This window comes from Pseudomonas sp. GW821-FHT04D07 (assembly GCF_059420225.1).
Window position 1 is genome coordinate 1 of the sequence record NZ_JBWKTH010000015.1, and the last position, 57,671, is coordinate 57,671.

General features: G+C 60.6%; 45 protein-coding genes, 2 pseudogenes and 1 riboswitch (1 of these 48 running past the window's edge). Of the genes and pseudogenes, 14 read left to right on the top strand and 33 right to left on the bottom strand.

Going from position 1 to position 57,671, the window contains the following annotated elements:
• Positions 1 to 111: 111 nt before the first annotated feature.
• The 5 genes from AC07T0_RS18155 to AC07T0_RS18175 all read right to left on the bottom strand — a co-directional run bounded on the left by AC07T0_RS18155 (position 112) and on the right by AC07T0_RS18175 (position 4,624).
• Positions 112 to 1,227, bottom strand: coding sequence for a Gfo/Idh/MocA family protein (locus AC07T0_RS18155; protein WP_495002510.1), 1,116 nt, complete (start codon positions 1,225 to 1,227; stop codon positions 112 to 114).
• A gap of 89 nt (positions 1,228 to 1,316) precedes the next feature.
• On the bottom strand, positions 1,317 to 2,084 hold the full coding sequence (locus tag AC07T0_RS18160) for an SDR family oxidoreductase (RefSeq protein WP_495002511.1): 768 nt from the start codon (positions 2,082 to 2,084) through the stop codon (positions 1,317 to 1,319).
• Positions 2,085 to 2,109: 25 nt separating this feature from the next.
• Positions 2,110 to 3,177, bottom strand: a complete 1,068-nt coding sequence (locus tag AC07T0_RS18165) for a phosphotransferase family protein (protein ID WP_495002512.1) — start codon at positions 3,175 to 3,177, stop codon at positions 2,110 to 2,112.
• A gap of 359 nt (positions 3,178 to 3,536) precedes the next feature.
• On the bottom strand, positions 3,537 to 3,851 hold the full coding sequence (locus AC07T0_RS18170) for an SCP2 sterol-binding domain-containing protein (RefSeq protein ID WP_495002513.1): 315 nt from the start codon (positions 3,849 to 3,851) through the stop codon (positions 3,537 to 3,539).
• Between the two features lie 62 nt (positions 3,852 to 3,913).
• On the bottom strand, positions 3,914 to 4,624 hold the full coding sequence (locus AC07T0_RS18175; RefSeq protein WP_495002514.1) for a histidine phosphatase family protein: 711 nt from the start codon (positions 4,622 to 4,624) through the stop codon (positions 3,914 to 3,916).
• Positions 4,625 to 4,832: 208 nt separating this feature from the next.
• Between AC07T0_RS18175 and sohB the strand changes: the two genes are divergently transcribed.
• Together sohB and AC07T0_RS18185 are read left to right on the top strand one after the other, a co-directional pair.
• Positions 4,833 to 5,855 (top strand): protease SohB, encoded by a 1,023-nt coding sequence (gene sohB / locus AC07T0_RS18180; protein WP_495002515.1) that lies wholly within the window; start codon positions 4,833 to 4,835, stop codon positions 5,853 to 5,855.
• Between the two features lie 127 nt (positions 5,856 to 5,982).
• Entirely contained in the window at positions 5,983 to 10,851 is a 4,869-nt protein-coding gene (locus AC07T0_RS18185; RefSeq protein WP_495002516.1) for an NEL-type E3 ubiquitin ligase domain-containing protein, read from the top strand.
• A 17-nt stretch (positions 10,852 to 10,868) separates the two neighbouring features.
• Here AC07T0_RS18185 and AC07T0_RS18190 read toward each other — a convergent pair whose 3' ends face one another.
• Together AC07T0_RS18190 and AC07T0_RS18195 are read right to left on the bottom strand one after the other, a co-directional pair.
• Positions 10,869 to 11,363 (bottom strand): DUF934 domain-containing protein, encoded by a 495-nt coding sequence (locus AC07T0_RS18190; protein WP_495002517.1) that lies wholly within the window; start codon positions 11,361 to 11,363, stop codon positions 10,869 to 10,871.
• On the bottom strand, positions 11,347 to 13,005 hold the full coding sequence (locus AC07T0_RS18195) for a nitrite/sulfite reductase (RefSeq protein WP_495002518.1): 1,659 nt from the start codon (positions 13,003 to 13,005) through the stop codon (positions 11,347 to 11,349). Before AC07T0_RS18195 ends, AC07T0_RS18190 begins: the two co-directional genes overlap by 17 nt.
• Positions 13,006 to 13,599: 594 nt before the next feature.
• On the opposite strand from AC07T0_RS18195, the gene AC07T0_RS18200 reads away from it, so the two are divergent.
• Positions 13,600 to 14,673 (top strand): ABC transporter substrate-binding protein, encoded by a 1,074-nt coding sequence (locus AC07T0_RS18200; RefSeq protein WP_495002519.1) that lies wholly within the window; start codon positions 13,600 to 13,602, stop codon positions 14,671 to 14,673.
• Between the two features lie 7 nt (positions 14,674 to 14,680).
• Here the strand turns inward: AC07T0_RS18200 and AC07T0_RS18205 are convergent, their stop codons facing one another.
• Positions 14,681 to 14,899, bottom strand: a complete 219-nt coding sequence (locus AC07T0_RS18205) for a DUF2970 domain-containing protein (protein ID WP_495002520.1) — start codon at positions 14,897 to 14,899, stop codon at positions 14,681 to 14,683.
• Positions 14,900 to 14,952: 53 nt separating this feature from the next.
• Complete coding sequence (gene metH, locus AC07T0_RS18210) at positions 14,953 to 18,663, bottom strand: methionine synthase (RefSeq protein ID WP_495002521.1); 3,711 nt, start codon at positions 18,661 to 18,663, stop codon at positions 14,953 to 14,955.
• A gap of 153 nt (positions 18,664 to 18,816) precedes the next feature.
• Between metH and AC07T0_RS18215 the strand changes: the two genes are divergently transcribed.
• On the top strand, positions 18,817 to 21,108 hold the full coding sequence (locus AC07T0_RS18215; RefSeq protein ID WP_495002522.1) for a fatty acid cis/trans isomerase: 2,292 nt from the start codon (positions 18,817 to 18,819) through the stop codon (positions 21,106 to 21,108).
• A 10-nt stretch (positions 21,109 to 21,118) separates the two neighbouring features.
• Here AC07T0_RS18215 and AC07T0_RS18220 read toward each other — a convergent pair whose 3' ends face one another.
• On the bottom strand, positions 21,119 to 21,877 hold the full coding sequence (locus tag AC07T0_RS18220) for an AraC family transcriptional regulator (protein ID WP_495002523.1): 759 nt from the start codon (positions 21,875 to 21,877) through the stop codon (positions 21,119 to 21,121).
• A gap of 194 nt (positions 21,878 to 22,071) precedes the next feature.
• On the opposite strand from AC07T0_RS18220, the gene AC07T0_RS18225 reads away from it, so the two are divergent.
• Together AC07T0_RS18225 and nfuA are read left to right on the top strand one after the other, a co-directional pair.
• A complete protein-coding gene (locus AC07T0_RS18225) occupies positions 22,072 to 22,950 on the top strand; it encodes an EamA family transporter (protein WP_495002524.1) in 879 nt (292 codons plus the stop codon).
• A gap of 57 nt (positions 22,951 to 23,007) precedes the next feature.
• A complete protein-coding gene (gene nfuA / locus AC07T0_RS18230; RefSeq protein WP_177056981.1) occupies positions 23,008 to 23,592 on the top strand; it encodes a Fe-S biogenesis protein NfuA in 585 nt (194 codons plus the stop codon).
• 236 nt (positions 23,593 to 23,828) lie between these two features.
• Here the strand turns inward: nfuA and AC07T0_RS18235 are convergent, their stop codons facing one another.
• The 6 genes from AC07T0_RS18235 to AC07T0_RS18260 form a co-directional block, all read right to left on the bottom strand.
• Positions 23,829 to 24,260 (bottom strand): NUDIX hydrolase, encoded by a 432-nt coding sequence (locus AC07T0_RS18235; RefSeq protein WP_495002525.1) that lies wholly within the window; start codon positions 24,258 to 24,260, stop codon positions 23,829 to 23,831.
• A 20-nt stretch (positions 24,261 to 24,280) separates the two neighbouring features.
• The gene (cobM, locus tag AC07T0_RS18240; RefSeq protein WP_495002526.1) at positions 24,281 to 25,027 is read right to left on the bottom strand and encodes a precorrin-4 C(11)-methyltransferase; all 747 of its coding nucleotides are present in this window, start codon (positions 25,025 to 25,027) and stop codon (positions 24,281 to 24,283) included.
• Between the two features lie 63 nt (positions 25,028 to 25,090).
• A complete protein-coding gene (locus AC07T0_RS18245; RefSeq protein ID WP_495002527.1) occupies positions 25,091 to 25,507 on the bottom strand; it encodes a cobalamin biosynthesis protein in 417 nt (138 codons plus the stop codon).
• Positions 25,504 to 26,205, bottom strand: a complete 702-nt coding sequence (locus tag AC07T0_RS18250; RefSeq protein ID WP_495002528.1) for a CbtA family protein — start codon at positions 26,203 to 26,205, stop codon at positions 25,504 to 25,506. Before AC07T0_RS18250 ends, AC07T0_RS18245 begins: the two co-directional genes overlap by 4 nt.
• Positions 26,206 to 26,215: 10 nt before the next feature.
• Positions 26,216 to 26,398 carry a CbtB domain-containing protein gene (locus tag AC07T0_RS18255; protein WP_495002529.1) on the bottom strand — a complete coding sequence of 61 codons (183 nt, stop codon included), beginning with the start codon at positions 26,396 to 26,398 and terminating at the stop codon, positions 26,216 to 26,218.
• Positions 26,399 to 26,494: 96 nt separating this feature from the next.
• Positions 26,495 to 26,720, bottom strand: a riboswitch (cobalamin riboswitch).
• A gap of 119 nt (positions 26,721 to 26,839) precedes the next feature.
• A complete protein-coding gene (locus tag AC07T0_RS18260; protein ID WP_495002530.1) occupies positions 26,840 to 27,196 on the bottom strand; it encodes a response regulator in 357 nt (118 codons plus the stop codon).
• A 263-nt stretch (positions 27,197 to 27,459) separates the two neighbouring features.
• On the opposite strand from AC07T0_RS18260, the gene AC07T0_RS18265 reads away from it, so the two are divergent.
• From AC07T0_RS18265 to AC07T0_RS18285, 5 genes are all read left to right on the top strand, one after another.
• Positions 27,460 to 30,954 carry a response regulator gene (locus AC07T0_RS18265; RefSeq protein ID WP_495002531.1) on the top strand — a complete coding sequence of 1,165 codons (3,495 nt, stop codon included), beginning with the start codon at positions 27,460 to 27,462 and terminating at the stop codon, positions 30,952 to 30,954.
• The gene (locus tag AC07T0_RS18270) at positions 30,927 to 31,769 is read left to right on the top strand and encodes a CheR family methyltransferase (RefSeq protein ID WP_495002532.1); all 843 of its coding nucleotides are present in this window, start codon (positions 30,927 to 30,929) and stop codon (positions 31,767 to 31,769) included. The genes AC07T0_RS18265 and AC07T0_RS18270 overlap by 28 nt, the downstream gene beginning before the upstream one ends.
• On the top strand, positions 31,766 to 32,371 hold the full coding sequence (locus AC07T0_RS18275) for a chemotaxis protein CheB (RefSeq protein WP_495002533.1): 606 nt from the start codon (positions 31,766 to 31,768) through the stop codon (positions 32,369 to 32,371). The genes AC07T0_RS18270 and AC07T0_RS18275 overlap by 4 nt, the downstream gene beginning before the upstream one ends.
• On the top strand, positions 32,365 to 33,546 hold the full coding sequence (locus tag AC07T0_RS18280) for a hybrid sensor histidine kinase/response regulator (protein ID WP_495002534.1): 1,182 nt from the start codon (positions 32,365 to 32,367) through the stop codon (positions 33,544 to 33,546). The genes AC07T0_RS18275 and AC07T0_RS18280 overlap by 7 nt, the downstream gene beginning before the upstream one ends.
• A 77-nt stretch (positions 33,547 to 33,623) precedes the next feature.
• Positions 33,624 to 34,001, top strand: coding sequence for a response regulator (locus AC07T0_RS18285; protein WP_495002535.1), 378 nt, complete (start codon positions 33,624 to 33,626; stop codon positions 33,999 to 34,001).
• 91 nt (positions 34,002 to 34,092) lie between these two features.
• Here the strand turns inward: AC07T0_RS18285 and AC07T0_RS18290 are convergent, their stop codons facing one another.
• The 11 genes from AC07T0_RS18290 to AC07T0_RS18340 form a co-directional block, all read right to left on the bottom strand.
• On the bottom strand, positions 34,093 to 35,145 hold the full coding sequence (locus AC07T0_RS18290) for a tetratricopeptide repeat protein (protein WP_495002536.1): 1,053 nt from the start codon (positions 35,143 to 35,145) through the stop codon (positions 34,093 to 34,095).
• 126 nt (positions 35,146 to 35,271) lie between these two features.
• Positions 35,272 to 37,371 (bottom strand): EAL domain-containing protein, encoded by a 2,100-nt coding sequence (locus AC07T0_RS18295; RefSeq protein WP_495002537.1) that lies wholly within the window; start codon positions 37,369 to 37,371, stop codon positions 35,272 to 35,274.
• A 234-nt stretch (positions 37,372 to 37,605) separates the two neighbouring features.
• Positions 37,606 to 39,033: an efflux transporter outer membrane subunit gene (locus AC07T0_RS18300; RefSeq protein ID WP_495002538.1), complete on the bottom strand. Its 1,428-nt coding sequence runs from the start codon at positions 39,031 to 39,033 to the stop codon at positions 37,606 to 37,608.
• Entirely contained in the window at positions 39,030 to 42,209 is a 3,180-nt protein-coding gene (locus AC07T0_RS18305) for an efflux RND transporter permease subunit (protein ID WP_495002539.1), read from the bottom strand. The genes AC07T0_RS18300 and AC07T0_RS18305 overlap by 4 nt, the downstream gene beginning before the upstream one ends.
• Before the next feature lie 12 nt (positions 42,210 to 42,221).
• Positions 42,222 to 43,478, bottom strand: a complete 1,257-nt coding sequence (gene mexE / locus AC07T0_RS18310; RefSeq protein ID WP_495002540.1) for a multidrug efflux RND transporter periplasmic adaptor subunit MexE — start codon at positions 43,476 to 43,478, stop codon at positions 42,222 to 42,224.
• Between the two features lie 240 nt (positions 43,479 to 43,718).
• A complete protein-coding gene (locus tag AC07T0_RS18315; RefSeq protein WP_495002541.1) occupies positions 43,719 to 44,711 on the bottom strand; it encodes a LacI family DNA-binding transcriptional regulator in 993 nt (330 codons plus the stop codon).
• A gap of 74 nt (positions 44,712 to 44,785) precedes the next feature.
• Positions 44,786 to 46,288 carry a glycoside hydrolase family 32 protein gene (locus AC07T0_RS18320; RefSeq protein ID WP_495002542.1) on the bottom strand — a complete coding sequence of 501 codons (1,503 nt, stop codon included), beginning with the start codon at positions 46,286 to 46,288 and terminating at the stop codon, positions 44,786 to 44,788.
• Positions 46,285 to 47,430 carry an ABC transporter ATP-binding protein gene (locus AC07T0_RS18325; RefSeq protein WP_495002543.1) on the bottom strand — a complete coding sequence of 382 codons (1,146 nt, stop codon included), beginning with the start codon at positions 47,428 to 47,430 and terminating at the stop codon, positions 46,285 to 46,287. The genes AC07T0_RS18320 and AC07T0_RS18325 overlap by 4 nt, the downstream gene beginning before the upstream one ends.
• A 27-nt stretch (positions 47,431 to 47,457) precedes the next feature.
• Entirely contained in the window at positions 47,458 to 48,300 is an 843-nt protein-coding gene (locus AC07T0_RS18330; protein WP_495002544.1) for a carbohydrate ABC transporter permease, read from the bottom strand.
• The gene (locus AC07T0_RS18335; RefSeq protein ID WP_495002545.1) at positions 48,297 to 49,259 is read right to left on the bottom strand and encodes a carbohydrate ABC transporter permease; all 963 of its coding nucleotides are present in this window, start codon (positions 49,257 to 49,259) and stop codon (positions 48,297 to 48,299) included. Before AC07T0_RS18335 ends, AC07T0_RS18330 begins: the two co-directional genes overlap by 4 nt.
• 21 nt (positions 49,260 to 49,280) lie before the next feature.
• Positions 49,281 to 50,555, bottom strand: coding sequence for an ABC transporter substrate-binding protein (locus AC07T0_RS18340; protein WP_495002546.1), 1,275 nt, complete (start codon positions 50,553 to 50,555; stop codon positions 49,281 to 49,283).
• Positions 50,556 to 50,719: 164 nt separating this feature from the next.
• Here AC07T0_RS18340 and AC07T0_RS18345 point away from each other — a divergent pair, with 164 nt between their 5' ends.
• Complete coding sequence (locus AC07T0_RS18345; protein WP_495002547.1) at positions 50,720 to 52,288, top strand: carbohydrate porin; 1,569 nt, start codon at positions 50,720 to 50,722, stop codon at positions 52,286 to 52,288.
• Positions 52,289 to 52,444: 156 nt separating this feature from the next.
• Here the strand turns inward: AC07T0_RS18345 and AC07T0_RS18350 are convergent, their stop codons facing one another.
• On the bottom strand, positions 52,445 to 53,305 hold the full coding sequence (locus AC07T0_RS18350; protein ID WP_495002548.1) for an aldo/keto reductase family oxidoreductase: 861 nt from the start codon (positions 53,303 to 53,305) through the stop codon (positions 52,445 to 52,447).
• A 102-nt stretch (positions 53,306 to 53,407) separates the two neighbouring features.
• Here AC07T0_RS18350 and AC07T0_RS18355 point away from each other — a divergent pair, with 102 nt between their 5' ends.
• Positions 53,408 to 54,304, top strand: coding sequence for a LysR family transcriptional regulator (locus tag AC07T0_RS18355; protein ID WP_495002549.1), 897 nt, complete (start codon positions 53,408 to 53,410; stop codon positions 54,302 to 54,304).
• Here AC07T0_RS18355 and AC07T0_RS18360 read toward each other — a convergent pair.
• Positions 54,253 to 54,480, bottom strand: a pseudogene (locus AC07T0_RS18360) (hypothetical protein); the annotation flags it as partial. The gene AC07T0_RS18355 and the pseudogene AC07T0_RS18360 sit on opposite strands and share 52 nt — an antisense overlap.
• Positions 54,481 to 54,590: 110 nt before the next feature.
• Between AC07T0_RS18360 and AC07T0_RS18365 the strand changes: the two are divergent.
• A pseudogene (locus AC07T0_RS18365) lies at positions 54,591 to 55,151 on the top strand (LysR family transcriptional regulator); the annotation flags it as partial.
• Here AC07T0_RS18365 and AC07T0_RS18370 read toward each other — a convergent pair.
• The 4 genes from AC07T0_RS18370 to AC07T0_RS18385 form a co-directional block, all read right to left on the bottom strand.
• Positions 55,073 to 56,038 carry a 2-hydroxyacid dehydrogenase gene (locus AC07T0_RS18370; RefSeq protein ID WP_495002550.1) on the bottom strand — a complete coding sequence of 322 codons (966 nt, stop codon included), beginning with the start codon at positions 56,036 to 56,038 and terminating at the stop codon, positions 55,073 to 55,075. The pseudogene AC07T0_RS18365 and the gene AC07T0_RS18370 sit on opposite strands and share 79 nt — an antisense overlap.
• Before the next feature lie 33 nt (positions 56,039 to 56,071).
• Positions 56,072 to 56,836, bottom strand: a complete 765-nt coding sequence (locus AC07T0_RS18375) for an SDR family oxidoreductase (protein WP_495002551.1) — start codon at positions 56,834 to 56,836, stop codon at positions 56,072 to 56,074.
• Between the two features lie 42 nt (positions 56,837 to 56,878).
• Complete coding sequence (locus AC07T0_RS18380) at positions 56,879 to 57,571, bottom strand: fumarylacetoacetate hydrolase family protein (RefSeq protein WP_495002552.1); 693 nt, start codon at positions 57,569 to 57,571, stop codon at positions 56,879 to 56,881.
• A 99-nt stretch (positions 57,572 to 57,670) separates the two neighbouring features.
• Position 57,671, bottom strand: a 1-nt sliver of a protein-coding gene (locus AC07T0_RS18385) for an MFS transporter (RefSeq protein ID WP_495002553.1). The gene runs 1,349 nt beyond the window's last position; only 1 of the gene's 1,350 nt is visible here; its start codon lies off the right edge, out of view — the gene reads right to left on this strand; the stop codon is cut by the window's right edge — 1 of its three bases falls inside, at position 57,671.

Sequence of the window (57,671 nt, forward strand, 5' to 3'; positions counted from 1 at the left end):
CTGCAGTTCACAGGTTCTGCAGTTCACAGGTTCTGCAGTTCACAGGTTCTGCAGTTCACAGGTTCTGCAGTTCACAGGTTCTGCAGTTCACAGACTCCACAGTTCACAGGTTTACAGTTCGCTGACGTCGACCCAGCGCTGTTCCTTGGCCGCGCGGCGAATCGTCGTCGCCAGGCGTTCTACCTGCCAAGCCTCTTCGAAGTCAGTACCCACCTGGCCTTTACCGGCCAGCGCCTCGATCAGCGCCTGGACCTCCAGGGTCTTGAGTTCGTTGTAACCCAACTGATGGCCGGCGGCCGGACTGAAGGCCGCGTAACGGGGCAGATGCGGTCCGGCCAGCAGGCGCTGGAAGCCATTCTGCCCGGCGCGGCAGAGTTGCAGTTCGTTCAAGCGCTCCTGGTCGAAGGCCAGGGTGCCACGGGTGCCGCTGATTTCGAAACTCAGGTGGTTCTTGTAGCCGTGCTTGAGCCAGCTGCTGCTGACCGCGCCCCGGGCACCATTGGCGAAGCGCAGCAGGGCATGAACCTGGTCATCGACGGCAATCACACGGGTCTCCAGGCTGCCGGCACTGGCGGGGCGTTGTGCATGAACGGTGCGGGTGTCGGCGCAGACGGCGGTGATATCGCCGAGCAGATAACGGGCCATGGCCAGCAGATGGCTGCCCAGGTCGGCCAGGGCGCCGCCGGCGTGCCGTGGTTCGCAGCGCCAGGACCAGGGCGAGGTGGGGTCGGCCATGAAGTCTTCGCTGAATTCGCCCTGGAAAGCGATGATCTCTCCCAGCTCGCCGCTCTGGATCAGCTCCCTGGCCAGGTCGATCATCGGGTTGTGCTGGTAGTTGTAGCCCACGCGGGTGACCACGCCGGCCCGTTGGGCGGCGTCACGCATCTGGGTCGCCTGGTCCAGGTCGACCGCCAGGGGTTTTTCGCAGTACACCGCCTTGCCCGCCGCAAGGGCGGCCATGGCCATGGGGAAATGCAGATGATTGGGCGTGGTGATCGCCACCAGCGCAACCCGGGGATCGTCAATCAGCTGTTGCCAGTCGCCATAGGCCCGCTCGAAACCCCAGGCCTTGGCACAGGATTCGGCGCGCTGTGTGTCGGCATCCGCCAGTGCAACCAGGCGCAGCTTCAACGGCAGTTCGAACACCGCACTGGCATTGTGAAATGCCAGTGCGTGGGCACGGCCCATAAAGCCCGTGCCGATCAAGCCTATTCCCAACTCGTCCATCGCCGCATCCTTTGATTGTTATTTTCAGGAAGGGCTATTTATAGAATTTAAATTCTCTAAATTCAATAGGTGGAATTTTTATTTCATGATCAGGACAGGAAACCACCGTCCACGTTCAGCGCCACCCCGGTGGTGTAGCTGGAGGCATCGCTGGCCAGGTACAGCACGGCGCCGGCCATTTCGCTCGGTGCGGCGACCCGCTTGAGGGGGATCTGTTGCAGGGCGGTCTTGAGGATCGCTTCGTTGCCGACCAGGGCCGAGGCGAACTTGGTATCGGTCAGGCCCGGTAGCAGGGCATTGCAGCGGATGCCGAACTGCGCGCATTCCTTGGCGAAGACCTTGGTCATATTGATCACGGCGGCCTTGGTCACCGAATAGATGCCCTGGAAGATACCCGGGGAGATGCCGTTGATCGAAGCCACGTTGATGATGCTGCCACCGCCGTGCTCGCGCATCAGCTTGCCGGCTTCCACCGACATGAAGAAGTAGCCGCGGATGTTCACGTCGACGGTTTTCTGGAACGCGCTGAGGTCGCTGTCCAGCACGTTGCAGAACTGCGGGTTGGTGGCGGCGTTGTTGACCAGGATGTCCAGGCGCCCGAACTGCTCGCGGATACCGGCGAAGACCTGGCTGATCTGCTCCATCTCACCGATATGGCAGGCAATGGCGGTGGCTTTGCCGCCGTCGGCGATGATGGCGTCGGCTACATGCTGGCAGCCTTCAAGCTTGCGGCTCGAAACAATCACATGGGCGCCTTGCTGGGCCAGCAGCTTGGCAATGGCCTCGCCGATACCGCGGCTGGCGCCGGAAACAAAGGCGATCTTACCGTCGAGGTCGAACAACTGGGTCTTGGACATGGTGGTTTCCTTGTTATGGGCGCGGTCAGAGGCTGGAGGAATGGATGACCTTCAGGCTCATCTGCTCCAGCAGCTTGTTCATGTGAATGAACTGCGCGAAGCGTTTGTCCTGGGTCTGGCCGTGGAAGAAGCGGTAGTAGATCTGCTGCACGATGCCGGCCAGGCGGAACAGGCCGTAGGTGTAGTAGAAGTCGAAGTTGTCGATGGCGATCCCGGAACGTTCTGCGTAGTAGTCGACGAACTGACGGCGGGTCAGCATGCCGGGGGCGTGGCTCGGTTGGCGCCGCATCAATTGCACCGGTGCCGGATCCGCGGCTTCGATCCAGTAGGCCAGGGTGTTGCCCAGGTCCATCAGCGGGTTGCCGATGGTGGTCAGTTCCCAGTCGAGCACGCCGATGATCTGCATCGGGTTCCCGGGGTCCAGGATCACGTTGTCGAAGCGGTAGTCGTTGTGCACGATGCTCGAGGTCGGATGGTCGGCAGGCATCTTCTCGTTGAGCCAGGTCCGCACGGCTTCCCAGCTTGGCGCGTCGGGGGTCAGGGCCTTTTCGTAACGCTCGCTCCAGCCACGGATCTGCCGTTCGACATAGCCTTCGGGCTTGCCGAGGTCGGCCAGGCCGCAGGCGGCGTAGTCGACCTGATGCAGTTCGACCAGACGGTCAATGAAGCTCTTGCACAGGGTTTCGGTTTGCGCGGCATCCAGGCCCAGTTCCGGCGGCAGGTCAGAGCGCAGGATGATGCCCTCGACCCGTTGCATCACATAGAACTCGGCGCCGATCACCGACTCGTCGGTGCAGTGCACATAGGCCTTGGGGCAGTAAGGAAAACCATCCTTGAGCTGGTTGAGGATGCGGAACTCGCGGCCCATGTCATGGGCCGATTTGGCCTTATGCCCGAACGGCGGCCGGCGCAGGACAAATTCCTGCTCCGGGTAGCGGATCAGGTAGGTCAGGTTCGAGGCGCCGCCGGGGAACTGGCTGATATTCGGCAGGCCGTGCAGGCCCGGAATATGTGCCTTGAGGTACGGATCGATCAAGCCGACATCCAGCTCTTCGCCGGCACGGATACGGGTGGACTGGTCAGTAAGCGTCATGCTTATCCCTTCTGCTTATTCTGGAGGCCAGAGATTATTGACTAATCTAATGCTCGCCTTGGCGGCGTACAAGCACGCTGCGCTGTTATAGGCCGGCGTGTTGCAGGGTGATCAGCGTGCCTGATAGGCCAGCGTAGAGGGAAAGCGCTGCTTGGCAAGAGTGAGGGGGAATAGGGGTGTGCAGTGCTGTTCACTCAAGAACATTCACTCTGAAAAGCGTCGGATAACCTTAGTGGGAGCGGAGCTTGTCGGATCACCGCCCCGCCGCGAAGAGGCCCTTGAGGGCGCCAAACGCTTCGCGGGCCAGCTCCGCTCCCACATTGGGCCCGGTTGTTGCGGCTATATCTTGCAGGCGTGGATCAGGCCGGGAACAGCTCGCTCAGCTTCATCGACAGCATCATGTCGCCTTCGACGCGCAGCTTGCCGCCCATGAACGCCTGCATGCCGTCCGTTTCGCCGCTGACGATGCCTTTCATGGTCTCGCCGTCGGTCACCAGGGTCACGTTGGCATCCGGGTTTTCGCCTTCCAGCAGTTCGCAGGTGCCATCCTTGACGATCAGCGAGAAGTGCTGGTTGTCATCGATACGGAAACCGAAGATAACGTCCAGGCCGGCAGCGGCGGCAGAGTTGAACTTGGCTTTCATTGCTTCTACGGCGTGGGTTACAGAGGTCATGGTTCGATCCTTTTATGGGTAAATACGGCGACGACCCCACAAGGGTCACGGTTGGCCGGAGCTTATCGAAAGGTGATCAGCTCCGGGGCCTTCATCAGTTGCAGGTGCGTTTGACTGTTGAAGGAAGCCAGGGCCACCTCGCGACCGCGAAACTTGAGCAGGTTGAGCGAGGTGTTGACGATCTGCCAGTTCAGCTCGAAGGCTTCCCTGGCTGGAATTCGGGTGATCAGGTGGAGCAGGGCGGTAATGGTTCCGCCGGAGGTGAACACGGCGATTTTCTCGCGATTGTCGGCCTGTTCGAGAATCCTTCGCAGCCCGCCCTCGACCCGCGCGACGAAGCCCAGCCAGCTTTCCAGCTCGGGGGTGTCATGACGGCCGCTGAGCCAGCGTTCGATGATCAGGGCGAACAGGCGCTGGAACTCGCCACGATTTTGCGCGGCATTGTGCAGGATGTGCAGGGCTTCGGGTTCTTCCGGCAGCAAGCCGGGCAACAGTGCGCGAATCACCGCGTCGGCATCGAACTCGTTGAACGCCGCGTCGGTTTCCAGTGGCGGTACCAACAGGCCGGCGGCGCCGCACTGCTGCAGGGCGGTGAGCGCGGTATCCTGCTGGCGCCGCAGGTTGCCGGCCAGACAGCGGTCGAAGCTCAGGCCCAGCTCAGCCAGGTGCTTGCCGAGGACCTCGGCCTGACGAACGCCAATCGGCGACAGCACGTCGTAGTCGTCCGCACCGAAGGAGGCCTGGCCATGTCGAATCAGATAGATGCTGCCCACGTCCGCGTCGTCCCGGTACGTTGAAGGTCTGGCGAGGTTATGAGGATGCCGGAAGCCTGTCAATAAAAAAACATACGCTCGTTTGAAATGTTTGTTAGAGACACAATTCAGGCGGTGCCACAACTGGTCGCAGGGCCGCCTCGACGGTATGCTGGAGTGGTCGTGAGCTCCCACAGCCGGGGGCCGCTTGGTTTTGTAAGGAGTCACCGTGGAGTTTGTTGCCGAGTACGCAAGTTTTCTGGCTAAAACCGTTACCCTGGTCGTTGCGATCGTCGTGGTCCTGGTGACCGCGGCCGCGTTGCGCAGCAAAGGCCGGCGCAGGTCGGCGGGGCAGTTGCAGGTCAGCAAGCTCAACGATTTCTACAAGGGCCTGCGTGAGCGCCTGGAGCAGAACCTGCTCGACAAGGACCAGCTCAAGGCCTTGCGCAAGCAACAGGCCAAGCTCGAGAAAAAACACAAGAAGCAGCCCGAGACCAAGTCGCGGGTATTCGTGCTGGATTTCGATGGCGATATCAAGGCTTCGGCCACTGAAAGCCTGCGTCATGAGATCACCGCATTGCTCAGCCTGGCCACGCCCCGGGATGAAGTGGTGCTGCGCCTGGAAAGCGGCGGCGGCATGGTCCACAGCTATGGCCTGGCTTCGTCGCAACTGGCGCGCATTCGTCAGGCCGGTGTACCGCTAACGGTGTGCATCGACAAGGTGGCGGCCAGCGGCGGCTACATGATGGCCTGTATCGGCAACAAGATCATCAGCGCGCCCTTTGCCTTTCTCGGTTCCATCGGCGTGGTGGCGCAGTTGCCTAACGTCAACAAGTTGCTGAAGAAGCACGATATCGACTTCGAGGTGCTGACCGCCGGTGAGTACAAACGGACGTTGACCGTATTTGGCGAGAACACCGAAAAAGGCCGCGAGAAGTTTCAGCAGGACCTGGATATCACTCATAGCCTGTTCAAGAACTTTGTCTCGCAGTACCGTCCGCAACTGGCCATCGATGAAGTGGCCACTGGCGAGGTCTGGTTGGGTGTCGCGGCCCTGGACAAGCAGTTGGTGGATGAACTGAAAACCAGCGATGAGTACCTTGCCGAGCGCGCAAAAAGTGCCGAGTTGTTCCACCTGCATTATGCCGAACGCAAGAGCCTGCAAGAGCGTGTCGGGCTGGCGGCCAGCAGCTCGCTGGAGCGTGTGCTGCTCAATGGCTGGGCGCGTTTGACCCAGCAACGTTTCTGGTAAAGCGCTGCCTTGATGGTTTCTGTCGGTCGTCTCGGACAGAAACCATTCCGTCCTCAAATAAGTACCCCCTGTCCCTGCCAAGCGATCAATAAGCTGGAATCTCTAATGGATATCCAGGTCGATTGCCATGGAAGAAACAAACCTCATTGAGCAAAGTCCCGCCCCGGCCGAGGCGGGCATTCATTTCGCTACGATCAAGGAGAAGATTCCCGCTTGGCTCTACCGGGCCGCTCCGGAAATACGCCTGTTATTTCGCGAGCATCTGCTGGCTCTGGAAACGTCGAGGCATGAAGTCCGGCGAATCATGGCGCGGCTGCAGAGGATCGATGTGTTCTGCATGCCACGTCTGGTCCAGGCGCTGGAGAGGCAGGTCAGTGACGAGCAGATGTTGCAAGGTGCCCGGTTTGTCAGGCTCGATGCCACTTACCTGTCCAGTCTCTTCGAGGACAAACTCTATACCTTCGTCAACCACCAGACGCTGTTGGAAGCGGCCCTGCAGAACTTCGAGGCCGACGAGGCCGAGCCGGGGGCGCTGGAAGGCAAGGCTGTCGTCCAGTTTTCCGCTGGCGCAGCGGACAACAACAGATCTCTTGCGCCCGAAGATTTTGCCTGGGCTTGTCGAGCGCTGGATCTGGGGGCCTTGTATCAGACGCATATCGACAGTGTTTTTTATCCCCCTAGTGAGCCGCCGGCCAATGCTGCCTCATCGGTAACGGCGCATTTTGCCGACTACGACAAGCAGACGTTGGCGGTGACCGCCGATATCGCCTACATGAAAGGGGAGATCCCATTGGCGGCCTACGATCTGCTAATTGCGCTGACCAAGGGCGAACCCAGCTTGAAGTTCGGTGGGGAACGGGTTCATTGCAGTCGAATGAAGATGTTCGAGATCGAGTTGAGTGGTTGGGTGGTTATCGGCGTGAAACTGCTGGAGGGCCTGCAGTCACCTTGCATTGCCTATATTCCGGGCGATCCACGCGGTCCGTTGAAACAATACAGCGACTTTCTGCTCTTCGAGCATGATCTGACCTTGAAGCTTCGGGCCCCGTCGTACCAGAGGTTTTTCAGCCGCTTCGTTCCTGAGGAGCACCGGCTGCGATTCTTTCGGACCCTGAATGTCAGTTTGCTTACCCGGGACCGCAATTGGCCCCCCGTGCCGGCGATTTTCCAATATATCCCGTTAAGCGAAGTGCCCATCGACGGCGATCTGTTCGATAGCTTTCAGCAGCAGCGCTACTCTCGGATCAAGGCGCACGCGCGGCAACTGGCGGTACCCACGGCCGATGTCGACGCTCGGGTGCGCCAGGCGCGTCTGGATGCTTACCGCGAAGCTGGACTGAATCTGCTGGCACTGACGTTGTCGTTCGTGCCGGTCATCAGCGAAATCATCATGGCGGCGGCGGTGGTGAAATTGGTGGGGGACGTCTACGACGGGTTGCAGGCCTGGGAACTCGGGGAAAAGCACGAGGCTCTTGGCTACCTGATGGATGTGGCGGAAAGCGTCGCCCTGTTTGCGGGCGGGGCTTTGCTGCTCAAGGGCGGCAAGGCCCTGTTCACCCCCCTGAAAGCACCGGCGTCGGTCGATGCCCTGATACCGGTCGAGGCCCTCGGCGGCCTGCGCCGCCTGTGGAAGGTCGATCTGGCACCTTATGAGCGCGATATCACCCTGCCCAGCGAGCTTCAGGTCAACGAAATGGGGCTTTACCCGTTCGGGGGCAACCTCTATCTACCGCTGGCGGGAAAGCTGTATGCCGTAAAGTACAACAGGGCCCGCCTTCAATGGCAGATTGAGCATCCCGCTGGCGAGGCGTTTCACGCCGTGCCACTCAGGCACAACGGTGTCGGTACCTGGCAAACGATCTACGAGTTGACGGCGCAGTGGTCTGCGGAGCAAATGTTCCAGCGCCTGGGCCAGCCCGTGGCCGGGCTCGGCGACAGAGTGCGGCGCCAGATCCGGCAATTCTGTACTGGCCAGGAGAATGTCTTGCGCCAGGCCCTGGTGGACAATCGGCGGCCGCCGGCGCTGCTGCTCGATACGATCAAGCGTTTCCGGATCAACCAGGCCATCGATGACTTTATCAGCGAGGCGCCCGCGGCCCAGTCACGCACACGGGAGCAGGGCGATTTGCGCTTGCGTTTGCTGACGTCGCTGCCAGGCTGGCCGGAAAACCGGGTCATTCGGGTGGTCAACGCCTTGGGCGAGGTGATGGAAGAGTACGGTCAACGTAACTCCGAGCAGTTTTCATCGCTGCAGATCCTCGAGCCGCAACTCAGAAATGGCGATCTGCTCAAGTCGTCGCTGAACATGTTGAGCGAGTCCGAGCGCGGCGGGTTGCTGGGTGAGGGTGTGGAGGGCAATGGCGAACGTGTTCGTGTGTTGACTCAACGGCTCAGACAATCGGCCGTACAGCGCCGCCAATGGCTGTTCGACACGCTGTACGCGGCCAGTGAGAAGACCGACGATAGCCGGGTAAAACGCATCCTTGGGGTGTACCCCGGTCTGCCGAGCAGTGTCGCCCGGGAGCTGATCGCCCATGGCAGCAGCGCCGAACTTGAGCTCTTGAGCGAGCAGGTTCCGCTGCGTTTCTCCGAAGAAATCCGCTGGTACCTCAGGCAGGTGAAGCTCAACCGCGTGTGTGAAAGCTGGTATCTACCCGCCCACGAGAGCGTGCAAGGGGACCGCCTGGCGCTGCATACGCTGGGGCGCTTAGCGGGCTGGCCGGTCAAGGGCCTGCGTATTGAGCTGCGCAAACACCGGTTTATCAGTGAGGCGCTCGAGACTGTGGGCGATCCGGACGCGGCCACGCTTCGAGTGCTGCTCAAGGAGGGGCACAAGTACAACGTATTCGATCAGTCAGGGGGGCTGTTGGGCAAGGCGGATAATGTGTTTGACGCGATGCTTCAGTGGTTGCCGAAGTCCACTCGGGATGCCCTTGGGTGCAGCGACGCCGAGTCCGGTTCCTGGTTGAAAGAGCGGATCATCGGCCAGATTAACCGCGACCCCTACGCTGCCCAGCACACGCTTGGCCTGGCGCCGTTCAACCGCCGGTTCAAGCCGCCGATGCGTTTGGCTTCGGGACGAATGGGTTACCCGCTGAGCGATGGCGCCAGCAGCATCGGCTATTCCAAGCGTCTGATCAATCGCGTGCGCGGGCTCTATCCGGGGTTTTCTGCCGAGGAGGTGGGCGGTTTTCTCGGTTCGCTCAATCTTTCCGAATCTGACTGCCTGCTGGAACTCGAGCGCCTGCGCGACGAGTATGAAACCTTGTCGGCAACGTTGGATAGCTGGGTACAACGCCAGACCTGGCGACGTCTACGGGGCACTTTGCAAGTGACGCCGGTGACCCTCGACAACAAGCAGCGGGTGGCGGATGCGATCCTCGCCTGCTGGCGCAAACAATCGAGCCGCAACCTGCTGGGTGGAACGTATTTCTACGAACTGGATCTGCTGAGCATGCGGGTCGGCGACCTGCCAGCGATCAACGCCGATTTCAGTCATGTGGGCTTCCTGTTCATGAACGACATGGCCCTGGCCAGCAGCGAAGTTTCGTTCCTGGCCCGCTTCAAGCAACTACGCTGGTTGTCGTTGGGCTTCAATCATCTGAGCGGCCTGCCGCCGGAGTTGGCGCAGATGTCCGAGCTGGCCCATCTGCACCTGCCGGGAAACCAGATTGTGCTCAATTCCCAGGCATCCGCGATGCTGGCCGGGCTGACGAAGTTGAAGTTCCTGAATTTGTCGGATAACCCGCTGTTCTTGCCCCCCGACGTCAGCCGGATGTCCCAGCTTGAGCATTTGCTGCTGCGCTATACGAACATTGAAGCCTGGCCCAGCGGATTGTCAGGGCTGCATAACCTGCAGCGCGTGGACTTGCGCAACAATCAGATCGCGACGATTCCCGAGTCTGTCTATACCGGGCCGACGAGCATCAACAGAGTCACCCACCTTCACGACAATCCGGCGCTTTCGGCGCAGGGCATGCAGCGACTGCAGCGTTATGAGCGGGAAACCGGGATCAACTTTGGTATCGATACACCAAACCTGCGGCGCATTCATGCGCCGCGCCGGGCTCAATCGCTGCAGGAGTACGATCAGTGGATCGAGTTCGTTTCCGCCGATCAAAGAGTCCTGAAAGAACAGCAATGGAAGCTGTTGTATCGGCAGCAAGGCTCCGAGGATTTCTTCAGGCTGCTGGCGGATCTGAGTGTCACGGCCGAGTACCGTGAGGCGCGAGAGGATTTGAGTTTGCGGGTCTGGCAGGTATTGGACGCCGCCAGCCAATACACGGATCTGCGCGAAGACCTGTTTGTTTCGGCTTCCCACCCGCAAACCTGCTCCGATGGCGCGGAATTGATCTTCAGTGACATGGAGGTCAAGGTCCTGGTCAACCACGCCAGGGCCATGGCCTCCGACACCGAGGCCGCCACCGAGCTGAATCTGCTGAAACTGACCCGTGGGCTTTGGCGCCTCGATGAAGTCGAGGCGCTTGCCCAGGAAGATATCGAGGCGCGGCTGAAGGTCCTCGACGCACCGCGGGTCGACCCGTTGGAGGTCAGGTTGGCCTATCGCATTGGTCTGACCGAGCGCCTGTTGTTGCCGGGACAGCCCAAGCACATGACCTTCAGCGAGTTGGCCCGGGTGACGCCACAGGATCTGGATGCAGCCTATGCACGGGTGATCGCTCGGGAGAAGACGCCGGCCTATGCGCAAGCGCTGGCCAGTCGTGGGTTCTGGGTCGGCTATCTGAAGGATCGCTATCCCGTGCGATTCCAGGGCATCGATACGAAGTATCAGGCCGTGATGTCGGCACTCGATGCTCAGCGGAGCAATAGCCGTGGCACCCATTGGCATGAATTCATCGATATCGAGCTGGAGGCGCAGATGGGCGATCAGCTCAAGGCCTGGCGGGAGGAACAGGCCGGGGAGCTTGCAGTGCTGACTCAGGAAGTGCTGGACAGGACGCCCGAGGCGGAACTGGAGGGTGCCCCGGGCCCATGAGCCCGAGGCGGACCGCTTCAGCGTCGACGGAACAACGGCAGCGGTTCGTCGGTGGCGGCCTGGTAGGTCACCGAGAAGTCCTTGAGGCTTTCCAGGGCTTCGTACGGGTCCTTGTCCGCGCGCAGGGCGTAGGCGTCGAAACCGCAACGGTGCAGGTAGAACAACTGGTCACGCAGCACATCGCCAATCGCTCGCAATTCGCCCTTGTAACCGTAACGGTCACGCAGCAGGCGGGCATTGGAGTAGTTGCGACCGTCGGTGAAGGCCGGGAAGTTCAGAGCGATGACCTGGAAGTGCTGCACGTCACCGCCGATTTCCTCGGCTTCTTCATCGGCGTCCAACCATACGCCGAGGCCGCCATCGCGGGCCTTGAGGGCGTGGGCGTGCTCGCGCCACAGGGCCAGCGGCACGATCAGATCGTCGCAGTTGGAGATGCCGTCGAAGGAGGCGTCCCTGGGCAGCAGGTGCCAGGTCTCGTCGATAACGGCGTTGTTCTTAATGATTCGCTGCATAGACGCGCTCCTTGAAGGGGTCGATACCGATACGCTGGTAAGTGTCGATGAAGCGTTCGTCTTCGGTACGTTTTTCCACGTAGACGTCGATCAGTTTCTCGATCACGTCGGGCATGGCGTCCTGGGCGAAGGACGGGCCAAGGATCTTGCCCAGGCTGGCGTCACGGCTGGCGCTGCCGCCGAGGGACACCTGGTAGAACTCTTCGCCTTTCTTGTCCACCCCGAGAATGCCGATATGGCCGACGTGATGGTGGCCGCAGGCGTTCATGCAGCCGGAAATGTTCAGGTCCAGCTCGCCGATATCGAACAGGTAGTCCAGGTCGTCGAAACGGCGCTGGATCGCCTCGGCGATCGGGATCGACTTGGCGTTGGCCAGGGAGCAGAAGTCACCGCCCGGGCAGCAGATGATATCGGTCAGCAGGCCGATGTTCGGCGTGGCGAAACCGTTCTCGCGCAGTTCGCCCCAGAGGCTGAACAACTGGCTCTGTTCCACGTCGGCGAGAATGATGTTCTGCTCGTGGGAGGTGCGCAGTTGGCCGAAGCTGTAGCGGTCGGCCAGGTCGGCAATGGCGTCGAACTGCTTGTCGGTCACGTCGCCCGGGGCTACGCCGGTGGGCTTGAGGGACAAGGTGACGGCCACGTAGCCGGCCTTTTTATGGGCCAGGGTATTGCGGCTACGCCAGCGGGCGAAGCCGGGGTGCTGCTGGTCCAGTTCGGCCAGCTCGGCGACCTGGTTGCTCAGGACCTTGTAGTCCGGATCGACGAAGTGCTTGGCCACGCGATGGACTTCGGCCTCGGTTAGGGTGGTCTGGCCACCGCGCAGGTGGACCATCTCCGCATCGACTTTCTCGGCGAAGACTTCCGGGGTCAAGGCCTTGACCAGGATCTTGATCCGCGCCTTGTACTTGTTATCGCGACGACCGTAGCGGTTGTAGACCCGCAGGATGGCGTCGAGATAGCTCAACAGGTCCTGCCATGGCAGGAATTCGTTGATAAAGGCACCGACCACCGGCGTCCGCCCCAGGCCACCACCGACCAGGACCCGGAAACCCAGCTCGCCGGCGGCGTTATGCACGGGCTCGAGGCCGATGTCGTGGACTTCGATAGCCGCGCGGTCCGAGGTCGAGCCATTGATGGCGATCTTGAACTTGCGTGGCAGGTAGGCAAATTCCGGGTGGAAGGTGGTCCACTGACGGACGATCTCACACCATGGACGCGGGTCGACCAACTCATCGGCAGCCACCCCGGCGAACTGGTCGGTGGTGACGTTGCGCAGGCAGTTGCCGCTGGTCTGGATCGCGTGCATCTGCACGGTGGCCAGTTCGGCGAGAATCTCCGGCACGTCTTCCAGCGCCGGCCAGTTGAACTGGACGTTCTGCCGGGTACTGACATGGGCGTAGCCTTTGTCATAGTCGCGGGCGATCCGCGCCATCATTCGCGCCTGGCGCGAAGTCAGCTGGCCATAAGGCACGGCAACCCGCAGCATCGGGGCGAAACGCTGGACATACAGGCCATTTTGCAGGCGCAACGGGCGGAACTCTTCTTCGCTCAGCTCACCTGCCAGATAGCGTCGGGTCTGATCACGGAACTGCTTGACGCGGTCCTCGATGATCCGCTGATCGTACTCGTCGTATACGTACATATAGATCCTGTTCTCAGGCTTCATAAATACCCCGGGTGCCTCAGGCACTCGGGGTATCTCAACAATTCCGCGCGCACGGCCGCGCACTCCTGAACGGAGCCGGCGCACGATAGCAGTTTGCAGTTATGCGTAAAAGTGATGTTTGAGTATATGCACAGAACTAAAACGACTAACGTGCGCCGACGATCCATAACCCTGTTTGTGGTGCGGGCAAATCTCTACTTAACTATCAGCGAGTTTGCAGCAATCACCAATAAAACCGACAAGAGGCGATGCGATGAGCAATCCAGTCAAAGCAAGGAAAAGCGACAGCACGGTCGATGCCTGGGCGATCCTGTTCCTGATCATCCTGGTGGTGGCCACCGCTGTATTCTGGGTCAGTCACAAGTAAGGCAGGCAATCTGCCATTATTCTGATACACAATCTGCCGTAATGGCAGGGGCGGGCTTGCTCGCTCCTGCATTCCAGAGGGGGGCGCCGGGTCGAGTCCGAAGTCGTTCTTATTGCGAAAGTTGTCGGATAATTCGACAACTTGCCGAGAGGGGAACAGGTATTTTGCCTGTATCATACGCCGCTATTTTCCGGGGCGCTGACATGCTGAAGACTCTCTGCAAGGTGCTGCTGATCCTGAGCCTGCCGTTCTGGGCGGCGGCCCAGGCCACGACGGTGGTGTTTCTCAATCCTGGTTATTCCACGGAGCCGTTCTGGGTCAGTTACGCCCACTTCATGCAGATGGCCGCGCGCAATCTTGGCATGGAGTTGGAGGTGCGCTATGGCGAGCGCAACCCGCAAACCAGTCTCGCCCAGGCATACGAGGTTTTGCAGGCGCCGCATCGGCCCGATTACTTGCTGTTCGTCAATGAACAGTCGGTGGCCCCGCAAATCCTGCGGATGGCCGAGGGCCGTGGGGTGAAGCTGTTTATAGTCAACAACAGGCTGACGGCGGAGCAGAGCGAGCGGCTTGGCGACACGCCGGAGCTGTTGGGTAGCCTGGTGCAGAATGACGAACAGGGCGGTTACCTGATGCTCAAGGAACTGATCCGACAACGCTTGTTGCAGGCGCCGGGCCAGCCCATCGACCTGTTGGCCTTTTCCGGAATGAAACTGACCCCTGCCTCGCAACTGCGCGAGCAAGGCCTGCGTCGGGCCCTGGCGGAGTCTCCGCAGGTTCACCTGCGACAGTTGGTCTATGGCGAGTGGAGCCGCGAGCGCGCCTTTGATCAGGCCGAGCAAATGATTCGGCGCTATCCGCAGACCTCACTGGTCTGGGCCGCCAACGATGAAATGGCCCTGGGCGCCATGGCCGCCTTCGAAAAGGCCGGGCGCCGACCGGGACAGGATGTCCTGTTCAGTGCCGTCAACAGCTCCCCGGAGATTCTCCGGGCGCGCATCGATGGGCGCTTGAGCGTGCTGGTGGCCGGGCATTTCGCCCTGGGCGGCTGGGCGATGGTGTTGCTGCGTGACCATGCCGACGGGATCGACTTCACTCGCTACGGTGGTCGCGAACGGCAAGTCCAGGCACTGGAACTGATCGACAAGAGCCAGGCCGAGAAGCTACTGAAGTACAGTGCCAGCGAGGATTACCACGTCAACTTCAAGGCCCTGAGTGCCAGGGGCAAGCCGGACAGCTACCGCTATCCGTTCTCCCTGAAAGCCGTGCTGCCCTGAGTCGGGATCAGACCCCTGCGAAGTGCAGCACCAGCTTGACGACCCCGTAAAGCGTCAGGCCGAAAATCGCGGTGAACAGGATGCCGATTATCACGAAATGGCTCGGTTTGCCGTGGGTAAAGTCGCGGGCACGGTTTTTCCCGCTTTGTACGCCAAAGGCCGCCGCCATCACGCTTTGCAGCATTTGCCAGAAGGTCGGCGGCTTGTTGTCGATCGGATCGTCCATGGGGCCTCCACACACAAGGTTGTGTGTGGAAAGCATAGACAATTCCTCCGGGCTTAGTTGTCGTAGCCCAGGTTCGGTGCCAGCCAACGCTCACTGACGCTCAGTTCCTGGCCTTTGCGCGCGGTGTAGCTTTGTACCTGGTCCTTGTCGATCTTGCCGACGGCGAAGTACTGCGCCTGTGGATGGGCGAAATACCAGCCACTGACCGCCGCCGCCGGGAACATCGCGTAGTGCTCGGTGAGGAACACGCCGCTTGCCCCGGCCTTGCCTTCGCTGGCCGCCGGGTCGAGCAGGGCGAACAGGGTGCCTTTCTCGGTATGGTCGGGGCAGGCCGGGTAGCCGGGGGCCGGACGAATACCGCTGTACTGCTCCTTGATCAGGGCGTCGTTGTCCAGTTGCTCGTCCTTGGCGTAACCCCAGTAGTTTTTCCGCACCTGCTGGTGCAGCCATTCGGCGCAGGCTTCGGCCAGACGGTCGGCGAGAGCCTTGACCATGATCGAATTGTAGTCGTCGCCCTTGTCCTGATAGGCCTTGGCGACTTCTTCGGCACCGATCCCGGCGGTGGTGATAAAGCCCCCCACGTAGTCGGTGATGCCGCTGTCTTTCGGTGCGACGAAGTCGGCCAGGGAGAAGTTCGGCTTGCCGTCGGTCTTGATGATCTGCTGGCGCAGGTGATGCAACCTGGCCAGCGGCTGGCCGTCCGCGCCATAGACTTCCAGGTCATCGTCCCGCACCTGGTTGGCCGGCCAGAAGCCGAACACCGCACGGGCGCTGATCAGCTTCTCGTCGATCAGCTTGTCGAGCATTTCCCGGGCGTCGGCATAGAGGGCGGTCGCGGCTTCGCCGACCACTTCATCTTCGAGGATGCGCGGGAATTTGCCGGCCAGGTCCCAGGAGATAAAGAACGGGGTCCAGTCGATGTATTCGGCCAGGACCCTGAGGTCGATATTGTCCAGCACTTTGCTGCCGGTAAAGGTCGGTTTGACCGGCTGGTAGCTGCTCCAGTCGAACTGTGGTTTCTTGGCGATGGCCACCGGGTAGCTCAGGCGTTCGGTACGGGCGCTACGGTTGGCCGTGCGCTCGCGGACTTCGACGTATTCGGCACGGGTGCGCTCGACAAAACCGGCCTTGAGCTCCTTGGACAGCAACTGGGTCGCCACGCCGACGGCGCGGGAGGCGTCGGTGACATAGACCACCGCATCGTTGCTGTAGCGCGGTTCGATCTTCACCGCGGTGTGCGCCTTGGAGGTGGTCGCGCCGCCGATCATCAACGGCAGGTGGAAGTCCAGACGCTGCATTTCCCGGGCGACATGGACCATTTCATCCAGCGACGGCGTGATCAACCCGGACAGGCCGATAATGTCGCACTTCTGCTCCTTGGCCACCTGGAGGATCTTCTCCGCCGGGACCATCACGCCGAGGTCGACGATATCGTAGCCGTTGCAGCCCAGGACCACGCCGACGATGTTCTTGCCGATGTCGTGGACATCGCCTTTGACCGTGGCCATGAGGATCTTGCCCTTGGCTTCCGGCTTGTCGCCCTTTTCCAGTTCGATGAACGGGATCAGGTGGGCTACCGCCTGTTTCATCACCCGGGCGGATTTCACCACCTGGGGCAGGAACATTTTCCCGGCGCCGAACAGGTCGCCGACGATGTTCATGCCGGACATCAGCGGGCCTTCGATCACTTCGATCGGACGGGCGAAGGACTGGCGCGACTCTTCGGTGTCTTCAACGATGTGCGTGGTGATGCCCTTGACCAGGGCATGTTCCAGGCGCTTGTTGACGGGCCAGCCGCGCCATTCCTCGGTCTCGGCTTCCTTGACGCTGCCGTCGCCCTTGTATTTGTCGGCGATGGCGAGGAGGGCGTCGGTGCCTTCCGGGGTGCGGTTGAGGATCACGTCCTCGACGGCGTCGCGCAGTTCCGCCGGGATCTGGTCGTAGATCTCCAATTGGCCGGCGTTGACGATCCCCATGGTCAGGCCGTTGCGGATCGCATACAGCAGGAACACCGAGTGAATCGCCTCGCGCACCGGGTTGTTGCCACGGAACGAGAAGGACACGTTGGACACCCCGCCGCTGGTCAGCGCATAGGGCAGTTCGTCACGGATATAGGCGCAGGCGTTGATGAAGTCGACGGCGTAGTTGTTGTGTTCCTCGATACCGGTGGCGACCGCGAAGATGTTCGGGTCGAAGATGATGTCTTCCGGCGGGAAGTCAACCTGGTTCACCAGAATGTCGTAGGAGCGTTTGCAGATGGCCTTCTTGCGCGCTTCGGTGTCGGCCTGGCCGGCTTCGTCGAAGGCCATCACCACCACGGCGGCGCCGTAGCGCTTGCACAATTTGGCGTGATGAATGAATTGTTCGACACCTTCCTTCATGCTGATCGAGTTGACGATGCCCTTGCCCTGGATGCACTTGAGGCCGGCTTCGATCACTTCCCACTTGGAGGAGTCGATCATGATCGGTACGCGGGAGATATCCGGTTCGCCGGCGATCAGGTTGAGGAAGGTGACCATGGCCTTCTTCGAGTCGAGCATGCCCTCGTCCATGTTGATGTCGATCACCTGGGCGCCGGCTTCCACCTGCTGCAGGGCGACTTCAAGGGCTTCGGTGTAGTTGTCATCGCGGATCAACCGGGCGAACTTGGCGGAACCGGTGATGTTGGTCCGCTCGCCGACGTTGACAAACAACGACTGGCGGTCGATGGTAAACGGCTCCAGGCCTGACAGGCGACAGGCTTTCGGAATGTCCGGAATGGCGCGGGGCGCGTAACCGGCGACGGCCTTGGCGATGGCGCCGATATGGCCGGGAGTGGTCCCGCAGCAACCACCGACGATGTTCAGGAAGCCGCTCTGGGCGAACTCCTCGATGACCTTGGCGGTTTCTTCCGGCAGTTCGTCATACTCGCCGAATTCGTTCGGCAGGCCGGCGTTGGGGTGCGCGGAAATGTGGGTGTTGGCCTTGTTCGACAGTTCTTCCAGGTACGGCCGCAACTCGCTGGCACCGAGGGCGCAGTTCAGTCCCACCGAGATCGGCTTGGCGTGAGCCACGGAGTTCCAGAAGGCTTCGGTGGTCTGGCCGGACAGGGTCCGGCCGGAGGCATCGGTAATGGTCCCGGAGATCATGATCGGTAATTCGAAACCCAGCTCTTCATACACGCCTTGCACGGCGAAAATCGCCGCCTTGGCGTTGAGGGTGTCGAAGATGGTTTCGATCAGGATCAGGTCGGCGCCGCCTTCGATCAGACCCTTGGTGGCCTCGGTGTAGTTCTCCACCAGTTCATCGAAGGTGACGTTGCGGTAGCCGGGGTTGTTCACATCCGGCGAGAGCGAGCAGGTGCGGCTGGTCGGGCCCAGTACCCCGGCGACGAAACGTGGCTTGTCTGGCGTCTCGAGGGTTTTCGCGTCGGCTACCTTACGTGCCAGGCGGGCACCTTCCACATTCAGTTCGTAGACCAGCGCTTCCATGCCGTAGTCGGCCTGGGACACCTGGGTGGCGTTGAAGGTGTTGGTTTCGAGGATGTCCGCGCCGGCATCCAGGTAGGCCTTTTCGATCGAGCCGATCACATCCGGACGGGTGATCACCAGCAGGTCGTTGTTACCCTTGACATCGCTGGGCCAGTCGGCGAAACGTTTGCCGCGATAATCCTGTTCCTCGAGCTTGTAGCTCTGGATCATGGTGCCCATGCCGCCATCAAGAATCAGGATACGTTCTTTGAGAGCTTGCTGGAGAGCGTGTAGGCGAGCACTGCGATCGGACATGGGACTACCTGGAAAGACGGACACAGAAGAGCCGCGATAATAGCAAACCTGTGTGGTTTTATAGCCTCCCGGGGTTTCGCATGAATATCGCTCATGTTGGACGGGCGATCCCGCTGTAGAATCACGGCGTTTTTTATTTTCAGGATCAGGCTCATGCCTTACCGCGTTGTCAGCGCTTTCCTACTGCTAGTGCTCAGCAGTGCCACTCAGGCGCAAGATCCGGCGCCGGCGATTTCCTATACCCGCGATATTCAACCGATCTTTACCGAGAAGTGCGTCGCTTGCCACGCCTGCTATGACTCGGCGTGCCAGCTCAACCTGGGCAGTGCGCAGGGCGCTACCCGAGGGGCTTCGAAGGCCCTGGTCTACGATGGCGCGCGTAGCGAAGTGGCGAGTCCGACCCGGCTGTTCTACGACGCCCAGGGGCCGGCGGCCTGGCGGGACAAGGGTTTCTATTCGGTGCTCGATGCTCAGGGCAGTCAGGCCGCGCTGATGGCGCGCATGCTGGAGCTGGGGCATCGGACCCCGCTGCAAGCCAACGCCAAATTGCCTGAAGAAATTGTGCTGGGCTTGCAACGCGAGAACATGTGCCCGCTGCCGGGCGAGTTTGCCACCTATGCCGATACCCATCCGAAAGAGGGCATGCCGCTGGCGGTCAGCGGCCTGAGCGACCAGCAATACCAGACCCTGCAACGCTGGCTCGCGGCGGGAGCGCCGGTGGATGAACAGGGCGTGGCGCCGAACGCCCGGGAAACCGGGCAGATCGCTGCCTGGGAAGCGCTGCTCAATGCTCCGGGCGCCCGCGAAAGCCTGGTCGGGCGCTGGTTGTTCGAACACTGGTTCCTGGCCCATATCTACTTTGATGGAGGCGAGTCGGGGCATTTCTTCCAGTGGGTGCGTTCGCGTACGCCCAGCGGACAGTCCATCGACCTGATCAATACCCGCCGCCCGAACGATGACCCGGGTACTCAGATCTACTACCGGTTGATGCCGGTACAGGGCGTCATCGTCTACAAGACCCACATCACCTATGGTTTGAGCGCTGCGAAAATGGCGCGGATCAAGACCCTGTTCTACAGCGGCAACTGGCAGGTCAGCGCCTCGCCGGGCTATGGCCCGCGGCGCCGGGCCAATCCCTTCGAAACCTTCGAGGCGATTCCGGCGGCGGCGCGTTATCAGTTCATGCTCGATAACGCCGAATACTTCGTCGATACCTTCATCCGTGGGCCGGTTTGCCGCGGGCAGATTGCCACTGACGTGATTCGCGACAATTTCTGGGCGTTTTTCCAGGCGCCGGAGCATGACCTGTACATCACCGACCCGAGTTATCGCGGGGCGGCGACGCCATTGCTGGCGATGCCGGGGCAGAACGACGATGTCGGCAGTGTACTGAGCCTGTGGCTGGCTTATCGCGACAAGCGTAACGAGTATGAAGCCTTGCGCCGGGAGGCTTACGCTAACGTCCGGGCTCCGAGTTGGTCGAGCTTGTGGGCCGGCAACGACAACGCCTTGCTGAGCATTTTCCGCCATTTTGACAGCGCCACGGTCAGCAAGGGCCTGATCGGCGAAGTGCCGCAGACCATGTGGCTGTTCGACTTCCCGCTGCTGGAGCGCACCTATTACCAGTTGGCGGTGAATTTCGATGTGTTCGGCAATGTTTCGCACCAGGCGCAGACGCGGCTGTACTTCGACCTGATCCGTAACGGTGCTGAACAGAACTTCCTGCGCCTGATGCCGGCGGATTCCCGCGATGCGTACCTCGACGACTGGTACCAGAACGGCGGCAAGATCAAGATGTGGTTGGACTATGAGCGTATCGACGACAGCAAGCCGAGTGCCCTGAAGCTCGATGATAAGGACCCCAAACGCGACTTCGTCAGGCAGTTGCTGGTGCGCTACGGCGATCTGAATGCACGTCCGGATCCGATCAATCGGTGTGACGGCGCATACTGTTCGCGCCCGAACATCGACCCGGGGTTGCAGGAGGCCGAACAGTCCCTGAGTCGCCTGACCTCGCGTCCGGCAGCCGGGCTCAAGGTTATCGAGCAGTTGCCGGAAGCGACGATGCTGCGCATTGAAAGCCGTAGCGGCCAGCGTGAGATCTACAGTCTGTTGCGCAACCGGGCCCACAGCAACGTGGCGTTCATGCTCGGCGAGGCCTCTCGTTATCAGTCGGGACTGGATACCGTGACCATTTACCCGGGAATCCTCAGCAGCTATCCGAATTTCATGTTCAATATCCCGGCCGATCAGGTGCCGGCGTTTGTCGATGCCATGGAACAGGCCAAGGACGCCGCCGGGTTCGAGCAAATCGTCCGGCGCTGGGGAATTCGGCGCAGTCATCCACAGTTCTGGCGGTATTTCCATGATCTGACGACGTACTTGCAGGAAACCGACCCGGTCAACGCCGGTGTGCTGGATATGAACCGCTACGAGAACCTTTGAGGGCGGGGCATCACTGGAAATAGCGACTGGGCGATTCGCCGAGCGCCCGACGGAACACCGTGGCAAAGGCGCTCGGGCTGCTGTAGCCCAGCTCCATGGCCACCCGTGTTACCGGTTCGCCATTGCCCAGGCGAACGATCGCCGCCAGCAGGCACGCCTGTTGGCGCCATTCGACGAAGCTGACACCGGTGTGCTGGCGAAACAGCCGGGTGAAGGTGCGCCGGCTCATACCCGCGTCTTGAGCCATTTCGTCGATAGCGATTTCCAGTGACGGCTGATCCAGCAACCGACGGCAGATCTTCGCCAGGCGCGGCTCCCTGGGGAGCGGGGCGTTCAGCGCCAGTCTTGGCATCCGCGCGATCTCGTGGAGCAACAAGCCCAGCAAGTATTCGTCACGATCACTGGGCGAAACCTGGACGGGGACCTGCGCCGCCTGGTCGAGCAGGTGACGCAGCAGTTCGGATACCCCCAGTACCTGACAGTCTTTGGCCAACGCCAGGCGTTGCTGGGCGGTTGGCAGAACATAAGCGTTGAGCATGGTCACCGGACCGCGCATGCACATGGCATGGGGCAGCCCGGCCGGTACCCAGATGGCGCGTCCCGGCGGTACGACCCAGTCGCTCTGGTCGGTAAATACCGTGATCACCCCGCAAGCCGCATAGGCGAACTGGCCGCGTTCGTGGCTATGGTGATCGAATCCCTGGCCGTCGGCATAGTCGTGGCGGGTAACGACTACTTCTTGTGGTGTTGTCGGGTAAAAATCGGGCATGGCTGACCCTGCTGGGTTAAAGGTGATCTGAAGAACTGTGCTCGCCTGAAATTTTCTGGGGTGTTTGAGATTAGCGTTGGCCCATTTTTAGTTTGAATTGACCTTCAATTGCAAGCGGGCCATAAGTAGCAGCGGCAAAGTAGTCGGGCGCCAGCGAGTCGTCTCGCCGGGCCTGACTATTCGGATTGTTTGCCATGCAGAAAAAACACCTGTTGCTCGCCGTGCTGGTCACGGCTGTCTGGGGCTTGAACTTCCCCATCACCAAGCTGGGCTTGAGCCATATCGACCCGCTGCTGTTGACGGCGCTGCGCTTTACCCTGGCGGCCCTGCCGTGGGTGTTTTTCATTCGTCGGCCGCAAGTGGCAATGTCCTGGATCGCTGCGTACGGGATGATTTTCGGGGTCGTCATGTGGGGGCTGATCAACTTCGGTATCAGTCTGGGCGTTCCACCGGGAACCGCGGCGCTGCTGATCCAGACCAGTGCCTTCTTCACCCTGGGTTGGGGCGTGCTGCTGTTTCGCGAGTCATTGAGCGGGGCTCAGGTGATCGGCGGGTTGCTGGCGGCCCTGGGGCTGGCCTGTGTGCTGTTCGACAGCTCGGCGGGCGAGAGCAGGGCTGGGTTGCTGCTGATCGTGCTCAGTGCCGTCGCCTGGAGCCTGGGCAATGTGCTGATCAAGCTGTCGCGGGTCAAAGAGGTGTTCGCCTTCGTGGTCTGGGCAAGCCTGTTCGCACCGCTGCCGCTGTTCCTGCTGACCTGGCTCAAGAACGCTGCGGTGCCCTTTGTCGCGCTGCCGGATCAGCTCGGGACGGGTCTGCTGTTTTCCCTGGCGTTCCAGGTCTATGGCGCTACACACCTGTGTTATTGGGGCTGGAATCTGTTGTTGCGCGAATATCCGTTGTCGCAGGTGGCGCCGCTGTCCTTGCTGATTCCGGTATTTGCCATTCTCGGTTCGATGCTGTTGCTCGGCGTCTGGCCGAGCCCGGCGGGCTGGCTGGCCAGTGCGCTGATTTTCTCGGCGTTGCTGGTGGGTTCGATCCAGTGGCGGCCGCTGCTTTCCCGACAAAAATACTAGGACTTTGTCCGGCGGCCCGATTGGCGTAAACTGGCGGTAAGTCTGTGAGGAGATTCCATGAGCGCCATAACCATTACCGATGCCGCCCACGATTATCTGGCTGATCTGCTGTCGAAGCAGAACACCCCGGGGATCGGCATCCGCGTTTTCATTACCCAGCCGGGTACCCAGTACGCCGAAACCTGCATTGCCTATTGCAAGCCGGGTGAAGAAAAACCTGAAGACACCGCGTTGGGGCTGAAAAGCTTCACCGCGTGGATCGATTCCTTCAGCGAAGCCTTCCTCGATGATGCGGTGGTCGATTACGCCACCGACCGTATGGGCGGCCAACTGACGATCAAGGCGCCAAACGCCAAGGTGCCGATGGTCAATGCCGACAGTCCGGTCAACGAGCGTATCAACTATTACCTGCAAACCGAAATCAATCCGGGGCTGGCCAGCCACGGCGGCCAGGTCAGCCTGATCGAAGTGGTCGAGGACGGTATCGCCGTGCTGCAGTTCGGTGGCGGTTGCCAGGGCTGTGGTCAGGCCGACGTGACCTTGAAGGAAGGCATCGAGCGCACCTTGCTCGAGCGGATTCCCGAGCTCAAGGGTGTACGCGATGTGACCGACCATACGCAGAAAGAAAACGCCTACTACTGAGTTCGGTAGCAGGGCGTTCGCTACGTCCGGCTGGATAAAAAAACGGTGCCCGTGAGCGCCGTTTTTTTTATGGGGGATCGGTTGAGGTCGTTCCGATTGCGGTGCCTGCTCCGACGTCTTCGCGGGCAAGCTCCGCTCCCACATGGGGTTCTGTGCCGTCCATATAATCCAGGTTCGACACAGGTACTGTGGGAGCGGAGCTTGCCCGCGAAGAGGCCCTTGAGAGCGGTACATTATTACGACCCGGAAACCCGACTCTCCAGGTAATCGCGTAGCCGCTCTTGCAGATAGGGCACACCCAGCGGGTGCTCCAGGTACTCGGCAATCGCCATCATCCGCCAGTACTGGCCTTCGTCGCCAAAGCGAATCGCTGTAATTTCCGCGCGGCTCAGTTGCCCGACCAGAAACCACGAGTGGGTATTGGGCTGGGTCACGCTGGGGTAGCGTCGGGCCCATTCGATCCGTTCAGCCCCGATACGCAGGGAAAACTCCTCATCCAGCTCCCTGAGGGCACATTCGCTCGGAGTTTCCTCGCCTTCGCGACCGCCACCGGCAAAGTCCCAATGTCCGGGATAGGGAATGCTGTCCTTCATGTCGCGCAGGTAGGTCAGCAGCTCATCGCCGCAGAGCAGGGCCAGCTTGGCGCCGGAAAACAACGGTTCGGACATCGGCTTATCCTCCAGACGATTCAAGGTCGATAAAGATGAGCGTGACCCGCGCGGTACAACGAGGATTCGCTGAAGTGCTCGCTGGCCAGGACGCGGCCCACCAGGATCAGCGCCGTGCGGCGAAAGCCCTTGGCCTCGACCTTGGCCAGAATATCCTCAAGGGTACCTTGTACCCAGTCCTGGTCGGGCCAGGTAGCGCGATGGATCACCGCGATCGGGCAGTCCGCGCCGTAATGCGGCAGCAGTTCCTCGATGATTCTGGCCAGGTGTTTGACCCCCAGGTGAATCGCCATGGTCGCCTTGTGCTGGGCCAGGCTGGCCAACTCTTCCCCGGCCGGCATCGCGGTTTTGTCGGCATAACGGGTGAGGATCACGCTTTGGGAAATATCCGGCAGCGTCAGCTCGGCGCCGAGCAAGGCTGCGCAGGCGGCGGTCGCGGTGACGCCGGGGATGATCTCATAGGCAATGCCCAATTCGCGCAGAGGGCGGATCTGCTCGCCGATGGCACCGTAGAGCGACGGATCGCCCGAATGCACCCGCGCCACGTCCTGGCCCCGGGCATCGGCGGTCTTGATCAGGTCGATGATCTGTTCCAGGTGCAACTCGGCGCTATTGACCACTTGCGTCGCACGGTGGCCTTCAAGCACGGCATCAGGCACCAGGGAGCCGGCATAGATGATCACCGGGCAGCTGCGGATCAGGCGTTGGCCCTTGACGGTAATGAGTTCCGGATCGCCGGGGCCGGCGCCGATGAAGTAGACGGTCATGACACTCTCTGAACAGGGCTGCACAAGGCTTTACATGAACAACGCTCATGTAGACGGCGGTGATTATCGAGGGTTTTGCCCGGTCCAGGCCAGTGCAAAGGTCGCCTGAGGATGCTTTTGGCGTGAAATCAGAAGATTCGCACGGGCTTGCCCCAACTGTTCGGCCAGGGCCAGCGCGGCACTTTCTGCGACGCCATGACAGCCGGTCTGTTCGAAGGCCTGGCTGGAACGATGGCTGAGCCGAGCCTCGTAAGGTGCCAGCTCGGTCGCGCTGAAGAACACCAGCGGCAGGTTCAGGCGCTGTGCCAGTTCCCGCAGGCCGGGTTCAACCTTTTTCCCATCAATACTTGCCAAGCCATTGATTTCCTTGAGGTCGATCCGATGGGTCAGCAAAGATTGCTCCAGTAGCACCTGCAAGGTCGAGGCGCTACAGCCGAGCCGGCAGCCGAGGCCAACCGCGAGGATTGGCGTCGTGCTCATGCCGAGTAGTGAGCCTTGGTCTTGCGCCGGAACAGCCATGCACTGATCAGGCCCAGGGCCAGCCAGAACGCGGCATTGGTCAGTTGCGAGGCGATCTTGAATTGTGCTTCCAGCTCTTCTGGCGCCAGGCTGGAATGAACTTGCGGCTGCGGTGCGCCGATCACATGGGGCACCACGACAATGGCCACGCCCAGCAGTTTGAGCGCCCAGTGCTTGCCGAATACCACCAGGGCAATGGCAACCGCCGTGGACGCTGCGGTGCCGACCCACCAGATCTGCCGTTGCAGCAAGTCCGCCGCGGCAGTGCCCGGCAGTTCCGGCGGCAGGCCCAGGGTCGGTGCCAGGCAGAACGTGGCATAACCGGCCAGGCCCCAGAGCAGGCCCTGGGCGGTGCGGTTCGGCGCGCGCAGGGTATAGAGGCCGGCCAGCATCAAGGCGAAACCGACGGCCACCACCAGGTTGCCGCCGGTGGTGGACAACACGCGCTGCCAGCCGTCTTCCGGCTCCCAGGCCTCTTCGTCGTGTACGTGCCCGGCCATGGCCACGTGCTGGTGTTCGTGAGCCTCGGCTGCCGCGGATTTTTCATAGGTTTCCGCCTGGAGAATCAGCGGGGCGACCCAGAAGCTTTGCAGCAGGGTCAGCAACAGGGCGGCCAGCAAGCCGGTGAATCCCGCTGTTTGCGCAATACGCTTGATCATGGCTGGCGTCTCAATGGCACGGGAAGGCAGAGCTGTGACGGGTATCGTGTGCGGCGTTGTGGACGACGTCGATGGGTGATAACCCGGCGAAATAGACCAATGCCGCGCCCAGGATGGTGGCACCGATGGCGGCGACGAGGCGCTGGCTCAGGGTGCTGATGGCGGTCGAGTGGCGGACGGTAGTGGTTGACATGGCGCTTCCCTTTGAGTTTTAGCAGGCGGAAAGGCGCGAAGAACCTCGGCGGGCGGGCGCCCGGAGATTACAACAGCGCCTGCCCACCGCAGGTTTGTCATCGATTATTTCTGGGCCGGTCTCCGGGCTTGCGAGGGAGTTGGGCAGGGCCCGACTCTTCAAGCGTCGCCTTCCCATGCCGGTGTCGACACAGTGGCTCTGACGCTTCTCTCGCTTACCGTTGCGGGGGCAGCACCGGACTGATCAGGCCTGAAGACAGACAGGCTGACGCACCGGTTTCCCGTTTCACCCTGTGAAGGGCACCCAAAACAAGGCCACTAGGTAAACACGCTGGGCCGGGCGCGTCAATGCAGTAGAGGGCGCAGTGGTGGTCGCGAATGCGCTGGCCCAGCCCCGAGTTAAAGTGAATTCTAGAATAAATATTTCATATAAATCATGTGCTTATATAATATTTTTGATCTTTAGCCTTAACTGATCAATAGAAAAGGGCTTGCTGATCACCTGCATGCCAGGCGCCAGTTCGATGCTTTCGGCGTAGCCGCTGGCAAACAGGACGGGCAGCCCCGGGCGCATTTGGCAGGCGGCCTTGGCCAATTCGCGGCCATCCATTTCGGGCAGTCCGACATCGGTCATCAACAAATCGATGCGGGTGTCGGCCTGTCCAAGGATATCCAGGGCCTTTTCGCTGCCGTCGGCCTCCAGGACATTGAACGCCAGTTCCTCCAGGACATCGACGATCAGCATGCGCACGACGGTATCGTCTTCAACGACAAGGATGGTGGCGGGGGGGACTGGCATGAGGGTATATCCCGAAAAAGTGAGGAATGGATCAAGTTCGCTGAACCGCTCGGCCTCTGGTATCAGTAAACCACCGGGCCAGGCAAGTTCCCCGGCCTGTACAAAAAAATCCGACTGTACAAGATGATAGGCTAAGGTCTGTCATCGCGTCACGACAGTGCGGCCTGGGGCATTGCATTCTAAGCTGTGAGAAAAATGGCGGTCTTTTATTCGTACATACGGCAGACTCCTTGATAATCAATAACTTTAATCCGGGCCCTGAAATGAATTCGTCGTCTTCGGTGGATGAACAAAGCTTTCGCAAGTTATTGAGTCGCAACATTAGCCTGCCCTTGGGCGTCGGGGTCCTCAGTGCGGTATTTTTCGTCGCGCTGATCACCTATCTGCTGTCGGTGATCCAGTGGGTCGAGCATACCGACCGGGTGATCAATAACAGCAACGAGGCGATGAAGCTCTCGGTGGATCTGGAAACCGGTATGCGCGGTTTCCTGATTACCGGTGACGAGCATTTCCTCGACCCCTACGAAGTCGCCAAGCCGAAGATCATTGCCGAACTGCGCAGCTTGCAGCAACTGACCGCGGATAATCCGCAGCAGGTCGACCGCTTCAAACGCATCGAAGCCTTGCAGGGCGCCTGGAGCGAATACGCTCAGCGGATGATCGAACTGAGGCGCTCCAGCGGCGACTACCAGGGGGTGATCCAGGCGGGGCGTGGCAAGCGCCTGGTTGACGAGATCCGTAGCGAGTTTGAGAACGCCATCGACATGGAGCAGCAACTGCGGCTCGCGCGCAATGAGACCGTAAGCCGCACCACGATCTGGAGCATCGTCCTCTATCTCATCTTTGTGCTGGGCCTGAGTGCCTTGCTGGCCTTTGTAGGTCGACGTGATTTGTTATCACTTTCAAGTAGTTATGCAAAAAATCTCGCGTCACAAGTCAAGAGTGCGGAACGGCTGGAACAGCAAGCCTGGCTACGCAGTGGCCAGACCGAGCTGGCCGAGCAGGTGCTGGGCCAACTGAGCCTGAATCTGCTGGGGCGCAATATCCTGCAATTCTGCGCCCAGTACATGGGCAGCGCTGTGGCGGCATTGTATGTCCGCGAAGAGCAGGGGGGCCTGACCCGTGTCGCCAGCTATGGTTTTTCCCGCGAGCAGGATCGGCAGGAACAGGCGATCTTCAACGATGAAGGCCTGGTTGGCCAAGCCGCCGGCCAGGGCCGTCTGATCCGCCTGGACGAAGTGCCGATGGATTACTTCAAGGTCAGTTCGGGCCTGGGCGAGGGGTCGCCGCGCAGTGTGCTGGTGGTGCCGACCACTAACGATGAGCGGGTCAACGGGGTGATTGAGCTGGGTTTCCTGCGTCCGCTGAACGAACGTGACATCGAACTGCTGGAACTGATCGCCGACAATATTGGCACTTCCATCGAGGCCGCGCGTTACCGCCAGCGCTTGCAGGAGGTCCTGGCCGAGACCCAGCAGCTCAACGAAGAGCTGCAAGTCCAGCAGGAAGAGCTGAAGACCGCCAACGAGGAACTGGAAGAACAGTCCCAGGTGCTCAAGGAATCGCAGGTTCACCTGGAAAGCCAGCAGAGCGAACTCGAACAGACCAACGAACAGTTGGCCGAACAAGCCCTGGCCCTGGCCGCGCAGCGCGACGCGATGGACCTCAAGAACAACCAGCTGAACCTGGCCCAGATCCAGCTCGAGGAGCGTGCCGAGGAGCTGCAGCGTTCGAGCAAGTACAAATCCGAGTTTCTTGCCAACATGTCCCATGAGCTGCGTACGCCGCTCAACAGTTCGCTGATCCTGTCCAAGCTGCTGGCGGAGAACCCGCAGGAGAACCTCACGGCGGAACAGGTCAAGTTCGCTGAATCGATCTACAGCGCGGGCAACGATTTGCTCAACCTGATCAACGACATCCTCGATATCTCCAAAGTCGAGGCGGGCAAGTTGGAGCTGCGCCCGGAAAATACCAGCATCGAGCGTCTGGTGGAGGGGCTGCGCAATATGTTCGAGCCACTGGCCGGTGACAAACAGTTGGGCTTTGAGCTCGAGATGCGTGGCGACCTGCCAGCGACGCTGTTCACCGATCGCCAGCGCTTGGAACAGGTGCTGAAGAACCTGCTGTCCAACGCCATCAAGTTCACCGAGACGGGCCGGGTCAGCCTGAGCGTGTCGCGCCAACCCGGTGTCGGTATTGCCTTTGCCGTCCGCGACTCGGGCATCGGTATCGCCGCCGAACAACACGAGAGCATCTTCGAGGCGTTCCGCCAGGCGGACGGCACCACCAACCGCCGTTATGGCGGCACCGGTCTTGGCCTGTCGATTTCTCGCGATCTGGCGGCGCTGCTCGGAGGTTCCATCAACGTGGCCAGCCAGCCCGGGCAAGGCAGTGTGTTTACCCTGGTGTTGCCGGAGCGTTATGTGGAACGCCGCGACGGCGCGGGCCCCGCGCCGGTGGTGGCACCCCCGGCGCCGCTGGAGTCACTGGACCCGCCGCGCAATCGGCCACCACTGGTCGTGGAAGCACCGATCCAGCGTTTTGCCGACGACCGTGAAAAAGGCCCGTTCACCAGCCGCTGTATCCTGGTGATCGAAGATGAACCGAAATTTGCCCAGATTCTCTACGACCTGGCCCATGAACTGGGCTACCAATGCCTGGTGGCCCATGGCGCGGACGAGGGTTTCGAGCTCTCCGCCCAGTTCATCCCCGACGCGATCCTGCTGGACATGCGCCTGCCGGATCACTCTGGCCTGACGGTGCTGCAGCGCCTCAAGGAACAGGCGCCGACCCGACATATCCCGGTGCATGTGATTTCCGTGGAGGATCGCACCGAGGTCGCCATGCACATGGGCGCCATGGGCTATGCGCTCAAGCCGACCACTCGCGACGAACTCAAGGAGATCTTCACGCGCCTGGAAGCCAAGCTGACCCAGAAGCTCAAGCGCGTGCTGCTGGTGGAAGACGACGACCTGCAACGCGACAGCATCGCCCGGCTGATCGGCGACGACGATATCGAGATCACCGCCGTGGGTTTTGCCCAGGAAGCCCTCGATCTGCTGCGCACCGATGTCTTCGACTGCATGATCATCGACCTCAAACTGCCGGACATGCTCGGCAACGAACTGCTCCGGCGCATGTCCACCGAAGACATCCGTGCCTTTCCGCCAGTGATCGTCTATACCGGGCGCAACCTGACCCGCGACGAAGAGGCCGAGCTGCACAAGTATTCACGCTCGATCATCATCAAGGGCGCGCGCTCGCCGGAGCGCCTGCTCGATGAAGTGACACTCTTTCTGCACAAAGTCGAATCCCAGCTGTCCCATGAAAGACAGCGCATGCTCAAGACCGCCCGCAGTCGCGACAAGGTCTTCGAAGGGCGCAAGATCCTGCTGGTGGACGACGATGTGCGCAATATCTTCGCCTTGACCAGTGCGCTGGAGCATAAGGGCGCGATTGTCGAAATTGGCCGTAATGGCCGTGAGGCGATTGAGCGACTCAACGAAGTGGAGGACATCGACCTGGTGTTGATGGATGTGATGATGCCGGAGATGGACGGTTACGAAGCGACCCTGGAAATCCGCAAGGACCCGCGCTGGCGCAAACTGCCGATTATCGCGGTCACGGCCAAGGCGATGAAGGATGACCAGGAGCGCTGCCTGCAGGCCGGCTCCAACGACTACCTGGCCAAACCGATTGATCTGGATCGATTGTTCTCGTTGATCCGTGTATGGCTACCGAAGATGGAAAGGATCTAGTGGATCGAAGTTCCGACATCGAGTTGCGGTTGTTGATCGAGGCGATCTACCTCAAGTACAGCTACGATTTTCGCGATTATTCCGGTGCGTCCGTCAAACGCCGGGTCCTGCATGCCCTGCGTCAGCTTGATTGCGCGACCATTTCGGCGCTGCAGGAACGGGTGCTGCACAATCCGGCGGCATTCATGCAGTTGCTGCAGTTCCTGACCATTCCGGTCAGCGAGATGTTTCGTGATCCCGGCCATTTCCTGGCGATCCGCCAGGAGGTGGTGCCGCTGCTCAAGACCTATCCGTCGATCAAGATCTGGGTCGCCGGGTGCAGCACCGGGGAAGAGGTGTACTCCATGGCGATCCTGCTGCGCGAAGAGGGTTTGCTCGAACGCACGATCATCTATGCCACCGATATCAACCCGCATTCATTGGAAAAAGCCAAGCAGGGCATCTTTACCCTGGACAACGTACGCACCTATGCCGACAACTACCGGGCGTCCGGAGGCCAGCGCGACTTTGCCGAGTACTACAACTCGGCCTACGGCTACGCGATTTTCGACAAGACCCTACGGGAAAACGTGACCTTTGCCGATCACAGCCTGGCGACGGATAGTGTATTCTCCGAAACACAATTAATTTCGTGTCGTAACGTATTGATTTATTTCAATAAAAAACTTCAGGATCGAGCCTTCAGTTTATTTCACGAGTCCTTGTGCCACCGGGGTTTCCTGGTGCTGGGCAGCAAGGAGACGCTGGATTTTTCCGCCTATGGCAAGCGGTTCGAAGCATTGGTCAAACAAGCACGGATCTACCGTAAATCATGAACGGCCCGCTACAGCAAAGCACTGACCGCAAACGGCTCGAGGCGGTGGTCGTGGGCGCTTCGGCAGGCGGGGTCGAAGCTCTGATGACGGTGTTCGGCGCGCTGCCGGCGCGGTTCAGCCTGCCGATCGTGATCGTCCTGCATATGCCGGAAGGGCATCGCAGCCAGTTGGCCGAGGTGTTCGGGCGACGCCTGGCGTTGCCGGTGAAAGAGGCGGACGACAAAGAGAGCATCGTGCCAGGCACCCTGTACTTCGCCGCCCCTGGTTATCACCTGTCCATCGAACAGGACCGCAGCTTTTCCTTAAGCCGCGAAGAGCGGGTGCATTATTCCCGGCCCTCGATCGATTATCTCTTCGAGTCGGCGGCGGACGCTTACGGTTCACGCCTGCTGGGCATACTCTTGACCGGCGCCAATCAGGACGGCGCCGCGGGTCTGCTGCAGATCCAGCGCCAGGGTGGCCTGACCGTGGTGCAAGACCCGAACGACGCCCGGGTGGCAACCATGCCTGAAGCCGCGTTGGCGTTGCACCAGCCGGACTACCTTCTTTCTTTGCAGGGCATCGGCCGCCTGCTTGTCGAGCTGGAACAAATGACATGCTGAGTACTATCCAGGCCAAACTGCTGATTGTTGACGATCTGCCGGAGAATCTGCTGGCGCTGGAAGCGCTGATCAAGCGCGAGGGCCGCATTGTCTACAAGGCACTGTCGGCCGACGAAGCACTGTCGCTGCTGCTTCAGCACGAGTTCGCCATGGCCATTCTCGATGTGCAGATGCCGGGTATGAATGGCTTCGAACTGGCCGAGTTGATGCGCGGTACCGAGAAAACCAAGAATATTCCCATCGTCTTTGTCAGTGCCGCCGGTCGCGAGCGCAACTACGCCTTCAAGGGTTACGAGAGCGGCGCGGTGGACTTTCTGCACAAACCCCTCGACCCTCATGCGGTGAAGAGCAAGGTCAGTGTCTTTGTCGACCTCTACCGCCAAAGCAAGGCAATGAAGCTGCAGGTCGAGGCCCTCGAGCAGAGTCGTCGCGAGCAGGGACTGCTGCTGCAAAAGCTGCAGGCGACCCAGGAAGAGCTGCAGCACGCGGTGCGCATGCGCGACGACTTCATGTCGATCGTTTCCCATGAAGTGCGCACACCGCTCAACGGGCTGATCCTGGAAACCCAGCTGCGCAAGATGCACCTGGCCCGGGACAATGCGGCCGCCTTCACCCTGGACAAGATGCGTAGCATGGTCGCGCGCGACGAGCGGCAGATCCAGAGCCTGATTCGCCTGATCGAAGACATGCTCGACGTTTCGCGCATCCGTACCGGCAAACTGTCGATCCGTCCCGCGCGCCTGGACCTGGTGCGCCTGGTGGACAAGTTTCTGGAGGGCTTCGCGCCGCAGGTGGCCGCGGCCGAGTCGACGGTCAGCTATTGCGGGGACGCTTCACTGGAAGGCGAGTGGGATGAGTTCCGTATCGAGCAGGTTGTCTCCAACCTGCTGACCAACGCCTTGCGCTACGGCGCCAAGAGCCCGATCGAAGTGCGCGTCTACCGCCACGGGCATGAGGCCCGAATTGAAGTGCGTGACCGTGGCATCGGTATCAGCGAAGATGACCAGGCGCGGATCTTCCAGCAGTTCGAGCGGGTTTCCGGCAGTCATGCCGCCGCCGGGCTGGGCCTGGGCTTGTTTATTTCCGAGCAGATTGTCGCGGCCCATGGTGGTCGCATCACCGTCGAGAGTACCCTTGGCGAAGGGGCTTTGTTCTGCGTTTGCCTGCCTCTGTAGGAAAAGCCGACATCAGACGCAACCTCTGGCTGAGCCGATGGTCGTATTGGCAGCAATTTTAAGAATGAAGGCTTCCCATGAGTGAAGATGCACAAGACGTCGTACTGATCGTCGAGGACGATGCCTCGATCCTGCTGGTGCTTTCCACCTACCTCTCCCACGAAGGGTATCGGGTGTTGCAGGCGGAAAATGGCGAAGAGGCGTTCGCGATCCTGGCGAGCAAACCCAACCTGGACCTGATGATCACCGATTTTCGTTTGCCCGGGGGTATTTCCGGAGTGGACATCGCCGAGCCCGCGGTCAAGCTGCGTCCGGACCTCAAGGTGATTTTCATCAGTGGTTACCCGGCGGAAATCCGTGAATCCCACAGTCCCATCGCCCACAGTGCGCCGATCCTGGCCAAGCCGTTCGACCTGGATGTGCTCCAGGAACAGATCCGCAAGCTGCTGGCGTGAGTCTGGAGCGCCGTACCCCCTGTAGGCGCCGGCTTGCCGGCGATGTAACAAGGGCCTCAGCGTCGGAACGCCGCCCGCAGCAAACGGGTGCCTACAATCCCTGCTGCAACGCCGGATCATCCGGATTCTGTTGCTCCAGCTGGGCAAGCAGAATCTGCACATTCTGCAACTGCCCGGTTTCCTTCCAGTAGCTGATCAGCAGCACCCGCGCCTTGCGGTTCGACGGTTGGCGCTGGACGATCTCTTCCAGTTGCCGCTGGGCCGCCTCGATCTGCTGCAAGTCATGCAAGGTGGTGGCGAGCTTGTAGCGGTACTCGGCGTTTTCCGGTTGCAACTCCACCGCTTTGGCCAGCCCCAGTACGGCGAGTTCGGTCTGGCCGTGGCGCAGCAGCCAGACGCCGAGGGCATGTTGCAGGTAGGCCGATTGCGGTTGTACCTGCAACTGCTTGGCCAGCAACTGCCGGGCCTGGTCCGGTTGCCCGCGCTTGTCCAGCAACTCGACCTGGGCCACCAGCGCCTTGAGGTTGTCCGGTTCCAGCCGCGAGACGTGCTCCAGCGCCGCCTGCGCCTTGTCCAATTGCCCCTCATGCAGGTACAACCGCGCCAGTTGGAACTGCGCCTCGGCGCTTTCCGACTGGGCGGCCAGGGTCCGTTCGTACTCGTCCACCACCTGTTGCAGCGGACCGTAATACAAGCCCTGGTCATCCGCTGACAAACCGAGCATGGCGTTGGCGGCGGCGAAGCGCACGGATTGCTCGCGGTCTTCGAGCACCGGGCCGAGCAACAGGCTGCGCTGGGCCCCCGGAACCAGGCCGACAATGCTCTCGATCGCCGCCTCGCGGACCACTGGCGAGGGATTCTGCAAATCCTTATCGGCCAGCTTCAAAGCCCGTGGACTGGGGTAATTGGGCAGTTCGGCATGCAAGGCGGCCCGGCGGGCATCCGTCAGATCGGTCCGCGCCAGTTGCTGGTAGAGCACCCGTGCCGCGCCGGGCAGGCCATTATGCGCCTGCTTCAGCGCCTGGCCGTAATTGATATGTGGGGCCTGGGGGGCGGCGAGCTTGCCGGGCAGCCAGTGCCAGACAAGGCCAAGGGCAAGCAGCAGCAACAGGCTGGTAAGCAGGTAGCGGTGGGGCTTCGTCATGCAGGGTCCGTGAGCTGGCGAGCGTTTGCTGAATGTACCAGCTTCGGTCAGCCGCGTTCAGGAGTCAAACCCGCGACTCAGGTCAACACATAGTCCACCGGCTCCGGCTCCGGCTCCGGCGGCAGGTCAGCCCGGCAGCATCAAGCCGCTGCTCTCCCGCGGCAATGCTTGTCGCTGGCGGACGAATTCCGGCATCCGTTCGCCGGGGATCGCCTTGCTGAAGTACCAGCCCTGGATCACCAGTTCCGTGGACGAGTGCAGGGCGTCGTACTGCTCCTGGGTTTCCACGCCCTCGACGATGATCCCCAGATTCAAGGCTTCACACAGTCGCAGCATGCCATTCAAGACCCGCGCACCCTCGGGATGGCAGTGGGCGACGACAAAACTGCGGTCGATCTTGATGCAGTCGATCTTGAACTGGTGCAGGTAACTCAACGCCGAATAACCGGTGCCGAAGTCATCGATATACAGTTTGGCGCCGAAACCGTGCAGGCGTTCGGTCAGGCGATTGATCACCTGGATATCGCCGACCAGGGCGTCCTCGGTCAGCTCGATGGAGATCATCCCCTGGGCCTGGGCGAGGATCTCCAGCAAGCGCTCGCCGTACTCCGGCACGCCCAGGGTGGCGCCGGTCACATTGATGGTCATCGGCAGTTCGAAGCCGGCTTTGCGCCAGCGCCGATGTTGCTCCAGTGCCTGGGAGGCTACCCACAGGTCGACATCCGGCATCAGCTTGGCCTGGCCCAGCCACTTGAGGAATTCCCAGGGTAAATGGGTGTTGCCGTCCGTGTCGCGGACGCGCATCAGCGCCTCGCAACCGGTGCACAGGCCGCTGGTCTTGGAAATCTGTGGCTGGAACTCCAGGTAAAACTCGTATTCGCTGATCTGGCGGATCCGCTCCAGCTCCCGGGCCCGGCGAGCGTCGTTCTTGTACGCGGCCGCCACCGGGTCGAGCTCGAACAGCCGACCCTTTTCCTCCAGGCTGCGAAAGGTGGTGTCGAAGGACTTGATATAGATGCCGTCGTCGCTTTCCTGCTGGCGGTGCAGGCCCATCACATAGGGGGCGTAGATCAGGCTGCCGATACCGAGCAGGACCAGTTGCAGGACCACCGCGGCCCAGTCGCCGTTGGTGCTCAGGTAGGCGTTGAGCAACACCGGCGAGTTCAGCGGCATGCCGGTGACCATCGGCGCCACCCAGCCGGCCTGAACCGCCGCCACCGCCAGCAGTGCGTTGAGCATCGGGGTGAGCAGGAACGGGATGAACAGGCGCGGGTTGAGAATGATCGGCAAACCGAACAGCAGAATCTCATTGACGTTGAACAGCGACAGCGGCACCGCGGCCAGGGCCAGCAGGCGCAAGGAGCGATCACGGGTAAACAGCAGCACGGCGACGATCAGCGACAACGAGGCGCCGGAGCCACCGATAAAGGCGAAGCAGCCCAGCAGGCCGCTGTTGAGGATATAGCGATGCGGCTCCCCGGCGGCGAGGTTGATCTGATTGATATTCACCGCCTCGTCGAGGACGCTGAACACTGGCTGCATGGCGTGCAGGCCATGAATACCGAAGAACCACAGGACCGAGTTACTGGCGCTGATCAGCGCGCCGTAGCGGTAAGGATGGTCCAGCGCCTCGCGGTCGAAGGGCACCTGCATCTGGGCGATCAGGGGAATCTGCAACAGCAGCGACAGTGCGATGACCAGCAGGGCGGTGGTGAGCAGGCCCGGGACCACCGCATTGATGCTGTCGCGCACATTGAAACCGACCACGTTTTCCCGTACCAGGCGGGTCCAGGACTGGCGGTACAGCCAGGCCATGATCGGTACGTTGATCAGCGGCGAGGCAATGGCGATAAACAGCACCAGGGTTGCGGCGGCGCGGGGAAAGTCGCTGAGCAGGTAGATGGCGATTTCCACATGGGCCAGGCACAGGAAGGCCACCGGCACCTGGGGCAGGCGATAGCGGATGGCGAGCATATAGCCGATGGACGCGGCCACCAGCAAGGGCAGGACGCCGCTGATTTTCTCGTGCAGCCCGGCGAGGAAGTTCACCTCGTCGTCGGGCAGCCCCGCCAGGCGTGCGCAGGCCGACAGGATCAGGAACGCCGTCGACACCAGCAGGCACGGCAGCAACCACAGCAACCCTTCGCGGATGGCTCGCAATGAGTCGGCACCGGCCAGTGCGGCAAGGCGATGGGTCAGGAACAACTGGAAGACTGACTGCGACATTGCCCAACCCCTTTTGACCTTCAGTCCTGTCGGAGCACATGGCTATCATCGCGGCCCCGGAGGTGAGCATATCCCGAGATGGCCTGAAAAGGCCAAGTCGCTGCTTGAAAAAGCCCCGGGGCCAAAGGCGCTTGGGGCTGACAGGCTGGAGTCCGGGCGAAAAAAAGCCCCGCCACCAAGGTGGTGCGGGGCTGAAAAAGGGTCGGAGGGCATCCAACCCCGGGAGGTCTTGAATCAGTTGCTGCTGGCCACTGTTTGCGGCTCATAGCCGCCACCCAGGGACTTGTAGATCGCCACGATGCCGCGATACAGGTCGGTCTCGGCCTGGGCCTGGCTGTCCTCGGCGGCCAGGCGTTCGCGCTGGGCGTCGAGCAGGACCAGGAAGTCGGCGGTACCTTCGCGGTAGCGAATCGCAGCCAGGTCGGCGGCGGCACGGCTCGATTCGCTCTGGCGAATCAGCGAGATCAGGCGCTGCTGGCGCTTGCCGTAATCACTGAAGGCGTTCTGCGATTCTTCCAAAGCCAGCAACACTTGCTGCTCGTAACTGGCGAGGGCGCCTTCGGCTTCGGCGTTGGCCCCGCGCAAGCGGGCCCTGACGCTACCGAGGTTGAACGCCGGCCAGGTGATGCTCGGGCCCAGGGCCCAGGCGTTGGCGGCGGACGAGCCGATCTGCGAACCACGCCCGGCGGTAAAGCCGAGGAAGCCACTGAGGCTGACCCGTGGGAACAGGTCGGCCTTGGCCACGCCGATCCGCGCGGTGGCGGCGGCCAGCTTGCGTTCGGCGCTGACGATATCCGGACGGCGTTGCAGCAGGTCGCCCGGATTGCCAATGGCCAAAGCCTTGGAAATCGCCGGCAGGTCCTTCGGCCCCAGATCCACCGACAGGGTGTCCGGGCGCTCGCCCAGCAAGGTCGCGATACGGTTGCGCTCGCGGGCCTGCTCGGCCTGCAGTTGTGGCACCGTGGCCTCGACCGCCGCCAGACGCGCATCGGCACGGACCACGTCGAGCTGATCGCCGACGCCGACGTCACGCAGGCTTTCGGTGATGCCCTTGGACTCCTGCTGGTTCTTCAGGTTGGCCACGGCGATCTTTTCCCGCAGTTGCGCGCCGCGCAGTTGACCATAGGCGTCCACCAGTTCGGCAATCATGGTGACTTGCAGCTGGTATAGGTCGGCTTCGGCCACCTGCTGGTCGGCATCGGCGGCTTCCAGGTTGCGGCGGATACGGCCGAACAGGTCGACTTCCCAGGCCATGTCCAGGCCCAGGTCATAGCGTTCGCTATTGACCCGTTGCTCGGTGGTACCCGGCACCTGGCCCTTGCCGACGTTGGCGCTGGCACGACTGGTGATGGTCGGCATGGCATCGTCGCTGACATCGTCGCGGATCGCCCGCGACGCTTTCAAGCGGGCGAAGGCCACGCGCAATTCACGGTTGCCGGCCAGTGACTGAGTCACCAGCTGGTTCAGGGTCGGATCGTCGAACTGCTGCCACCAGATACCCTGGAAACGTGCGCGGTCATAGTTCTTCTGTCCGGCGCTGCCGTCGGTGGCGGCGGTGATGTTCGCCTTCTCCGTGGCCGGCGCCTTGTAGTCCGGGCCAACCGTACAGGCGGCCAGCGCCAGTACCAGCAGGCTCGGCAGAAAGGCTTTCAGATTGCTCATTGTTGCGCCTCCAGCTTGAGGGCCCGGGCGGCCTTGCGAGCGTCGCTGCGCTCGACAAAGCGGCGAATCAATACATAGAACACTGGCGTCAGCAGCAGACCGAAGAAGGTCACCCCGAGCATCCCGGAGAACACCGCGACACCCATGGCATGGCGCATCTCGGCACCGGCACCGCTGGAGAACACCAGGGGTACCACGCCCATGATGAAGGCGAAGGAGGTCATCAGAATCGGCCGCAGACGCAGGCGGCAGGCTTCCAGCACCGCGCTCAGCGGATCGAGGCCTTCTTCCTGCTTATCCTTGGCGAACTCGACGATCAGAATCGCGTTCTTGCACGCCAGGCCCACCAGTACGATCAAGCCGATCTGGGTGAAGATGTTGTTGTCGCCACCCGAGGCAATCACCCCGGTAATGGCCGACAGCAACGTCATCGGCACGATCAGGATCACCGCCAGTGGCAGGCTCCAGCTTTCGTATTGGGCGGCCAGTACCAGGAACGCCAGCAGTACGCAGAGTGGGAACACGAACAGCGCGGTATTGCCCGAGAGGATCTGCTGGTAGGTCAGGTCGGTCCACTCGTAGGTCATGCCGTTGGGCAATTCAGCCTTGAGCAGCTTCTCGATGGCCACCTGGGCCTGGCCGGAGCTGTAGCCCGGTGCCGCGGCGCCGTTGATTTCCGCGGTGATAAAGCCGTTGTAGTGCATGACGCGGTCCGGCCCCGAGGTGTCGCTGACCTTGATAAAGGTCGCCAGCGGGATCATCTCGCCTTTGTTGTTACGTACTTTCAGTTGGCCGATCTGGTCGGACTCAAGGCGGAACTGCTGTTCGGCCTGGACGTTGACCTGATAGGTGCGACCGAAGCGGTTGAAGTCGTTGGCATACAGCGAACCCAGGTAGATCTGCAGGGTGTCGAAGATGTCGCTGACGGCGACGCCGTGGGTCTTGGCCTTTTCCCGGTCGATAGCCGCATCGACCTGTGGCACGTTGACCGTGTAGCTGGTGAACAACCCGGCCAGTTCCGGCACGCTGCGGCTCTTGCCGATGATGTTCATGGTTTCTTTGTACAGCTCGTCGTAACCGAGGTTGCCGCGGTCTTCGATCTGCAGGCGGAAACCGCCGATGGTGCCCAGGCCTTGTACCGGTGGTGGCGGGAAGATCGCCATGTAGGCTTCCTGGATCCCCGCGAACTTGCCGTTCAGGGCGCCGGCAATGGCCCCGGCGGACTGGCTCGGGTCCTTGCGCTGGTCGAAAGGCTTCAGCGTCACGAAGACGATACCGGCGTTCGGGCTGTTGGTGAAACCGTTGATCGACAGGCCAGGGAAGGCCACCGCGCTTTCCACGCCAGGCTGTTTCAGGGCCAGGTCGGACATACGCTTGATCACGTCTTCAGTGCGGTCCAGGCTCGCCGCATCCGGCAGTTGGGCGAAGGCCACCAGGTATTGCTTGTCCTGGGCCGGGACGAAACCGGTCGGGGTGCTGGCGAAACCGAACCAGGTCAGGACCATCAGGCCGGCGTACAGCACCAGGGCGATGCCGCTGGCCCGGATAACGCGGGTCACGGTGCCGACATAACCATGGCTGGCGCGGTCGAAGAAGCGGTTGAACGGACGGAACAGCCAGCCGCCCAGCAGTTTGTCGAGGAACTTGGAGAAACCATCCTTCGGTGCGTCGTGACCTTTGAGCAGCACCGCGGCCAGCGCTGGCGACAAGGTCAGCGAGTTGAATGCCGAAATCACGGTGGAGATGGCGATGGTCAGGGCGAACTGCTTGTAGAACTGCCCGGTCAGCCCGGAGATAAAGGCCGCCGGGATAAACACCGCACACAGTACCAGCGCCGTGGCGATGATCGGACCGGTCACTTCACGCATGGCGCGCTTGGTGGCTTCCACCGGATTGAGGCCCAGGCCGATGTTTCGTTCGACGTTCTCCACCACCACGATGGCGTCGTCCACCACGATACCGATGGCCAGCACCAGGCCGAACAGTGACAGGGCGTTGAGCGAGAAGCCGAACAGGTGCATGACCGCAAAGGTACCGATCAACGACACCGGCACGGCGACCAGCGGGATGATCGAGGCGCGCCAGGTCTGCAGGAACAGGATCACCACCAGCACGACGAGGATCAGCGCTTCGAACAGGGTGTGGACCACTGCTTCGATGGAGCCGCGTACGAAAATCGTCGGGTCATAGACAATGCTGAAGTCCATGCCTTCGGGGAAGGCCTTCTTCAACTCGGTCATCTTGGCGCGGACTTCGTTGGAGATTTCGATGGCGTTGGAGCCCGGCCGCTGGAAGATCGGGATCGCTACCGCCGGCTGGTTGTTCAGCAGCGAGCGCAGGGCGTACTGGCTGGAGCCGAGCTCGACCCGGGCGATATCTTTCAGGCGGGTGATCTCGCCGTCGTCGCCGGCACGAATCACGATGTTCTCGAACTCTTCTTCGGAGACCAGGCGACCCTGGGCATTGACCGAGAGCTGGAAGCTGGTGGCGTTGGGGGCGGGTGGCGCACCCAACTGACCGGCCGCGACCTGGCGGTTCTGCTCGCGAATGGCGTTGACCACATCGGTGGCAGTCAGGTTGCGCGAAGCGGTCTTGTTCGGATCGAGCCAGACCCGCAGGGAGTAGTCGCCCATGCCGAACAGCTGCACGTCACCGACGCCGCCAAGGCGGGCCAATTCGTCCTTGATATTGAGCAAGGCGTAGTTGGACAGGTAGAGCATGTCGTAGCGTTTGTCCGGCGAGGTCAAGTGCACGACCATGGTCAGGTCGGGCGAAGCCTTGTCGACGGTGATACCGATACGGGTCACTTCCACCGGGAGCTTGGGCTCGGTGCGGGTCACGCGGTTCTGCACCTGCACCTGCGCGTTATCCAGGTCGGTGCCCAGGGCGAAGGTGATGGTCAGGGTCAGCTTGCCGTCGGCGGTGGATTGCGAGGACATGTAGAGCATGTTCTCGACACCGGTGATCGCCTGTTCCAGCGGTGCGGCCACGGTTTCACCGATCACCTTGGGGTTGGCGCCGGGGAAGTTGGCACGCACCACCACGGTCGGCGGTACCACTTCCGGGTATTCGCTGATGGGCAGTTGGAACAGCGAGATGGCGCCCGCGATCAGGATCAGCAGCGAAAGCACCGCCGCGAAAATCGGTCTTGATATGAAGAACTGGGAAAAATTCATCGTGTGTATCCCTTAACCGCGTGGCGTCACTACGGCCAGCTTGGTAGCCGGTACCGGAGCGCTCTTGGCGGGTGTGACCTGGGGCAGGTTGCTGGCTTCCAGGGCTTGTTTTTGTAGGGCCAGGGCCGCGAGGGTTTCCTTGGAGGCCATCGGGATCACTTCCGGATCCACCGGCGAACCCGGACGAACACGTTGCAGGCCCTTGACGATGATGGTGTCATCCTTGTTCAGGCCGCTACGCACGATGCGCAACCCTTCGATTTTCGGACCCAGCTCGACCGAGCGGTAAACGGTCTTCTTGTCGGCGTCCATGACCAGCACGAATTTCTTGCCAAGGTCGGTGCCCACGGCTTCGTCGTTGATCAGCACGGCGGCGTAGGTGCCGCTACCGACCAGCTTCAGGCGTGCATACAGGCCTGGGGTGTAGGCGCCGTCGCTGTTGTCGAACACCGCGCGACCGCGAATGGTGCCGGTCTTGGGGTTGACCTGGTTGTCGACGAAGTTCATCTGGCCCAGGTGCGGGTTGCCGGTTTCGTTGGACAGGCCAAGGTATACCGGGGTGCTCTGGCCACGTTTGCCCTGGCGCGCGAGCTGGGTGTATTTGAGGTAGACCCGCTCGTCGGCGTCGAAGTAGGCGTAGACCTTGTCGGTGGAAACCACGCTGGTCAGCGCCGTGACATCGGCACTGACAATGTTGCCGGCGGTGATTTCGGCACGGCTGACGCGGCCGCTGATCGGGGCGGTGACACGGGTGAAGCTCAGGTTCAGTTTTGCCAGGTCCAGCTGCGCCTGGGTGGCGTCGACCGCGGCCTTGGATTCCTGGGCGGAGCTGCTGCGGGTGTCGGCCAGTTCGGCGGAAATCGCATTGCTGCTCAACAGGCGCTTGCCGCGCTCAGCCTCGTTGGCGCTGCGGCTGGCGCTGGCGCGGGCTTGTTGCAGTTGGGCTTCGAGACGATGGACTTCAGCCTGGTAGGGGCGTGGGTCGATCTGGAATAGCAGGTCGCCTTTCTTCACCAGTGCGCCTTCAGTGAAGGCGACTGAGTCGATCTGGCCCGATACGCGCGGACGGATCTCGACGGTTTCCGGGGCTTCGAGGCGTCCGGTGAACTCGTCCCATTCGTTGACCGGTTGTTCAATGACCTTGGCCACGCTGACCTTGGCCGCCGGCATTGCACCACCTGCCGCCACGGGCGCTTTACCGCAAGCACTCATCACTACGACTGCCAAGGCAGCCAAAGGAAAGCGCAAAAGTTTAAGTGACTGTTCCATGGGGGGAGTCCGCCAATCTATTGAGATGGGCGGATCATGCTGTGAGGGCCGGTTTCAGACGAATCGAATGAAGCGAAGGTAACTATCATTCGGAATGATATCAATCCGATCCCAGCCCTCTAGCATGCGCTTTTTATTAGGGTGCTATCTATTCCGCAAATGGCAAATCACTGTTGCGTGGAATGCAAAGGCTGTGTCATTGCATTGACCGGAGCAGCCATTTGCAGAGCCGTCAACGCCTCATAGCGAGGCCCTGACCACCAATGGACAATCAACTTGCTGGGCTCCCGATACCTCAAGGGCCTCGATCAGGTGCCGGGTAGCATTGCGACCAATCTCGTAGTAGGGCAGTTGCACCGTGGTCAGCGGGGGGATGAATAGTTCGGCGATACCGATCATGTTGTCGTAGCCGAGTACGGCGACATCATTGGGAATCTTCAAACCGCAGCCCAACAGCACCTGATAAGCACAAAATGCGATGCGATCGTTGCCACAGATCAGAATGTCGAATTGGGGGCGGCCATCAACGATATGTCGATCGAGGATCGCCGCGGTTTCATCATAGGCGTCATGATTGGAGAGGTCGTATTGCAGGAGTGCGTCCGGGGCCAGCCCGAATGTCCGACAGGCATCTAGCAGGCCTTTTTGTCGCAGTCCCCAGGCCAGGCTCTGTTTCGGCAGATTGATACACAGCGGGCGCCGATAGCCTTGGCTCAACGCGTAATGTACGGCGCGATACTGCCCTGTTTCGTCGTCCGGGACATAACTGACGAGGCGACTGTCATCCGCCAGGCAATTGGCGAGGACCAGGGGCTTGCTCTTCAAACGCTCGGGAATGCTCACCTGGCGTAAACCCATGGCGCTGAAGATCAACCCGTCCGGGCGGTGCGACAACATCAGGTCGATGTTCTGGTCGGTGGGCGGGTTGCTTAACAGGTTGAGGATAAATACATTCCAGCCCGCTTGCTGCGCGGTCTGTTCGATGGACAGCAGGAGCTCGACGGCGAAGGGGGTGGTCGCGGTATCCAGCGCGAACACACCGATGGTTCGCGTCAGGAGGTTGTCGCCCCGAATCCTGCGTGCCGACAGGCTAGGTACGAATTGCAGTTCATCAATGGCGCGACGGACCCGCTGGTAGGTTTCGGGGCTCAGTTTTTCCGGGTTGTTGAGCGCTCGAGAAACCGTCATCAGGGACACGCCGGCCAGCTGTGCAACGTCTTTCACTGAAGTCATGCGAGGCGGGACCGGTCAGGTTGACGGATAATCATGACACATGACCCGGACTTCTCGCGACTGAATGACGCCGTTCACGCCCATCCCGAGGCGAGAGGCCATGCCCTGGGAATGCAGACACGCCCGCCATTGCCGCTTGCGAAAAGCTTCACGCCCAAACTATCGGGCTGCGGATAGAGGCGACTACTGAGGGTGAAGCGCCCGTTTTCGTCGAACACCTCGATGGACGAGCGATCGAGGAACACACGCAGTTCCAGTCGCTCTTGTGTCCGGTCTATCGACACGCTGCGTTGACCTGTGACTTGCGCTCCTGAGTGGCTACGGTCAAGCACCAGACGCTGCAGCAACGCATCGTAGTAGAGCCGGGTTTCTTCGTGGCCATCGTCGCTGCAACGCAAGGCGATTCCCAGTTGGCCTTCAGTGCAACCAAGCAGATCCAGATGCACATGGATTTCGAGCATATCGCCATTCACCTCCGGTACCCGCCGGGTTCCCGACTCATCCCACCAGGGTGTGCTCGCAAAGGGGGCCTTGCGTAGAGCCGTGAGCTCCCGTGCCGGATAGACGCAAAGGCGATCGGCGCATAGTTCAAGTTCACGCGGCAAACCGAGCATGCCGCACCAGTGATGGACGGTGCTTGGCATCGGGCTTTCCCACATGTCGAGCCAGGCCCATACAAGGCGCCGACCATCGGCGGCCAGTTGCGTTTGCGCGGCATAGAAATCGTGGCCGTTATCCAGTTCGATAAAAGGCCCGCCGTTGAAGTGCCATTTGCTGTCGAGTCGGCCGACTCGATAACCGGTCTGGTACTTGTTAAGCCGTTCGTAACCTTGGGGCTGCATGCCCTGGGGGGAGTAAAGCAGTACATCCTGTCCGTTCAGTCGAAACAGATCCGGGCATTCCCACATATAGCCATCGCCCTCGTTGCCGCTGGACACATAGGCAAGGAACTCCCAGTTGTGCAGATCCGCGGAGCGGTACAGCGGCAGCATTGGCACAGCGCCCAGGCGTGCGCCGGCAATCAGATACCAGCCGTCATCCTCCTTCCATACCTTGGGGTCACGAAAATGCATGATGGTGTCTTGCGGCGGGGTATCGATGACCGCGCCATGCTTGGTGAAATGGATACCATCGATACTGGTGGCCAGGCACTGCACTTGACGGATAGAGCCTTCGTCACCCACTTCCCCCAGCCAGGTATGTCCGGTGTAGATCAGCACCAAGGACTCTTCACACACCACCGCGCTACCGGAAAAACAACCGTCACGGTCGAAGTCATCGCCGGGCGCCAGCGCAATGGGCAGATGCTGCCAATGGATCAGATCGGTACTCTTGGCATGTCCCCAATACATAGGGCCCCATTTCGCCTCGAAAGGGTTGTGCTGATAGAAAACGTGATATTCGCCACGAAAGTACACCACCCCGTTAGGGTCGTTCATCCAGCCCGCTTGGGGGGCAAGATGATAGCCGGGACGATAATCGTGGATGACGCGAGACAGGCCGTCACTCAGCGCACGCTGTGCGAGGTCAAGAGAGGCAGACATTGGATCGCTCAGGGTATTCAAAGACAAGGTCATAGGGCGCCTGCTCGTACGGAATGCAGGGGGGCACCATCTGGCAGAGTTTCAATGGCTAGTGCGCGGCGTACCAAGGCCGTGCCGTCGGAGTTGAACAAGTGCAGGTTGCCGATATCCAGCTGCAGCTCGACCCGATCGCCTGATTGCCATCCGGCGTTGACCTCGCAACGACAGATCAGTGGCTCGTCCTGACCGGTGTCGAGGTGCACATAAGTTTCGCTGCCCAGGTACTCGACCCCGGTCACGGTGACGCCGGCGCTACCCTCTGCCGCCGTGAGCGACACGTGTTCTGGGCGAATCCCCAGGCTAAGCAGGGTGTCCGCCGCCAGGTTCGAGCTGTCGAAGGGCAGGGGCGTCATACCCAATACAGGGGATTCGACCAGGCTGTTTTCGCCTGGGGTAAGCAGGCGCGCTGCAAGAAAGTTCATTCTGGGCGAACCCAGAAAACCGGCCACAAAGCGGCTGGCCGGGCGCTCATAAAGTTCGCGTGGTGAACCGATCTGCTCTACGCGACCGCCGTTGAGCACGACAATTTTGTCGGCCAGGGTCATCGCTTCAACCTGATCGTGGGTGACGTAGATCATGGTCGAACCCAGCCGATCATGCAGCCTGGCGATTTCATTGCGCATCTGTACCCGCAGGGAGGCATCCAGGTTGGACAGCGGCTCATCGAACAACAAAATGTCCGGTTCCCGCGCCATGGCCCGGCCCATTGCCACACGCTGACGCTGGCCTCCAGACAGTTCCTTTGGCTTGCGTTGCAGCAGTGTGTCCAGTTGCAGGATTTGGGCAGTTTTCAGCACGCGTTCGCGCAGGCTGCGTTTTTCAAGCTTGGCCAGTTTGAGACCAAAACTGATGTTGTCGTAGACACTCATGTGCGGGTACAGCGCATAAGACTGAAACACCATGCCGACGCCTCGTTCGCACGGTTCCAGGTCGTTGACCCGACGCCCGTCGATCAGCAGGTTACCGTCGCAGATCGAATCCAATCCGGCGATCAGTCGCAGCAGGGTCGACTTTCCACAGCCCGAAGGGCCAACGAAAACCACGAATTCACCCGCAGCGATCTCCAGGCTGACATCACGCAGAATCCGCATGCCGCCCAATTGTTTGTTCACGTTGTCTAGCTTCAACTTGATCACGATGCTGTTCCTTGTATTTGTTGGGCATCAACCCTTTAGCGCGCCGGTAGTGAGACCGGAAACGATTCGGCGCTGGAAGATCAGCACCAGAATCACCAGTGGGACGGTGACCAGCACCGATGCGGCCATCAACAGCCCCCAGGGCAACTCATGCGGGCTCCCGCCGGAAATCAAGGCGATGGCGACCGGCACCGTGCGTTGCGGGTCTGTCAGGGTGAAGGTCAGGGCAAAAAGAAACTCATTCCAGGCAGCGATGAAGGCCAACAAACCAGTGGTGACCAGTGCTGGCCAGAGCAGCGGCAACAGCACCCGGGTAAGTGTGACCCAGGGCGAAGCGCCATCCATGATGGCTGCTTCTTCCAACTCATGGGGCAGTTGCCCCATGAAGGTGGTCAGTACCCAGACGGTGAAGGGCAGGGTGAAAATGGTGTAGCTCAGGATCAGCGCCCAGGAAGTGTTGTATAGGCCCAGCGCGCGGATGACCTCGAACAGCCCGGAAAGCACGGCGACCTGGGGAAACATGGAAACGCCAAGGACCAACATCAATACGGTGCCGCGCCCGCGAAACTTTACCCTGCCCAAGGCATAGGCGGCGGTCAGGCTGAGGAACAGCGCCAGGGCCACCACACAGACCGCAACCACCAGCGAGTTACCGATAGCCCGCAAGAACGAGGCTTGCTGGAGCACCGCCGCATAGTTGGAGAAGTCGGGGCGATCGATCCAATAGCTCACCTCGAACAATGCACTGGAGGGTTTCAGCGAAGTCACTATGGCGTAATAGAAAGGGAAGACCGCATACAGCAGCAGAACCCCGATCAGACACCAGAATCCGAGGCGCAACAGTGCTTTTTTGAATAGGCGCGGGATCATGAGCGGACCTCCAGTTGATGGCGTCCGAGATAGAGATAAAGCATGGCGATCACTGCCACGACCAGAAACAGCAGTGTCGAGGCGGCGCTGCCGTAGCCAACGTCCTGGAACTCCACCAGGTGCTGGCGGGCATAGACAGACATGCTCATGGTGCTCGAAGCGTTCGAGGTCAGCACGTAGATAACGTCGAATACCCGCAGGGAGTCGAGGATGCGGAAGATCGCCGCCACCAGCAACGCGGGCATCAACAGGGGAAGCGTGACACGCCAGAATACTTTCAGCGGGTGAATGCCATCGACCCTGGCGGCTTCGTAGCAATCGCTCGGCAACATCTGCAAGGCAGCAAGCATCAGCAGCGTGACAAAAGGTACGGTCTTCCAGACATCGACAATGATGACCGCCCACATCGACAGATCAGCGTCTGCCGTCCAGGCCAGGGGCACATCAATCATGCCGAGGCTTAGCATCAGGTGATTGATGATGCCGAACTGGTCGTTAAGCATCCATGACCAGATCTTCGCTGAGACAATCGTAGGAATCGCCCACGGAATCAGAATCAACGCACGTACCAGGGCGCGTCCGCTGAACTTGGTGTTCAACAGCAAAGCCACCCATAGGCCCAGTACGACTTCCAATCCCACCGAAACCACCGTGAAATGCAACGTGTTGCGTACAGCGTTCCACCATTGTGGGTCGACCAGAATGCCCGACCAGTTGGCACCGTTGTAGAACAGATAATTGCTCAAGCCGACGAAGGTGCCGCCGCGGGGATCCGCCAGGCTGGCGTCGGTGAGGCTGAACCAGAATGTCCGTAGTAGCGGCCAGGCTGCCACCAGGGCCAGACAGATCAGCATCGGTGTCAGGAACAGCCAGGCGGCGCGTACGCGTCGGCTTTGCACGGGTGTTTCCCTGGCCGGGAGGCTCTTGTCGCAGGGTGCATGAGTAGAAAAGACAGACATGGTGATTTCCTTCCTTGTGGCTTACCAGTTCCGGCGTTTGATGCCAGTGAGCTCGCTTTCCAGCTCGGCCAGCGCCTGATCGACAGGCAGTTCGCCCGCCAGCACACCATGCACTCGGTCAAAAAACGCATTGGAGACCCGTGGATAGCGCTCGGCGGTTATCGATGCGGGGCGCATGACCCCATCGTTGAGAATGCTATGGAGTTGGCTGTAATAAGGCATTGCCGTGAGCAGTTCGGGATCTTGATAGAGCGATTCGATAACCGGGTTATAGCCGCCTGCCAGAGCACGATGTTTTTGCTGCTGCGCACTGGTCAGATAAGTCACCAACTCTGCGGCAAGCTTTGGATGGGCGCTGTAACGTGACACCGCCAGACCCCAACCGCCAAGGGTGGATGCATGCGTGCCGGTCGTGCCGCCTTTGGGCAGGGGAGCGACCCCGACCTTATCTTTTACTGCACTGTCCTGGCTTTGTACCAGGGCCCAGACATAAGGCCAGTTACGCATGAACAGCGCATTTCCCGATTGAAATACGCCACGTCCTTCTTCCTCGGTGTAATTGAGTACGCCACGCGGGGCGATGTCTCCTACCCAGCTTTTCGCCAGGGCCAAAGCTGTCCTTGAGGCCTGGCGGTTGATCACGATGTCGCCTTGTGGATTGACCAGCCCACCTTCGGGTTGGCTGCTGATCCACTCCAGTGCATTACACGTCAGACCCTCGTAGGCGCGCCCTTGAAATAGGTAGCCCCACATATTGGGGTTTCCGGCGTTCCGCTCGGCCTGTTGAATCTCTCTGGCGACAGCGGTCATTTCCTCCCAGGTCTGGGGCACCTGCTTGTTGTACTTGTCGAGCAAGTCCTTGCGGTAATACAGCAGACCCGAGTCGGTGAACCAGGGCATCGTCACCAGTCGTCCATTCACCGTGGCGTTATCCACCTGTGACTGGAAGTAGCCTTGGGTAGCGCCGGCTGGAAGCACCTCGCGCAGGTCCATCAGATGATTGGCCAGCATCCCCGGCCACACCATATCGATTTGGATAATGTCGATGTCGGCGGACTGTGCGCTGAGGATCTGTTGGTAAAAAGACAACCTTTCGGTCGCCGAGTTAGGCGTGGAAACCACCTCGACGTTATGCCCAGTCTGTTTCGACCACGCCTCGACAGCCTCCTTGCAGAGTTGTAATTCCGCGCCCACCGCACCACACGAGATAGTCAAGTCGGCTGCGGTTGAGAGGGATGGAAGCGCTGTGCAGATGGTGAGCAGAGCGGCTGGAAGGAGAGTTTTCAGCTGTTTCATAGAGTCCTCTTTATTTTTGTTTTTATAAAAGTTAACGTTACCATCGCCAATGTAGCAGCGTATTTGAGATCTGGCATCCTTTTTTCCGCGATCCGGACAATTCTCGATTCACGGAAAAAACTGGCCATCCGCGCAAAACCATAAAAACAAGACAGGAAATCCAAATGCAGAAAGCATCAAGCTGGCTACTCGCAGGCGTGCTCGGCACATCGGCGGCTATCACCCAGGCCGATACTCTGGAAGAGCGCATGAGCGCGTTTGAAGCCCGCGCAAGCGCTGCGGAAAAGCGTGCGGCGGCCGCCGAGCTGCAAACCCAGGCGCTTGCGAGGGAATTGCAGCAGATCAGACTCGCCAATCCCACCTTGCAGCCCGCTACGCCCACTGTGGCCGCCATTGCGGCGCCGTCTACTTTGGATGCCCGGGTGGAAAAACTCGAAGCCCATCAGCAGAGCCTGGAAAAGCAGGGCGGTACTGAACATCTCACTGACGGATTCAGCTTCAAAGGCTACGCCCGTTCCGGATTGCTGATTGGCGATGGGTTAGGTGGCGGTCGGGGCGGGCCCTATACCACCCCGGCCGGTTCAGTGGGTGGTGCCGTCGGGCGCCTCGGTAATGAAGACGACACCTACATGCGCATGGACCTGTCGAAGGAAATCTATGCGCAAAACGGTACCCGCTCCAAATTCACGGTCTCCATCGCCGACGGTGTGGAGAGTGCCAATGACTGGACGGCCACCGAAAGCAAGTTGAACGTGCGTCAGGTCTTCACGGAACTCGACCATATCGCCGCGTTCAAGGGCAACTCAGTGTTCGAGAACTCCACCCTGTGGGCCGGTAAGCGATTTGATCGAGATAACTTCGACATCCACTGGTTGGACTCGGATGTGGTCTTTCTGGCGGGCACCGGAGGGGGGATCTACGATATGCAGATGAACAAGAATTGGCGCTCGAACTATTCCTTGATCGGGCGTAGTTACGGGGATTTCAGTCAGGCCGGTATTGATGCAAAGGTGCAAAGCTACATCCTGACCTCCAACCAGTTCTTCGATGACGGTCAGTGGCAGTGGATGTTCAATTCCATCGGCGCAAAGAATAACGATTTCGGTACCCGCACCAATGCGGCGGGGCTGTCGCCAGCGGATTCCGGTTTGCACAGCATGTTGGCCAATCACCAGAAAAACTTTTTCGGCAGGGAAGGCTTCTTCAAGACGGCGCTGCTCTATGGGCAAGGTTTGGGGGCGGAGGTCAAGAATATCGGTTCAGATGGCGAACTGATCAGCGATGCCCGTACTCTGCGCCTGGCGCTTTTCGGCGAGACCCCCGTTGCGCCGGGCTGGCGCATCGGCCCCAGCTTGCTGGCCGAACAAAGCAGGAATAGATACGTCAAGGGTGACGACTATCGATGGCTGACCCTGAACATGCGTTTGGCCAACGAAATCAATAGCAATTTCGAGATGGCCTACGAACTGAGCTGGCAAACCATGAACCTCGATCCCAAGGCCTATCTACAACGTAATGCGGTTAACGGCAACTTCTGGAAATTTACTGTCGCGCCGACCTTCAAGCCCGATGTTGGAGACCTTCTCACGCGTCCTGAGTTACGAGTATTCGCAAGCTATATGAACTGGTCTTCGGACCTGGACAAATACAGTACCTCGGACGCCTTTGGCAAAACTGATTTCGGCGCCGGGGGGGTATGGCAATACGGCATACAGATGGAAACCTGGTTCTAATATCCGCTTTCGCCCAGGAGCAGAGCGCGGTTTCCGAGGATATCAATCGCAACGTGAGCGCGATCAACGACCTGGTTATCCGGAGGACTTTGATCCGCGTGGATGGCGGGGCTGGCCGGTATGCCAGCCTCGTCTGCCCTGCGTGTCCTTGCCTGGCTAGGTGGCTTCCAGCTCAGTCAGCAGGTCCTGATCAATGACCAGCTCACTCGCCGCCAGGTTCTCCCTGAGATGCTCGACGGACGAGGTTCCTGGAATCAACAGGATGTTCGGCGCTCGCTGTAGCAGCCACGCCAGTGCAACACGCATCGGTAAAGCATCCAGCCGTTTTGCGACGTCCGACAGGGTTTTCGACTGAAGTGGCGTGAATCCGCCCATCGGGAAAAACGGTACATACGCGATGCCCTGCCTGCCCAGCTCAGCGATGAGGGGCTCATCCTGCCGATGCGACAGGTTGTAATGATTCTGCACGCAAACTATCCGGGCGATCCCTTGAGCCTGCCTGACCTGCGTCTCGGTGACATTGCTCAAGCCCAGGTGGCGGATAAGGCCTTGCTGCTGCAGTTCGGCAAGCACACTGATTTGCTCTTCAATGGAGCCTTCCGTAGGCGACTGCACGGCTCCCATAGCGCGAAAATTCACTACGTCCAGAACGTCCAACTGAAGATTGCGCAGATTGTCATGCACTGCCTGGGTCAATTCGGCGGGGCTTTGCGCGGGAATCCAGGACGCGTCGGGACCGCGTGCGGCGCCCACTTTGGTCACGATTACCAGGTCACTGGCGTACGGATGAAGCGCTTCGCGGATCAATTGGTTGGTGACATGCGGGCCGTAGAAGTCCGCGGTATCAATGTGGTTCACCCCCGCGGCCAGGGCTTCGCGTAGCACCGCGATGGCCGACTCGGGATCCTTGGGCGGGCCGAAGACCCCAGGGCCAGCCAACTGCATCGCGCCGTAGCCCATGCGGTTGACGGACCGGGTGCCCAGTAAAAAACTGCCTGCTTGAGTGATATCGCTCATATCTTGCGCCTCGGTAGATCGCGGGTGATGGTCCACTATAGGCATTGACCGTCTTACTGATAATCATGCGTAATCTGCACAGGCTGTACGCTGGAGCGAACAATGACGACGGATATGCAAGACTTGCTGGCCTTTATGGCCGTGGTGAAAGCCGGTGGTTTTCGAGAAGGAGGGCGCGTGAGCGGCAAGTCGGCTTCAAGCCTCAGCGACGCGGTTCGGCGCATGGAAGCCCGGCTGGGGGTGCGCTTGCTCAATCGCACGACCCGCAGTGTCGTGCCGACAGAGGCCGGTACGCGCTTGATGGAGCGCATCGTGCCGGCACTCGACGAAGTGGCGGCGGCGCTGGATGTGGTCAACGATTTTCGCGACAGGCCGTCGGGCACGCTCAAGCTGAACGTGCCCGTCAGCGCCGCGCGCCTGGTGCTGCCGTCGATTATCACGCCCTTCCTGCAGACCTATCCCGACATTACCCTGGAGGTGGTCATTGAAGAAAGTTTTGTCGACATGCTCGCGGCGGGTTGTGACGCAGGGATTCGTTATGAGGAACGTCTCGAACAGGACATGATTGCAATTCCCATCGGGCCGCGTTTTCAACGTTTCGCGACGGCGGCCTCACCCGCCTATCTGGACGCCAGAGGCCGGCCCGAGCACCCGCGAGATCTGCTTGAACATGCCTGCTTGCGTGGCAAGTTCCCCAGTGGGGCGATGCCGCTTTGGGTTTACGAACGTGGCGACGAAACGGTTCGCGTCGACCCGACCGGCCCATTGGTGGTCAATGTGGGGGGCGCGATGGAGTTGGCGGTGCAGGCGGCAATGGATGGTCTGGGCGTTGTCTACCTGTTCGAGGACTGGTTGCGACCTTATCTTGATAGTGGCGCGCTGGAACCGGTGCTTGAGCCATGGCGGCAGAGTTTTAGCGGACCCTTTCTCTACTATTCCGGACGCCGCTACCTGCCCTCGCCGCTGAGAGCGTTTGTGGATTTCATAAAGGAAAACTGAAACGTTGATGCTCGATAGTTCAGCAGGCGCATAGCCTGTTCCAGGAGCAGCGCGAAGACGATGGCCGCGCATGCGAAGACGAACAGGAGGGCATGATTACCGCCGCTGGCGTTGAACAGCGCCGAGTAGGCAAACCCGGCCACGGCCTGGAACGTGGCGAACGACACCGTGGCGCGACCAAGGAAGATCGCGCCACTGGCCAGGCCTTTACGCGATGCCGGTACATGAGGCAACACCGTCGCGGCCACCAGCACCATGATCGCGCCACCGGCAATGCCTGACAGTAACGGTCGGTCGACGGATCGTGGCGCTGGAAAAGTCCCTGGGTGCAACGCTTTTCCTGCGGACCTCCGAGGGATACGCACTGACGGCGGTCGGTGAAGCGGCGTTGCAGTCAGTGGAAAAGATGGAGCATTGCGCGCTGGAACTGGAGCGGCAGATTGACGGACTCGACGACCGGCTGACCGGCATCGTTCGAGTCAGTACCACCGATTCCCTGGCCATCGACTTCCTGATTCCGGCGGTGGCGCGTTTGCACGAAAAGCATCCGGACATCCGGGTTCAACTGGATGCGTCTACTCAGATAATCAGCCTGGCGAAGCGTGAAGCGGACATTGCCGTGCGCAATACCCGCCCGGACAATCCCGATCTGATTGCCCGACGCATTGCCCGCTGGCCGGTGGGGCTGTTTGCATCGCAAGGTTATGTCGACGTCCGAGGCGTGCCAACGCCAGGTTCGTCGTTCGAGGGGCACGACCTGGTGGTGTATCAGCCGTACTTGCAGGGCAACAAGGATTTGACGCTTGTCCCGGAGAAACTGTCCACCAGGCTCGCCACCACCATTTCCCCCATTCGCGTGCGGGTCTGAAGCGTTGCGCTGGCGCGATGCGGTTGCAGTACCACTTGCTCGTTGCCAAACAGTGCCTCGGGAACGTTCGGCTCATCGACGAATACATCCAGCGCCGCACCGGCGATCTCCCCAGCGGCAAGCGCCGCCAGCAGATCGACCTCGTTGACCAGCTTGCCGCGGGCCACGTTGATCAGATAGCCGTCCTTGCCCAGTGCTTGCAGCACCTGGGCATTGATGATGGCTTCCGCCTTGTCGGCGGCGGCCGCGAGAATCAATGCATCACTGTCGCGGGCCAATTGCTTCAGATCGGCGACGAAGGTGTGGTTCACGTCGCTCATCGGCTGCAAATCGGTGTAGCTGATCAGGCAACCGAACGCCGCGGCTCGGGTCGCCACCGCACGGCCGACCCGGCCCATGCCGACGATGCCGATGCGCATGCCGGACACCTGACGGGCCAATGGCAACGGCGCCAACGGTGTTGCACTATGGGGCCATTGGCCCGAACGCACATAACGATCACTGGTACAAAGTCCCCGACACACGGCAATCAACAATCCGATGGCCAGGTCGGCGACATCTTCGGTCAATGCGCCAACAGTCGTGCTCACGCGGATTCCGCGATCCCTGGCGTAAGCCAGATCCACCGCATCGGTGCCCACGCCGTTGACCGCCACCACTTCCAGTCTGGGCAACCGGGCCATCAAGGCCTGGCTGATTCCGGTATGCCCGCCGGTGATCACGCCACGAATGTTCGCGGCGTGTTCCTGCAAATAGGCGGGTTTGTCGGTCTGCTCGAAGTAACGTCTGATGGTAAACAGCTCATCCAGCCGGGCGTTGATTTCGGGAATCAGGATCGGGCTGAGTTGCAAGACTTCTGGCTTCATGTGGACCTCGCGTAACGGAATAAAAAGGCCGGTTCAACCGCGACCGGCAAACGGCATGGCGCTGGCCATGACGGTCATGTTCAGGACGTTCGCCGACAGCGGCAGGCCAGCGATGTAGCGCACGGCATCGGCCACATGCTTGACATCCACCATCGGCTCCACCGCGATGCTGCCGTTAGCCTGGCGCACGCCTTTGGTCATGCGTACCGACATTTCGGTCAGGGCGTTGCCAATGTCGATCTGGGCGCAGGCGATGTTGAATTCCCGACCATCCAGGGCCAGGGATTTGGTCAGCCCCAGCACCGCATGTTTGCTGGCGGTATAGGCGCTGCTGAACGGGCGTGGGGTATGGGCCGAGATCGAGCCGTTATTGATGATGCGTCCACCCTGTGGCTGTTGCCGACGCATCAGTCCGAAGGCGCCACGGGCGCAGAGAAAAACGCCGTTGAGGTTGGTGTCGATCACGTTTCGCCACTGCTCGAATGTCAGTTCATCCAGCGCCACGGCGGGGGCATTGACCCCTGCGTTGTTGAACAGCACGTCCAGGCGTCCGTAGACCTCGGTGATGGTTGCAAACAGCGAGTCGACACTGACCGGGTCGCGTACATCGGTGGGCACCGCCAACGCTTCGCGCCCTTCGCACGCCGCTAGATCAACCAATGCCTGCAAGGGCTCCAGCCGGCGTCCAGCCAATACCAGTGTGTATCCGTCGGCCATCAGCCCCAGGGCCACGGCGCGGCCGATCCCGCTACCGGCGCCGGTTACGAGGGCCACTTTCAAAAGGGGAGTGTTAGACATGTTGTTCCATCCTTTCTCGAATCAGTACGGTGAGTGGTCGGTTCAAGGTCGCTGAGCGACGCGCATTTCCAGTTGGCCGATGCCATCGATCCCGGCGTTGATGATGTCGCCTGGTTGCAGTACATCGACGCCCGCCGGGCTGCCGGTCATGATCAGGTCTCCGGCCCTCAGCGCGACCGATTGAGAGATGCGGCTGATGACTTCACTGACTGACCAGATCTGACTGTCGAGGCTGTCGCGCTGGCGCTCCTGGCCATTGACGCTCAGCCACAAATCGCCATCGGGGTGCCCCGCGCGAGTGACCGGTACGATGGCGGTCATCGGCGCGGCACCGTCGAACACCTTGGCGCCTTCCCACGGCAAACCCTTACGCTTGGCCGCACGCTGGACATCACGCCGAGTCAGATCAAGACCGGCGGCGTAGCCCCAGACATAGACCAGCGCCTGGCTCTCTGGAATATTGGCGCCCCCCTCGCCGATGGCCACGACCAATTCGATTTCGTGAGCGAACTCTTCCGTCATTGGCGGGAACGCCACTTCACCCACGGCATCCACCACATTGCTCGCCGGTTTCATGAAAAACACCGGCGGCTGTCGGGACTGGCCTTGTGTGTCCGGCCAGGGGTAATTGCGGCCGACGCAAAACACCCGACCGACGGGGAAACGTTGCTGGCTGCCGGCAACCGGCAAGGTCACGGGCAGATCGGGGGTAAAAACGTATTCGGGCATGTTCATCCTGGTAGAAGTCCTGTTGGAAGCGTCAGCGTACGGCGGCAATCTATTGTGAAGTTGGACGAAAGCCGCTTCGTGTTGGAGAAATAGGCGTTTCTGGGCT

Coding starts and splice junctions, on each gene's coding strand:
- AC07T0_RS18190 (WP_495002517.1), bottom strand. CDS start 11,363: ATGCAGCGAATCATTAAGAACAACGCCGTTATCGACGAGACCTGGCAC.
- AC07T0_RS18255 (WP_495002529.1), bottom strand. CDS start 26,398: ATGTCAACCACTACCGTCCGCCACTCGACCGCCATCAGCACCCTGAGC.
- AC07T0_RS18350 (WP_495002548.1), bottom strand. CDS start 53,305: ATGAGCGATATCACTCAAGCAGGCAGTTTTTTACTGGGCACCCGGTCC.
- AC07T0_RS18330 (WP_495002544.1), bottom strand. CDS start 48,300: ATGATCCCGCGCCTATTCAAAAAAGCACTGTTGCGCCTCGGATTCTGG.
- AC07T0_RS18200 (WP_495002519.1), top strand. CDS start 13,600: ATGCTGAAGACTCTCTGCAAGGTGCTGCTGATCCTGAGCCTGCCGTTC.
- AC07T0_RS18300 (WP_495002538.1), bottom strand. CDS start 39,033: ATGAGCAATCTGAAAGCCTTTCTGCCGAGCCTGCTGGTACTGGCGCTG.
- AC07T0_RS18260 (WP_495002530.1), bottom strand. CDS start 27,196: ATGCCAGTCCCCCCCGCCACCATCCTTGTCGTTGAAGACGATACCGTC.
- AC07T0_RS18270 (WP_495002532.1), top strand. CDS start 30,927: ATGGCTACCGAAGATGGAAAGGATCTAGTGGATCGAAGTTCCGACATC.
- AC07T0_RS18185 (WP_495002516.1), top strand. CDS start 5,983: ATGGAAGAAACAAACCTCATTGAGCAAAGTCCCGCCCCGGCCGAGGCG.
- AC07T0_RS18155 (WP_495002510.1), bottom strand. CDS start 1,227: ATGGACGAGTTGGGAATAGGCTTGATCGGCACGGGCTTTATGGGCCGT.
- AC07T0_RS18220 (WP_495002523.1), bottom strand. CDS start 21,877: ATGCCCGATTTTTACCCGACAACACCACAAGAAGTAGTCGTTACCCGC.
- AC07T0_RS18370 (WP_495002550.1), bottom strand. CDS start 56,038: ATGAAGCCAGAAGTCTTGCAACTCAGCCCGATCCTGATTCCCGAAATC.
- AC07T0_RS18335 (WP_495002545.1), bottom strand. CDS start 49,259: ATGTCTGTCTTTTCTACTCATGCACCCTGCGACAAGAGCCTCCCGGCC.
- AC07T0_RS18250 (WP_495002528.1), bottom strand. CDS start 26,205: ATGATCAAGCGTATTGCGCAAACAGCGGGATTCACCGGCTTGCTGGCC.
- AC07T0_RS18215 (WP_495002522.1), top strand. CDS start 18,817: ATGCCTTACCGCGTTGTCAGCGCTTTCCTACTGCTAGTGCTCAGCAGT.
- AC07T0_RS18280 (WP_495002534.1), top strand. CDS start 32,365: ATGCTGAGTACTATCCAGGCCAAACTGCTGATTGTTGACGATCTGCCG.
- AC07T0_RS18235 (WP_495002525.1), bottom strand. CDS start 24,260: ATGTCCGAACCGTTGTTTTCCGGCGCCAAGCTGGCCCTGCTCTGCGGC.
- metH (WP_495002521.1), bottom strand. CDS start 18,663: ATGTCCGATCGCAGTGCTCGCCTACACGCTCTCCAGCAAGCTCTCAAA.
- mexE (WP_495002540.1), bottom strand. CDS start 43,478: ATGGAACAGTCACTTAAACTTTTGCGCTTTCCTTTGGCTGCCTTGGCA.
- AC07T0_RS18295 (WP_495002537.1), bottom strand. CDS start 37,371: ATGTCGCAGTCAGTCTTCCAGTTGTTCCTGACCCATCGCCTTGCCGCA.
- AC07T0_RS18170 (WP_495002513.1), bottom strand. CDS start 3,851: ATGACCTCTGTAACCCACGCCGTAGAAGCAATGAAAGCCAAGTTCAAC.
- AC07T0_RS18320 (WP_495002542.1), bottom strand. CDS start 46,288: ATGACCTTGTCTTTGAATACCCTGAGCGATCCAATGTCTGCCTCTCTT.
- AC07T0_RS18315 (WP_495002541.1), bottom strand. CDS start 44,711: ATGACTTCAGTGAAAGACGTTGCACAGCTGGCCGGCGTGTCCCTGATG.
- AC07T0_RS18275 (WP_495002533.1), top strand. CDS start 31,766: ATGAACGGCCCGCTACAGCAAAGCACTGACCGCAAACGGCTCGAGGCG.
- AC07T0_RS18340 (WP_495002546.1), bottom strand. CDS start 50,555: ATGAAACAGCTGAAAACTCTCCTTCCAGCCGCTCTGCTCACCATCTGC.
- AC07T0_RS18195 (WP_495002518.1), bottom strand. CDS start 13,005: ATGTACGTATACGACGAGTACGATCAGCGGATCATCGAGGACCGCGTC.
- AC07T0_RS18245 (WP_495002527.1), bottom strand. CDS start 25,507: ATGAGCACGACGCCAATCCTCGCGGTTGGCCTCGGCTGCCGGCTCGGC.
- AC07T0_RS18345 (WP_495002547.1), top strand. CDS start 50,720: ATGCAGAAAGCATCAAGCTGGCTACTCGCAGGCGTGCTCGGCACATCG.
- AC07T0_RS18205 (WP_495002520.1), bottom strand. CDS start 14,899: ATGGACGATCCGATCGACAACAAGCCGCCGACCTTCTGGCAAATGCTG.
- AC07T0_RS18285 (WP_495002535.1), top strand. CDS start 33,624: ATGAGTGAAGATGCACAAGACGTCGTACTGATCGTCGAGGACGATGCC.
- AC07T0_RS18160 (WP_495002511.1), bottom strand. CDS start 2,084: ATGTCCAAGACCCAGTTGTTCGACCTCGACGGTAAGATCGCCTTTGTT.
- AC07T0_RS18225 (WP_495002524.1), top strand. CDS start 22,072: ATGCAGAAAAAACACCTGTTGCTCGCCGTGCTGGTCACGGCTGTCTGG.
- AC07T0_RS18165 (WP_495002512.1), bottom strand. CDS start 3,177: ATGACGCTTACTGACCAGTCCACCCGTATCCGTGCCGGCGAAGAGCTG.
- AC07T0_RS18290 (WP_495002536.1), bottom strand. CDS start 35,145: ATGACGAAGCCCCACCGCTACCTGCTTACCAGCCTGTTGCTGCTGCTT.
- cobM (WP_495002526.1), bottom strand. CDS start 25,027: ATGACCGTCTACTTCATCGGCGCCGGCCCCGGCGATCCGGAACTCATT.
- nfuA (WP_177056981.1), top strand. CDS start 23,008: ATGAGCGCCATAACCATTACCGATGCCGCCCACGATTATCTGGCTGAT.
- AC07T0_RS18380 (WP_495002552.1), bottom strand. CDS start 57,571: ATGAACATGCCCGAATACGTTTTTACCCCCGATCTGCCCGTGACCTTG.
- AC07T0_RS18265 (WP_495002531.1), top strand. CDS start 27,460: ATGAATTCGTCGTCTTCGGTGGATGAACAAAGCTTTCGCAAGTTATTG.
- AC07T0_RS18375 (WP_495002551.1), bottom strand. CDS start 56,836: ATGTCTAACACTCCCCTTTTGAAAGTGGCCCTCGTAACCGGCGCCGGT.
- AC07T0_RS18305 (WP_495002539.1), bottom strand. CDS start 42,209: ATGAATTTTTCCCAGTTCTTCATATCAAGACCGATTTTCGCGGCGGTG.
- AC07T0_RS18355 (WP_495002549.1), top strand. CDS start 53,408: ATGACGACGGATATGCAAGACTTGCTGGCCTTTATGGCCGTGGTGAAA.